At 34.8% G+C, this 56110-nt stretch carries 55 protein-coding genes; 34 read left to right on the plus strand and 21 right to left on the minus strand.

The genetic code is table 11. The annotated features are described in order from the left end of the window. Window positions 1–130: 130 nt before the first annotated feature. The 13 genes from Q4Q55_RS02430 to Q4Q55_RS02490 all read left to right on the plus strand — a co-directional run bounded on the left by Q4Q55_RS02430 (window position 131) and on the right by Q4Q55_RS02490 (window position 16293). Window positions 131–2773, plus strand: coding sequence for a CDP-glycerol glycerophosphotransferase family protein (locus tag Q4Q55_RS02430; protein ID WP_303371227.1), 2643 nt, complete (start codon window positions 131–133; stop codon window positions 2771–2773). Window positions 2774–2783: 10 nt separating this feature from the next. Next, on the plus strand, window positions 2784–3209 hold the full coding sequence (locus tag Q4Q55_RS02435) for a universal stress protein (protein ID WP_303371228.1): 426 nt from the start codon (window positions 2784–2786) through the stop codon (window positions 3207–3209). A 15-nt stretch (window positions 3210–3224) separates the two neighbouring features. Then, window positions 3225–3617 carry a hypothetical protein gene (locus Q4Q55_RS02440; protein ID WP_303371229.1) on the plus strand — a complete coding sequence of 131 codons (393 nt, stop codon included), beginning with the start codon at window positions 3225–3227 and terminating at the stop codon, window positions 3615–3617. Between the two features lie 189 nt (window positions 3618–3806). Then, on the plus strand, window positions 3807–4637 hold the full coding sequence (locus tag Q4Q55_RS02445) for an amino acid ABC transporter substrate-binding protein (protein ID WP_303371230.1): 831 nt from the start codon (window positions 3807–3809) through the stop codon (window positions 4635–4637). A gap of 33 nt (window positions 4638–4670) precedes the next feature. Next, window positions 4671–5321: an amino acid ABC transporter permease gene (locus Q4Q55_RS02450; protein ID WP_303371231.1), complete on the plus strand. Its 651-nt coding sequence runs from the start codon at window positions 4671–4673 to the stop codon at window positions 5319–5321. A gap of 15 nt (window positions 5322–5336) precedes the next feature. Further along, a complete protein-coding gene (locus tag Q4Q55_RS02455) occupies window positions 5337–6020 on the plus strand; it encodes an amino acid ABC transporter ATP-binding protein (protein ID WP_303371232.1) in 684 nt (227 codons plus the stop codon). A 134-nt stretch (window positions 6021–6154) separates the two neighbouring features. Next, window positions 6155–6826 carry a zinc ribbon domain-containing protein gene (locus Q4Q55_RS02460; RefSeq protein WP_303371233.1) on the plus strand — a complete coding sequence of 224 codons (672 nt, stop codon included), beginning with the start codon at window positions 6155–6157 and terminating at the stop codon, window positions 6824–6826. Window positions 6827–6979: 153 nt separating this feature from the next. After that, on the plus strand, window positions 6980–9652 hold the full coding sequence (locus Q4Q55_RS02465; RefSeq protein WP_303371234.1) for a DUF1919 domain-containing protein: 2673 nt from the start codon (window positions 6980–6982) through the stop codon (window positions 9650–9652). 17 nt (window positions 9653–9669) lie between these two features. Continuing rightward, entirely contained in the window at window positions 9670–10602 is a 933-nt protein-coding gene (locus tag Q4Q55_RS02470) for a hypothetical protein (protein ID WP_303371235.1), read from the plus strand. 9 nt (window positions 10603–10611) lie between these two features. Then, window positions 10612–12291: a glycosyltransferase gene (locus Q4Q55_RS02475; protein ID WP_303371236.1), complete on the plus strand. Its 1680-nt coding sequence runs from the start codon at window positions 10612–10614 to the stop codon at window positions 12289–12291. A 15-nt stretch (window positions 12292–12306) separates the two neighbouring features. Further along, window positions 12307–14106 (plus strand): glycosyltransferase, encoded by a 1800-nt coding sequence (locus Q4Q55_RS02480; protein WP_303371237.1) that lies wholly within the window; start codon window positions 12307–12309, stop codon window positions 14104–14106. A gap of 17 nt (window positions 14107–14123) precedes the next feature. Then, the gene (locus Q4Q55_RS02485; protein WP_303371238.1) at window positions 14124–15329 is read left to right on the plus strand and encodes an ATP-grasp fold amidoligase family protein; all 1206 of its coding nucleotides are present in this window, start codon (window positions 14124–14126) and stop codon (window positions 15327–15329) included. 1 nt (window position 15330) lies between these two features. Beyond that, window positions 15331–16293 carry a glycosyltransferase family 2 protein gene (locus tag Q4Q55_RS02490; protein ID WP_303371239.1) on the plus strand — a complete coding sequence of 321 codons (963 nt, stop codon included), beginning with the start codon at window positions 15331–15333 and terminating at the stop codon, window positions 16291–16293. A gap of 10 nt (window positions 16294–16303) precedes the next feature. Here the strand turns inward: Q4Q55_RS02490 and Q4Q55_RS02495 are convergent, their stop codons facing one another. Together Q4Q55_RS02495 and Q4Q55_RS02500 are read right to left on the minus strand one after the other, a co-directional pair. Continuing rightward, window positions 16304–17548 (minus strand): hypothetical protein, encoded by a 1245-nt coding sequence (locus Q4Q55_RS02495; RefSeq protein WP_303371240.1) that lies wholly within the window; start codon window positions 17546–17548, stop codon window positions 16304–16306. 150 nt (window positions 17549–17698) lie between these two features. After that, window positions 17699–18574 carry a hypothetical protein gene (locus Q4Q55_RS02500; RefSeq protein WP_303371241.1) on the minus strand — a complete coding sequence of 292 codons (876 nt, stop codon included), beginning with the start codon at window positions 18572–18574 and terminating at the stop codon, window positions 17699–17701. Between the two features lie 285 nt (window positions 18575–18859). Between Q4Q55_RS02500 and Q4Q55_RS02505 the strand changes: the two genes are divergently transcribed. The 6 genes from Q4Q55_RS02505 to Q4Q55_RS02530 all read left to right on the plus strand — a co-directional run bounded on the left by Q4Q55_RS02505 (window position 18860) and on the right by Q4Q55_RS02530 (window position 23191). Further along, complete coding sequence (locus Q4Q55_RS02505; RefSeq protein ID WP_303371242.1) at window positions 18860–19318, plus strand: flavodoxin; 459 nt, start codon at window positions 18860–18862, stop codon at window positions 19316–19318. A gap of 5 nt (window positions 19319–19323) precedes the next feature. After that, on the plus strand, window positions 19324–19797 hold the full coding sequence (locus tag Q4Q55_RS02510) for a MarR family winged helix-turn-helix transcriptional regulator (protein WP_303371243.1): 474 nt from the start codon (window positions 19324–19326) through the stop codon (window positions 19795–19797). After that, window positions 19794–21191, plus strand: a complete 1398-nt coding sequence (locus Q4Q55_RS02515) for an MATE family efflux transporter (protein ID WP_303371244.1) — start codon at window positions 19794–19796, stop codon at window positions 21189–21191. Before Q4Q55_RS02510 ends, Q4Q55_RS02515 begins: the two co-directional genes overlap by 4 nt. A gap of 38 nt (window positions 21192–21229) precedes the next feature. After that, on the plus strand, window positions 21230–21685 hold the full coding sequence (locus tag Q4Q55_RS02520) for a hypothetical protein (protein ID WP_303371245.1): 456 nt from the start codon (window positions 21230–21232) through the stop codon (window positions 21683–21685). Between the two features lie 67 nt (window positions 21686–21752). After that, window positions 21753–22127, plus strand: a complete 375-nt coding sequence (locus Q4Q55_RS02525) for a hypothetical protein (RefSeq protein ID WP_303371246.1) — start codon at window positions 21753–21755, stop codon at window positions 22125–22127. A 29-nt stretch (window positions 22128–22156) separates the two neighbouring features. Next, complete coding sequence (locus Q4Q55_RS02530) at window positions 22157–23191, plus strand: hypothetical protein (RefSeq protein ID WP_303371247.1); 1035 nt, start codon at window positions 22157–22159, stop codon at window positions 23189–23191. Here the strand turns inward: Q4Q55_RS02530 and Q4Q55_RS02535 are convergent. After that, window positions 23188–23742 carry a manganese efflux pump MntP family protein gene (locus Q4Q55_RS02535; RefSeq protein WP_303371248.1) on the minus strand — a complete coding sequence of 185 codons (555 nt, stop codon included), beginning with the start codon at window positions 23740–23742 and terminating at the stop codon, window positions 23188–23190. The two genes, Q4Q55_RS02530 and Q4Q55_RS02535, sit on opposite strands and share 4 nt — an antisense overlap. Before the next feature lie 109 nt (window positions 23743–23851). Here Q4Q55_RS02535 and Q4Q55_RS02540 point away from each other — a divergent pair, with 109 nt between their 5' ends. From Q4Q55_RS02540 to Q4Q55_RS02550, 3 genes are read left to right on the plus strand one after another with little or no spacing between them, the layout of a single operon-like run. Continuing rightward, complete coding sequence (locus Q4Q55_RS02540) at window positions 23852–24295, plus strand: MarR family winged helix-turn-helix transcriptional regulator (RefSeq protein ID WP_303371249.1); 444 nt, start codon at window positions 23852–23854, stop codon at window positions 24293–24295. 4 nt (window positions 24296–24299) lie between these two features. After that, complete coding sequence (locus Q4Q55_RS02545; protein WP_303371250.1) at window positions 24300–25691, plus strand: MFS transporter; 1392 nt, start codon at window positions 24300–24302, stop codon at window positions 25689–25691. Continuing rightward, on the plus strand, window positions 25692–27083 hold the full coding sequence (locus Q4Q55_RS02550; RefSeq protein WP_303371251.1) for an MFS transporter: 1392 nt from the start codon (window positions 25692–25694) through the stop codon (window positions 27081–27083). Window positions 27084–27125: 42 nt separating this feature from the next. Here the strand turns inward: Q4Q55_RS02550 and Q4Q55_RS02555 are convergent, their stop codons facing one another. From Q4Q55_RS02555 to Q4Q55_RS02590, 8 genes are all read right to left on the minus strand, one after another. Next, window positions 27126–28139 (minus strand): cation diffusion facilitator family transporter, encoded by a 1014-nt coding sequence (locus Q4Q55_RS02555; RefSeq protein ID WP_303371252.1) that lies wholly within the window; start codon window positions 28137–28139, stop codon window positions 27126–27128. 167 nt (window positions 28140–28306) lie between these two features. Beyond that, a complete protein-coding gene (locus tag Q4Q55_RS02560) occupies window positions 28307–29116 on the minus strand; it encodes a DUF169 domain-containing protein (protein ID WP_303371253.1) in 810 nt (269 codons plus the stop codon). A 765-nt stretch (window positions 29117–29881) separates the two neighbouring features. Next, entirely contained in the window at window positions 29882–30886 is a 1005-nt protein-coding gene (locus tag Q4Q55_RS02565) for a hypothetical protein (RefSeq protein WP_303371254.1), read from the minus strand. A 123-nt stretch (window positions 30887–31009) separates the two neighbouring features. Beyond that, the gene (locus Q4Q55_RS02570) at window positions 31010–32092 is read right to left on the minus strand and encodes a site-specific integrase (RefSeq protein WP_303371255.1); all 1083 of its coding nucleotides are present in this window, start codon (window positions 32090–32092) and stop codon (window positions 31010–31012) included. Window positions 32093–33099: 1007 nt separating this feature from the next. Continuing rightward, on the minus strand, window positions 33100–33237 hold the full coding sequence (locus tag Q4Q55_RS02575) for a hypothetical protein (RefSeq protein WP_303371256.1): 138 nt from the start codon (window positions 33235–33237) through the stop codon (window positions 33100–33102). Window positions 33238–33554: 317 nt separating this feature from the next. Then, window positions 33555–33704: a hypothetical protein gene (locus Q4Q55_RS02580; RefSeq protein WP_303371257.1), complete on the minus strand. Its 150-nt coding sequence runs from the start codon at window positions 33702–33704 to the stop codon at window positions 33555–33557. A 13-nt stretch (window positions 33705–33717) separates the two neighbouring features. Beyond that, a complete protein-coding gene (locus tag Q4Q55_RS02585) occupies window positions 33718–34083 on the minus strand; it encodes a hypothetical protein (RefSeq protein WP_303371258.1) in 366 nt (121 codons plus the stop codon). A 273-nt stretch (window positions 34084–34356) separates the two neighbouring features. Further along, entirely contained in the window at window positions 34357–35331 is a 975-nt protein-coding gene (locus Q4Q55_RS02590; protein WP_368660130.1) for a DUF2828 family protein, read from the minus strand. A 198-nt stretch (window positions 35332–35529) separates the two neighbouring features. Here Q4Q55_RS02590 and cas2 point away from each other — a divergent pair, with 198 nt between their 5' ends. The 5 genes from cas2 to Q4Q55_RS02615 all read left to right on the plus strand — a co-directional run bounded on the left by cas2 (window position 35530) and on the right by Q4Q55_RS02615 (window position 40668). Next, the gene (cas2, locus tag Q4Q55_RS02595; protein WP_303371259.1) at window positions 35530–35799 is read left to right on the plus strand and encodes a CRISPR-associated endonuclease Cas2; all 270 of its coding nucleotides are present in this window, start codon (window positions 35530–35532) and stop codon (window positions 35797–35799) included. Next, a complete protein-coding gene (gene cas1, locus Q4Q55_RS02600) occupies window positions 35800–36795 on the plus strand; it encodes a CRISPR-associated endonuclease Cas1 (RefSeq protein ID WP_303371260.1) in 996 nt (331 codons plus the stop codon). Window positions 36796–37104: 309 nt separating this feature from the next. Beyond that, complete coding sequence (locus Q4Q55_RS02605) at window positions 37105–37434, plus strand: hypothetical protein (RefSeq protein WP_303371261.1); 330 nt, start codon at window positions 37105–37107, stop codon at window positions 37432–37434. Window positions 37435–37536: 102 nt separating this feature from the next. Further along, window positions 37537–39066, plus strand: coding sequence for a hypothetical protein (locus Q4Q55_RS02610; protein ID WP_303371262.1), 1530 nt, complete (start codon window positions 37537–37539; stop codon window positions 39064–39066). Window positions 39067–39279: 213 nt separating this feature from the next. Further along, window positions 39280–40668, plus strand: coding sequence for a Mur ligase family protein (locus tag Q4Q55_RS02615; RefSeq protein WP_303371263.1), 1389 nt, complete (start codon window positions 39280–39282; stop codon window positions 40666–40668). A gap of 126 nt (window positions 40669–40794) precedes the next feature. On the opposite strand, the gene Q4Q55_RS02620 is transcribed toward Q4Q55_RS02615, so the two are convergent. Continuing rightward, window positions 40795–41112: a hypothetical protein gene (locus Q4Q55_RS02620; RefSeq protein WP_303371264.1), complete on the minus strand. Its 318-nt coding sequence runs from the start codon at window positions 41110–41112 to the stop codon at window positions 40795–40797. Window positions 41113–41461: 349 nt separating this feature from the next. Here Q4Q55_RS02620 and Q4Q55_RS02625 point away from each other — a divergent pair, with 349 nt between their 5' ends. Then, complete coding sequence (locus Q4Q55_RS02625) at window positions 41462–41677, plus strand: helix-turn-helix domain-containing protein (protein ID WP_303371265.1); 216 nt, start codon at window positions 41462–41464, stop codon at window positions 41675–41677. A gap of 331 nt (window positions 41678–42008) precedes the next feature. Here Q4Q55_RS02625 and Q4Q55_RS02630 read toward each other — a convergent pair whose 3' ends face one another. Further along, entirely contained in the window at window positions 42009–42227 is a 219-nt protein-coding gene (locus Q4Q55_RS02630; RefSeq protein ID WP_303371266.1) for a hypothetical protein, read from the minus strand. A gap of 85 nt (window positions 42228–42312) precedes the next feature. Beyond that, a complete protein-coding gene (locus tag Q4Q55_RS02635) occupies window positions 42313–43272 on the minus strand; it encodes a PLP-dependent cysteine synthase family protein (protein ID WP_303371267.1) in 960 nt (319 codons plus the stop codon). A 107-nt stretch (window positions 43273–43379) separates the two neighbouring features. Between Q4Q55_RS02635 and Q4Q55_RS02640 the strand changes: the two genes are divergently transcribed. The 3 genes from Q4Q55_RS02640 (at window position 43380) to Q4Q55_RS02650 (ending at window position 45228) form a co-directional block, all read left to right on the plus strand. Continuing rightward, window positions 43380–44039, plus strand: coding sequence for a class I SAM-dependent methyltransferase (locus Q4Q55_RS02640; protein WP_303371268.1), 660 nt, complete (start codon window positions 43380–43382; stop codon window positions 44037–44039). A 30-nt stretch (window positions 44040–44069) separates the two neighbouring features. Next, window positions 44070–44237 carry a hypothetical protein gene (locus Q4Q55_RS02645; RefSeq protein WP_303371269.1) on the plus strand — a complete coding sequence of 56 codons (168 nt, stop codon included), beginning with the start codon at window positions 44070–44072 and terminating at the stop codon, window positions 44235–44237. A 145-nt stretch (window positions 44238–44382) separates the two neighbouring features. Then, window positions 44383–45228, plus strand: coding sequence for a pyridoxamine kinase (locus Q4Q55_RS02650; RefSeq protein ID WP_303371270.1), 846 nt, complete (start codon window positions 44383–44385; stop codon window positions 45226–45228). A 70-nt stretch (window positions 45229–45298) separates the two neighbouring features. On the opposite strand, the gene Q4Q55_RS02655 is transcribed toward Q4Q55_RS02650, so the two are convergent. Then, window positions 45299–46000: an alpha/beta hydrolase gene (locus Q4Q55_RS02655; protein ID WP_303371271.1), complete on the minus strand. Its 702-nt coding sequence runs from the start codon at window positions 45998–46000 to the stop codon at window positions 45299–45301. Window positions 46001–46218: 218 nt separating this feature from the next. Beyond that, entirely contained in the window at window positions 46219–46941 is a 723-nt protein-coding gene (locus Q4Q55_RS02660) for an alpha/beta hydrolase (RefSeq protein WP_303371272.1), read from the minus strand. A gap of 312 nt (window positions 46942–47253) precedes the next feature. Here Q4Q55_RS02660 and Q4Q55_RS02665 point away from each other — a divergent pair, with 312 nt between their 5' ends. Further along, a complete protein-coding gene (locus Q4Q55_RS02665; RefSeq protein WP_303371273.1) occupies window positions 47254–47859 on the plus strand; it encodes a hypothetical protein in 606 nt (201 codons plus the stop codon). 178 nt (window positions 47860–48037) lie between these two features. Then, window positions 48038–48670 carry a hypothetical protein gene (locus Q4Q55_RS02670; RefSeq protein ID WP_303371274.1) on the plus strand — a complete coding sequence of 211 codons (633 nt, stop codon included), beginning with the start codon at window positions 48038–48040 and terminating at the stop codon, window positions 48668–48670. Window positions 48671–48738: 68 nt separating this feature from the next. On the opposite strand, the gene Q4Q55_RS02675 is transcribed toward Q4Q55_RS02670, so the two are convergent. Both Q4Q55_RS02675 and Q4Q55_RS02680 read right to left on the minus strand, forming a co-directional pair. Next, complete coding sequence (locus Q4Q55_RS02675; RefSeq protein ID WP_303371275.1) at window positions 48739–49080, minus strand: hypothetical protein; 342 nt, start codon at window positions 49078–49080, stop codon at window positions 48739–48741. Window positions 49081–49102: 22 nt separating this feature from the next. Further along, complete coding sequence (locus Q4Q55_RS02680) at window positions 49103–50551, minus strand: NAD(P)/FAD-dependent oxidoreductase (RefSeq protein WP_303371276.1); 1449 nt, start codon at window positions 50549–50551, stop codon at window positions 49103–49105. Between the two features lie 306 nt (window positions 50552–50857). On the opposite strand from Q4Q55_RS02680, the gene Q4Q55_RS02685 reads away from it, so the two are divergent. Beyond that, window positions 50858–52891, plus strand: coding sequence for a hypothetical protein (locus tag Q4Q55_RS02685; RefSeq protein WP_303371277.1), 2034 nt, complete (start codon window positions 50858–50860; stop codon window positions 52889–52891). A gap of 203 nt (window positions 52892–53094) precedes the next feature. On the opposite strand, the gene sstT is transcribed toward Q4Q55_RS02685, so the two are convergent. From sstT to Q4Q55_RS02700, 3 genes are all read right to left on the minus strand, one after another. Further along, complete coding sequence (sstT, locus tag Q4Q55_RS02690; RefSeq protein WP_303371278.1) at window positions 53095–54339, minus strand: serine/threonine transporter SstT; 1245 nt, start codon at window positions 54337–54339, stop codon at window positions 53095–53097. 40 nt (window positions 54340–54379) lie between these two features. Next, window positions 54380–55105 carry a hypothetical protein gene (locus Q4Q55_RS02695; RefSeq protein ID WP_303371279.1) on the minus strand — a complete coding sequence of 242 codons (726 nt, stop codon included), beginning with the start codon at window positions 55103–55105 and terminating at the stop codon, window positions 54380–54382. A 243-nt stretch (window positions 55106–55348) separates the two neighbouring features. Beyond that, the coding region (locus Q4Q55_RS02700; RefSeq protein WP_303371280.1) for a 4Fe-4S dicluster domain-containing protein at window positions 55349–56110 on the minus strand (762 nt) is incomplete at its 5' end.

The following is a 56110-nucleotide window of genomic DNA, read 5'->3' on the forward strand; positions in this document are numbered from 1 at the left end:
TATTGGAACATAAAAAATGAAAAAGAAAAAAATCACACAAGTTTTTGAAAGTGCCAGAAATATGTAGTTAATTTTATTAAAGTAGTTAACGATATATTATAATAGTATTAAATATTATCGTGGTGATTTAGTGAAAAGTTTCAAATTTTCAATTATTATACCTATTGATAACGTTGAAAATATAATTGATAATTCCATTAAACAGATTTTAAACCAATCCATTAACTTTGAAGATAATATTCAGATAATCTTTGTAAACGATAATTGTGAAGACGATTCGCTTTCAGTATGCAGACAGTATCAGCAATCCTATCCGGAAAACATCATAATTACAGACGGTTCAATCAACGAGGCACTGAAGCTAATTAAGGGAGAATATGTGAGTTTCCTCAATATATGGGATAAGATAACTGACAATACGCTTAAGAAAGTTTATTCCTTCTTTTCCAATAACGACTCTGTTGATATAGTCACAATTCCAATGTTCATGCTTGAGGGAAACAACAGACCACATGAACTGAACGAAAAATTCACGCAGAGGGAGGAAATCATTGACCTGACTGAAAGTCCATCCTATGTTCATCCGTACCTGAATGCATCTTTCATAAGAAGGCAAATCGTTCAGGAATATGAATTCAATGAGGAGCTCATAGTCAAGAAAGGCTCATTTTACTTAAATAAGATTCTTATAAACCATCCGAAATACGCCCTTTTAAACGACGGCGCCAAGTATTACTACATTGCACCTTCCGAGCAGGTTCAAATCAACATCAATAAGGATGAGAACAAAAGGCAGTATCTGGATAACTTTTTTTATGTCTACTGCAGTGAAATGATAGACTATTCAATCGAAAAGTGCGGAGATGTTCCAAAATTCATACAGTTTTTACTTGTATATGAGATAAGTAAGATTGGAATGCCGAAGGAGCTTTCGGATGTATACACTCAGGATGAGGCAGCCGATTTAATCAGAAAATTCAGGGAGATACTCTCATACATTGATGAGAAAACCATACTCGAGACAGATCCTTTGAATTTCTCGAAAAGGAATTTCCTAATGTATCTCAAAAAGGGCAACTTCAACGTTGAAGTCGACGCCAACAACCATATCCTCATCAAGACAGGAGACCATCTGGTGAATGATTTGGAACTTAAAACTCTCAGACTTGATTACGTTGAGCGAAAACAGGGCAGACTGAATATTTTGGGATTCTACAGAAGCTCATGTGACAAGGAGTTCATCGATGTTGAGGTCATAAAGGAAAATGAGGACAAAACCCGTGAAGTTTACAAGGGAATATACAATGATTACGAGACATACCGGCCAAACGTCAAGTTCCTGGATGAGATTTGGGAGTACATGTACAACTTTGACGTATACATTCCTTTCAGAGAGGATGAGAACTTCACAGTCACATTCAATGTAATATATGAGGAAAACGGAAAGAGGGTCAAGTTCGAGCCGCCTCTGAGTTTTGGAACATACTGCAACCTGTCAAGATACAGCCATTACTTCAAGTCCGGCGAAAAGATAGTTGCATACACAAACAACAACATTGTCGTTTATCCGTATTCAACCAAAAACATGCTCAGGAATGAATTCCATTCCGTCATGAAGATATTTACCACTTCAAGAAGACCTCAATTCATGTACAGCATATTCATAAGGTTCTGGTATTTGCTTGCATATCCGTTTTTGAGAAACAAGCGCATATGGCTTTTCAGCGACAGGCCTACACATGCCGATGACAATGCAAAGCACCTCTTCCAGTATGCGATTGAACAGGACGACGGCATCGATAAGTACTTCGTAGTCCAAAGGGATGTTCCCGATTACAAGGACATGAAAAAGATAAGCAAAAACGTTCTTGCTTTCAAATCCCTGAAAAATAAGATTTATTACCTTTACGCTGAAAAAATCATAGTAAGCCATATTATCGACAAGTTCGCACATCCTCTGGCTTACAGAAATAAGGTGCTCTACAGCGGACTAGCAAATTCTGACAAGTACTTCCTGCAGCATGGAGTCATTGAAGGGGACCTCTCAGACAGGCTGAGCAAGCCAATGAGGAATCTGTCAATGTTTCTGACAAGCGCCGATTTGGAGAGAAAATCTATTGTAGAAAATCACTGCTACAATTTTGATCCTCACAGGGTTCCTGCCCTGGGACTTCCAAGATTCGACACCCTGACAAATGAGAATGTTGAAAAGCAGATTCTTCTGATTCCGACATGGAGGTCATACATTAAGGGAGAAGAATCATTGCTCACCTCAGAGTATTACTTAAAGCTTAAAAATATTTTAAACGATGAAAGATTGTTGGATAAGATGAGGAAAACCGGATATAGGCTGGTGTTCAAGCTTCACCCTGAGATGTATCCATATGCCGAATACTTTGAAAACGACCATGATGAGGTTGTCATATCAACAGGCGAACACTATCAGGATTTCTTCAACAAATCTTCACTCATGATTACCGACTACTCGACTGTGGCCTTCGACTTTGCATATCTTAAAAAACCGTTGATATACTACCAGTATGCCGATGAATATCACTATGATAAGGGATATTTCGATTTTGAAACTTTAGGTTTCGGAGATGTAATCAAAGGAGAGGACGAGTTGATAGACAGAATTATTGAATATATTGATGCGGGATGTAAGATGGATGAAAAATATGTTAATAGAGTTGATTCATTCTTCAAATTCCCTGATGACAAAAATACTAGAAAACGTGTATACGAATGGATTTTAAACGATAAAACAAATTAAAGGTGTAATGATGTATAGAAAAATTCTACTTCCAACCGACGGATCAGGTTATGCAGAAGATGAAGTTAAAAGAGCAACCAAACTTCTCAGTGAAGGCGGTGAAATAATAGTCCTGTCCGTTGCAGGCAAGCTGACATCATCTGCTTTCCAGTCAAGGTCAAATGTTAAGAAAGTTAACAGAGGCCTTTATCAGGAAGCTGAGGAAAATGTTGAACACATGAAAGACCTTTTTGATGAATCAGTCAATGTTAGGGGAATGGTTGTCGTCGGATTTCCGGCAGAAACCATCAAAAAGGTTGCAGAAGAGGAAAAAGTTGACCTGATTATTATCTCAGCATCAGGTAAAAGCGGCCTTCACAGGTTCGTCCTTGGAAGCGTTGCCGAAAAGGTATTGAAAAATTCTGAAATCGATGTGTTGCTGGTGCCTAACAAGTAAAAGTGGTGTGAATTTATGGATACGAAAAAGGTTATAATTGCAGTTGTGGTTATCTTGCTGATAGCTATCGGCGCATTTGCTTTCATTTCTGCCAATTCCCATGACACTAAAATCGAACTGACAAGCAACAGGACCCTGAAAAATGGGGATGCCATGACATTTGTTCTTAAGGATAACTACAGAAATGTTTATCCAAATCAGGTCATTGACGTTAAGATTTTAGATGATTCAGGATGGGCGACCAAGTATAATGCAACAACCGATGAGAACGGTCAGGCAAGTGTCATCATAATGGCTTTGGATAACGGTAATTATACTGTTCATTCAACATTCAACGGAACACTGTTCCTGTCAAAGTCAAAATCTGTAAATGATTTGGAAATTAATGATGGCCTTGAAAGTTATTGAAAGTTTCAACAAAAACTTTTAATTTATTCTTTTTTTATAATAATATTCAATATTTCTGTTTTTTGTTTAATTTAGTGATTAGCTTATTTTAAAAAAATGAATAAAAATACATAAATATATCTAAAAATATACAATATTATGTAGATTATTTTCTACTAAAATATAGTTATAACTATTTGGTGTTTTAAAATGAATAAAAAGATAGGTTTTATTTTAGCTTTAGTCCTCGTATCTTTAATGATGGTAGGATCTGTAAGCGCAGGTTTATTTGACTTTTTGGGCGGAAACAATACTAATCAAACCGCAAACGATGAAAATACTTTCATCGTAGGATTTGATGCAGAATTCCCTCCATACGGATATAAAGACGACAGTGGAAACTACACTGGTTTCGACTTAGACTTGGCGAAAGAAGTTTGTGAAAGAAACAACTGGACCTTCAAGGCTCAACCAATTGATTGGGATGCAAAAGACGCTGAATTAAGTTCCGGATCCATCGACTGTATTTGGAACGGATTCACTATCGACGGAAGAGAAAACGACTACACCTGGTCCAACGCATATTTCGACAACAAACAGATATTTGTTGTAAAATCAGATTCAAACATTACTAGCATTTCAGATTTATCTGGAAAAACTGTAGAAACACAAAAAGACTCCTCAGCATTAGCTGCTCTTAACGGAGACAACAAAACTATCAAAGACACATTCGCTACCTTAACTGAAGTGGCTGACTATAACACCGCATTCATGGACCTTGAATCCGGTGCATGTGATGCAGTGGCTATGGATATCGGTGTTGCAGAATACGACATCAAAAACAAAAATGATTCTGCCGCTGACTTTGAAATATTGAATGAATCTATTACAACCGAAAAATATGGTATCGGATTCAAACAAGGCAATGACGCATTGAAAGACAAAGTACAAGCTACTTTGGATGAAATGTTCAAAGATGGTACCGTAACCAAAATCGCACAAAAATACGGTATCTCTGAAGATGCTTTAATCCAACCATAAGTTAATTAGTTAAAAGAGGGGAGAATTAGTTATATGATATTAAGTACAGTAATTGAACAATTGCTTGGAGGTATGGTTACTTCCATAGAAATTTTCTTGCTTACTTTATTATTCTCTCTTCCTCTCGGTTTAGTCGTGGCCGGGGGAAGAATGAGTAATTTTGCACCGTTGAGGTGGATTGCAAAGATTTACATTTCTATCATGAGAGGCACACCATTAATGTTACAGTTAATTGTTGTGTTCTTCGGACCATACTACCTATTCGGAATGAGTCTTTCCAGTGATTATAGATTTATTGCTGTAATTATTGCATTTACAATTAATTATGCGGCTTATTTCGCTGAAATTTATAGGGGTGGAATTGAATCCATTAACAGCGGACAATATGAGGCTGCTCAGGTATTGGGTTATAGTAAAATTGAAACATTCTTTATTATAATACTGCCTCAGGTAATTAAAGTGGTTCTTCCTTCAGTTACTAATGAAGTAATTACTCTTGTTAAGGACACTTCACTTTCATTTGTTATTGCAATTCCGGAAATGTTTACAGTAGCCAAACAGATTGCAGCAGCAGATGCATCAATTGCCGCATTGCTGGTTGCAGGTGTATTCTATTACATATTCAACATACTTGTTGCCTTTGTAATGGAACGCATAGAAAAAAGACTTGATTATTATGAATAGAGGAGGAATATTAAAATGAGTTTGCTTGAAGTCAGAAATCTTAAAAAAAGCTTTAATGATAATGTAGTTCTAAAGGATATTTCTCTTAATGTCGAAAAGGGTGAAGTCTTGGCCATTATAGGACCGTCCGGTTCAGGCAAATCAACATTGCTCAGATGCATAACAGACCTAGAACAGGAAGACAGTGGAGTGATAGATTTCGATGGTACTTTCGGATTGGTTTTCCAGAACTTCAATCTGTTCCCGCACCATTCAGTAATGAAAAACATTACAAATGCACCTATCAAAGTGCAGAAAAGAGACAAAAGCGAAGTGTTCGCTCATGCCCGTGACATTTTAAAGAAGATGGGCCTTGAAGACAAGGAGGATGCCTATCCTTGCGAACTTTCAGGAGGCCAGCAACAACGTGTATCAATTGCAAGGGCTCTGGCGATGAACCCGGACATACTGTTTTTCGATGAACCGACATCAGCACTCGATCCTGAACTGACAGGTGAGATTCTTGAAGTCATAAGGGAGCTTGCAGCTGAAAAAATGACAATGGTAATCGTCACACACGAAATGGCATTCGCCCGTAATGTGGCAGACACCATCATATTCATGGATGGAGGAGTCATTGTTGAAGAGGGTTCTCCCGAAGAGGTTTTCTCATCCGACAATCAGAGGATGAAAGACTTTTTAGGCAAATTTTACGACTGAAGATATTCATTTATCTTTAAACTTTTTTTCTTATTTTCCAGTTTAATGTTCACGCTAAAATTAAATAACTTTATTTAATATTGTGAATAAAATATTATTAAACAAATATATTTTTGAAGGGGTTGTATTATCTTATGATATGTCCTAGTTGTAATACTGAAAATAACGAAGGTGCAAAATTTTGCAAAAAATGTGGTAACCCTCTCGAAAAGAGGGCAGTTAGTCATCAGAACATGATTAACTCAATGAACAAAGATAAGAAAGACAATACTAAGATTATTATCGCTGCATTAATTGTAATAGTCGTCGTTTTGGCCGGTGCTTTCATATACCTTCAGGGATTCGGCAGCTCACAGGAAAACAGTGAATCTTCCCAGAGTGACGCTTCAAGTTCCGTTTCTCAAGCAGACAACAATAATACTGCAACTGCCTCACAGGCTTCAAGTTCATCAAATTCACCTAAAACAGCTACACCTACATCAACTTCAATGAAGATACAGGGTGGAAGTTTCTATACCGGAAGTGAATTGAGTGACTTGACATATGCAAGTATTTATGTAGGTAAGGAAAATGCTGGAAAATCTGTTATTGTCCAGATATGGTACAGCAGAGACGGTTCAACTCTAAACCATGGAAATATGGTGCCTGCTACCGTTCACTCAGATGGATATCTAGAAATATCAAGTGCAGATGCATATTCATATTATCCGGATTATGCTACAATTAATCTCTACGACAGCAATTCAAATCTTATGGATACACAAAGTGTTTCATTATCCCCATCCAGCGGTACTCAAACATTCTAGTTGAGTACTACTTTTTTTATTTTTTTTAATTTAAAATAACTATTTTTTGATAATTTCAAGGATATATTTATATTGATTGATTTAAATATTATTTAATAAGACTAATTATAGTTTAAGGGATTGTTACAAAATTTTAAAGTGGGATAGGAAAATATGTATGGAAAAATAATTGTTGTTGCAGATAATGTAAATTCTTGTTTTAATGTGGATTTGTTGAATGAGGAAATCCGTAAAAATCGTCTACAAGTCGTTGGAGTATTGTTCAATGAAATAAATCTCGATGCCGATAATGTTAAGGTTTTCAAATCATTTGAAGAAATTAAAGATATTGAATTTGACTATTTCATAACACTGAGAAGCGATAAAAAGGTATATGATGAAATAATTGATGAACATCACTTCAAACAGAAGATTATTCCTGCCCATGCATTCAAAGTAAATCATTTTGATTTCAGGGATTATATAATGCTCCTTGATAACGTTCCGTCAGTTATTTGTAACAACCATTGGGGAGGCCTCCTATTCAATAGATTGGGATTAAGATACAATTCCCCTTTTGTCAATACTAAGATATCCTCTGAAGATTTCATTAGGCTTGCTCAAAACTTTGACCATTACATGAGTCAGGAACTGAAACAGGTGAAAAGTGAAGAGAAATATCCCATTGCAAAGTTGGATGACATTCTTATTAATTTCGATACCTATGACAGTTTCAAGGATGCCAAAAACGATTGGGATAGAAGAAAACAAAGAATCAATTATGACAATCTTGTTTTTGAAGCAATAATTGAGGACATTGATGTTGCACGGCAGTTTGATTCATTGGACTTATCTAAAAGGCTTTGTTTCTGTCCTGAAAGTTTAAGTGACAGATGCATAGACTTCACCTATCTGAGTAAAGGCAACTATGACAAGAGCTGCAATGAAACGGCATTTGAATTTTTCCCGCTGTTCAATCTGATTGACCTGCTTTTGCACTTCAGCCCGGAAACATGGTATTCTTCATTAAGCAAAAACAATTATGAGGGTTATCTCAACTATGTAAATTCCGAATACGGTCAAATCGAACTTAGAAGATTTGCTGATTTGGATGACAGCGTCAGATGGGAACTGGATGATAAGATTGAAGCGTATAAATTCGTGGATGATTATGGTGTAGTTCATCCAAAAATCATTGACCGATTTGAAGATGTTGAAAAGTTGAGGGCTCTGAAGAATAATGGGGAATTGCCTGACAGGTTCGTGTTAAAAATTTCAAACAGGTCTACAGCAAAGGGCGTGCTGCTTTTAGACAAAATCGATGATACTCTATACTTTGAAAACTTCACTTCAAGAATGCTGAACATCAATGGAATCATAGGCGAAGAGAAAAAAGTAGAATCCAAAAAGGTCAGGGTATTGAGAAGCACATACTTCTTCATTGAGGAATTGATTGAAAATTTCATTCCGGATTATACCATACCCTATGACTATAAGGTTTTCTGCGTTAACGGAATACCTAAGTTGATTGTTCAGGTTTCAAGAAACGTCGGACACATGGAAGTCGCACTGTTTGACGGCAATTTCATTCCATTAAGGGAAGGTATCGACTGGTTTTTAAAACCGAACAAGGCCGATTTGGCCATTCCTATAATTCCGCCATCCGCATGCGAAATAATAAGCCAATCAATAAAGATAGCTAAGGAATCCGATCCGAAACAGGTGAGGATCGATTGGTTTGACGATGGTGAAAAGCCAGTATTCGGCGAATTCACTTTCTGTTCAGGTTCATCATTCACCGGTACTTTTACTCTGCCGAAGGACATGTGGGATAATATTGACAGGACACATGATGAGGAATATTATGTGGACTATCCCAGAAAAGGTTACAGCATAGATTCTAAAAGGTTGCATGAGGTTGCAGGCATTGGCCTGAAGCATAGGACAAGAGAATACATGGAGCTGCTTCAAAGATCCAGCCAGGGTAATGTGAAAGCCATGCGCCAGATGGTTGCATATTTCAACAAGCTTTCAAAGCGTGAGAAAAACAAATCCCGAAAGTTATTGTATGCTCACCTTGAAACCGCCTGGGAAGAAGTGTTGTCACAGCAAAATCCACATTATACAGAGGGAATATGTAGAAAGGTGGATTATAATTATGGTTTCATTCAATCAAAAACAGATTATTTCACAAATAGAGTTAATGAGACTAGAGAATCATTGTATATAAGTGCTCAAAAGAGCAGTTGGTATAGGGACAAATACTATAGGTTCTTGTTTAATTTCTGCAGAGAGGAATTTGACCTGTCAAATGAAACCTTTAAACAGCAAATCAATGCCCTTCCTAAAATAAGCTATGATGATGTTGTCATATTGTCCCGTGAGGCCGAAAAGAATATCAAAAACAAAAGAAAATTGCTTCCTGTCAATGGAGTCAATTGGAGAAAATATACTTATCTGTTTGCCAAGTGCATTTTAAATCCGAATGAAAACATATTGGCTCTTCCTGTTGAGCTGCCCCCTGATCAGGGCGGAAATCATATTGATGAGGACATTCCAAAAGCGGATTATATTGCATTGGTTAGTGAGTTGGTTGATTTTGTTGATGCGAAAGGTTACTTGCCTAACAATCTATTGTACAAGGGCTATAAAATCAAACCGTTTTTATATTGCTATGAATTTGCAAGGATATTGAACTATTATGATGAAAATGGCAGCCTTCCTGATTCCTGGAACTTCAACTCTAATGTCTATGAAGTTAAAAAGCAAGAGAAAAAAGAGAAAGCCGAACAAGAAACACCTTCCGCGAAAGCAGGACTTTTAAGTAAAATTAAAAATAAATTATGATAATCGAGGTTATATGAATGGTTAATGTTTCTGTTGTTATTGCTAATTACAAAAAACAAGATGGCTCTTTGGATTGCATCTTAAGTCAATCCATGAAGGATATTGAAGTTATATTTCCAGTTCCTGAATGTGATAAGGATTCATTGAATGAACTGAAGGAAATTGCCAAGGAAGATAACCGTATTAAAATCGTTAAATTTGATACTTACCAAAAGGTCGTTCCATTGGACGTGGTATTATGCAACGCTTGCGGCGAATTTGTATACTTCTTCACTCCCGGCGAAAGTATCACAGAAAATGTGCTTGAAGAGTTATACGACAATGCAGCTTTCAATGAATCTGATATTGTTTTATTCAAGGTGTTCGATGATAATGCAAATGAATATTACATGGATTTAAGCGAAAGTTTAAGTGATGATGCTGTTTTTGATTTTAACCAGATAAGAGAATGCATTTTTAAACCGCCATTCATATTAAGTTCAAAACTGTATAAAAAGGAATTTTTAAAGGAAAACGGGTTTAAATTTGATAAGTCAACTGAGTTTTATGATATAATTTTCCATATGCATACATTAATCAAAGCTGAAAGGATATCATATTGCGATAGTGCTGTGTTAAATCACAATTTCGAATGCTCTAATTTAGTTGAAAATTCAAATGGAAATGAAATGGACATCTTTTATACAAATGACCATGTGGAATCTGTATTCAAAAAGGAAAGAATGTTCATTCCTTTTGAAATAGAGCTGAATGACTTTTTAATGAGAAGTGTGGACTGGTTTTTAATATCTTCAGGCTCTCCAGAGTATTATAAGAAAGCCAGAAGGCAATTTTCATTAATCAAATATGGGCTGGTTAAGATATTGCCTGAAGATTTGTTCGAGTTGTATAATCTTGTGATGGATAACAAATCCTATGACAAGTTCAAGCAAGTGTATAAGTCCCAATGAGGTTTTCAAATGTCTTTATTAAATAGGGTAAAACAGAAAATATTGAACAGCAGCGACATGTTTGTATTTTATAGGGATAATTATAAATCTGCAACTCAAAAATCAAAGAAATTGGAAAATTCCATTAAGAAAAAGGATGATGAGATAAAAAAACTCAAATCAAAAAAGGATTCAAATGGTTTCGGCGATTTCGAGGGATTTCTGATAGACGCTTATACCTCACCTATCATACGATCACCTATCCCGGATAACTTCAGCTATTGTAAGGAATTCATGGACCAGGTGGCTGATTATCTGATTGCCAACCTTAAGAAGCTGGATGAGCTGCCATTGGTTTCAGTTATCATGCCGGTTTATAACAGAAAGGACGTTGTAATGAATGCAATTGAATCCGTTTTAAATCAGAGCTACTCTAATTTTGAATTGATTATTGTTGATGATGCAAGCAGTGACGGTTCACGTGAACTGTTGGAAGGCCTTAAGCATGATCAGATTAAAGTAATTTTATCAAACAGAAATGGGGGAAGTTCCAAAGCACGTAACATTGGTCTGAAACATGCAAAAGGAGAATATATTGCATATCTCGATTCGGATAATTTATGGCAAAAGGATTATTTGGCGGCCACAATAGGTGCTTTCGTTCAGTTGCCGGATGCCTATGGAGTCTATTCCGCTCAATATAAATATAAGACATACAATTCACCGCCTGTGGAGGTATTGTTCGGAACTTTAAATAAATCATTATTGCACAATGCCAACTTTATAGATTTAAATTCATTCGCACATAAAAGATGCGTGCTGGACACGGTCAAGGGTTTTGACGAATCATTAAACAAGGAAGTGGACTGGGATTTGATTTTAAGAATTAATTATCACTATAAGATATATTCTGTTCCGTTCCTGCAAACAAAATATTATATGGACATTGTGGACAACAGGGTGTCTGACGTGCTGAGAAAACAGACCAAGGCATTTGTTGTACGTGATAAGAATGCCAAGCTCTACACTCAAAAGGGCATTCTGAATAAAAAGGTAAGCATTGTCATACCTATTGTCGAGTCAAGGGAGAATATTGAAAATTGCATTATAGCGGTCAATGCGTTGGAGCTGGAAAATGTCGATATCATTGTTTCAAACAATAATTCGGATATTGATATTGGTGATTTGGCAAGATTTGGCGTGAAAGTTATTGACACCAACTCCAATGGAGGATTCAGTGATGCCATAAGCAATGCGGTTAAGGCAAGCGACAGGAATTCTGATATTCTGTTGCTGAGTAAAGATGCAAAGCTCACTGAAGGATCAGTTGAATCAATGCAGAAGCATGCATTAGATATACCTGACTGCGGATTGATTGTGCCTCAACAGCTTGTTCGTGATGATAAGATAAAAGTGCATGTTCCTCATGCAACTAGAATATTCTGGTGCGATATAGCAGCATCAAAACATTACAATACTGTCCACAGGGTTCCGCTTTTCCATGACGGCGAGCTTTTGGAATTGAACCTTGCAAGATTCTTCGCAACATACATAAAAAGGGATGTTCTGGAGGCATCCTGCGGATTTGATTTGGGCATCGAGGATTCTTATGGCGCAATGTATACGTTCAGTGAATATATAAGAAATTTCATGAACCTGAAGATTTATCATGTTTCAGAGATTATTGTTATCAGTAATATATTAGATTAAATGGGGTATTTTTTTATGGGATATAAGGATAAACTACTTTCAAAGACAAGTAAAAGCTATGCCTACTACAAAAATAGTGATAAAAGGCGCGATAAAAAAGAAAAGAAACTTAGAGAACAGATTCTAAATTTAAAAAAGACTTATCAATATGACTACTACTATGCTGATTTCGAAAATATACTTGCCAAATTTTACATCTCCCCGGTAGTGGCACTTCCGTTTACAATGGAGGACAAAAGATGCTTTTCTTTTATGGACCATTTGGCAAAGTATCTGAGAAGCACACTTCCTCATAAAAAACCGCTTGTCAGTGTAATATGTCCGGTTTACAACTACCAGAAGGAAGTTCTTGACATTGTGGAATCAGTAATAAATCAGACCTACACCAATTTTGAACTTATTGTCGTCGATGATGCAAGCAATGACAACACATTGGATGAACTTAAGCTTCTTGAAGACAAAAGGATTAGAGTGATTTCAAACGAAACACACATGGGATTGTCCTATTGCCGCAACATGGCTTTGGAAAAGGCCAAAGGGGAATACATATTCTACATAGATATGGATAACTTATGGTATGAGGAATACCTTGAGTCCATGATGGGAGCATTCATGCAGCTGGAGGATGCCGATGCAATATATTCCGGTCAGCTGATTTTCAAGGACAACTATAAGCAACTACAGGGAATAATATTTGGAGTCTACAACAAGAGCTTACTTTACAATAACAATTATATCTCACTTTCAGCATTCGCCCATAAAAAAAGCCTTGCAGATGAAATAAAATTCGACGAGACAATGAAAACCCAGGAGGACTGGCTTTTCATTTTGAATGTTGCAAAATATGCTAAGATGCACTCCATACCTATCATACTTTCAAGATTTTTAAATAAAGATAAGAGATTCAATAAAAGAAAAGGAGTCAATAACGCAATTGAGGATGCTGAAATTGAACTGGTTCATGAAAAGGTTGACAACAACATCTTCAAGGACTTTTCCCAGCAATATCAGTTGAACAAAAAAGTCAGCATCATCATTCCAAGCTTCAAATTGTTGACAGATCTGGAGCAGTGCATAGATGCAATACTGTCTTTCAATTCCCCATTCACAGACATTATTGTAGTTGACAACAATTCACAGGATGCCGTAAGGCAATACCTGAAGAAAATGTCTGATGATGGCAAAATCAAATACATTCAAAATGACATCAACTACGGATTCACTTATGCAATAGAGCAGGGAATTGACGTGGCCGATGAGGATTCGGATATTCTTCTTTTAAACAACGATGCAATCCTGACAAAAGGTTCACTTGAGGCAATGCAGTATTACGCATACAATATTGATGATGCGGGTATAATTGTGCCTCGTGAAGTATTATATGCAGGTGACGACAGGCTGAACACTCATGTTCCATATGGAAACCATGATTATGAATGTGACGTAACACCTTCAAGGGCGCATAAGAATATGATTAACATTCCATTGTTTTTCGATGGCGAAATATTGGAGCTTAACTTCGCGCCGTTCTTCTGCACATACATCAAAAGGGATGTTTATGACCAGAGCATAGGTTTTGATTCTGAATTCGGAAGGCATTACAGATCTGACAGGATATTCTGCAATTTCGTAAGGCACTTCTTAAAACTGAAACTCTATCAGATTTCAGATACAAAGGTATATCACAAGTCCAGAAAGGCGACTGCCAAATTGAAGGAAAGTAATGATTCATTTGATATCATGTTTGTCAAAAATCAATGGGAACCTGAATTGGGTGAGAAATTAGGATTTAAAAAACCGTATTGGGATGAATGAATTTAAAATGTGATTTTATGTCATTAATGGAAAAAATATTATCTAAAAGCAATAGCTATAATTATTATAAAAATAATTTTAAAAAACTGAACAGGGAAAATAAAAAGCTTAAAAAGCTCAATAAAGAAAATAGGATAGCTAAAATCAATCATGATTCTGCAAAAATTGAGCTTTCTAAAAAACAGAACCAAATCAGTTACCTGAAAAGAGGTTTGATAAACAGGGATAATGAAATCAACTTCCTTAAGAAAGATTTAAAAAACAAACAGACAATTATAAAAGAGCTCATCGATGAAAACGATGAGTTTGAAGAAGACAACGAATTATATAAGCAGCAGGAAATTGAACTCACAGAGATTAACAGACAGCAGAAAATGGAACTTGAAGATTTGAGAATTATGATTCCAAGGGAAGCTGCAAGAAAGTATTACTACAAAAAGGTCATGGGCAAGGAGCTCAATCTCGATGATCCTAAGGACTTCAACGAAAAAATCAACTGGCTGATTGTCAATAAGTATGGTGAAAGGGAAGGAAGATTAACCGATAAGGCTCTTGTCAAGGAAATCATAGCTGAAATGAACATTGACGGACTGATTATTCCTGAAACATACAGAACCTACACAGATGCCGATGACATTGACCTGGATGAACTTCCGGACAGGTTCGTATTGAAGAGCAATCACTACAGCGGCAGGGTGTACATATGCACAGACAAATCAGAATTTGACCTGGATGAAGCCAGAAAGGAATTGAATGAGCAGCTGAAGAAAAGCTTTACCGCAAAAACCCTGGAATATCATTACAACTACATCAAACCATGCATAATTGCCGAAGAGTATCTTGATGATAGTGAACATAAGATGCCTTTGGACTACAAGTTCTACTGCTTTGACGGAAAGGTTGACAATATAATGTTGTGTACAAACAGAGGCAAAAATCTGCTTCTGGATGACTATGATACCGAATGGAACCTGAGGAAATATTCATTTGACAATTTCACATCCGATGAGGAGAACGAAAAGCCGGATAATCTCGAGAAAATGGTTGAAATAGCTGAAAGATTAAGTGAAGGGCATACCTTTGTTAGGGTGGATTTGTATAATATCAACGGCAAGATATACTTTGGCGAACTGACATTCACCCCAGCTAACGGAATGATTGACCATTACACTCAGGAATCCCTGAATCTGCTTGGAAGCAAACTGATTTTACCTAAGGATTAACATGGTGAAAATATCTGTCATCCTGCCCGTTTACAACAGTGAAAAATACATTGAAAAAGCAATTGAAAGTGTATTGAATCAGTCATTAAGGGATTTTGAATTGATTGTTGTAAATGATGGCTCAACAGACAATACATTAAACATCATTGAGTCATTTACGGATTCAAGAATCAGGCTAATCAACCAGCAAAACATGGGTCCTGGTGCTGCCAGAAACAGTGCCCTTGATATTGCATCAGGGGAATATGTGATGTTTCTTGACTCTGATGACTGGTTTTGTGATGATGCTTTAAAGACAGCTTATGGCGAGGCAAAAAGCAGCAATACTGATGTTACTCTTTTTCAGATAATAAAATATGACGGTGAATTCAGCCAGAATGACTGGTTCAACCTCAACGATTTTGATGAGTCCTTTGAAAACAGAATCTTCAATCCCCATGAGTGTGGGGATTTTCTCTTTGAGATTTCTGTAAGCGCCTGCCAGAAGATTTTCAAAAGACAGTTTTTAAAAAGCATTGATGCCAGGTTTCCCGAAGGAATATATTTTGAGGACATGCCCTTTTTCTTCTATACATTTCTGAGTGCCGAAAGGGTATCAATAATTAAAAGGCATCTTTATGTCCGGCGAAAGCATCCCGGATCAATTACCGAGTCTGTCGACAGCAAGTTTCTCGACACTGTCGAGGCGGGCCAAATATTGATGGACATATTTATTGAAAATGGATGGTATGATGCATATCTCTTTGATCTGCTTGCCTTCAAAATCAATGGTCCCCGATATGCTTTAATGGGCATTGAAGAAAAATACAAAGAAAAGTTATATCTATTAATTAAAAAGGACTATGAAGCAATTAAATCAAGTCAATATTATGATGACTATCTTGAAAATTTGGGTCCGGTAAAAAGAAAATTCCTTCTGGATATATTGGATTCTAAAAATTACACTGATTTTAAAAAAAAGTAAAAATAAAGGTTTAAATTAAACCTTTTGCTGTGTGATGGGCAACCCATCCTCCGTAGAGGAACTGTTCGACAATCATGTATGATGAGTCACCGACACAGTACTTGACGTCATGGCTGGTCATGTACTCGGCAGGATATGCAAGTCCTTTGAAGCTTTTCGGTGAGAAATTGTCGTCCCATGCACGTTTAAGAAATGCCAGTTTTGTTATGTCATAGCGGTATGGAAGCATTCCCTGCGGGTTTGTCCATTGTTTTGTATAGAATGCTGTTGCAAGAACTGAATTGTGTTTCTTGATAAGTCCTCCGTAATAGTTGTAGCCCATTTCTTTTATTGTGGCTGCACACATTCCGTTATAGAACGGGAAGTAAACTGCATTTCTAACTTTATAGTAGTTCAGACTGTGTTGTTCCGGACCGATTCCCTTTAGGATAACTTTCCATCCTGCAATGCGTAGCTTGTTTGCAACATCATTGAGAAATGCTCTTGTAAAACCTCCGTCGGCATCAATCACCACAGTCCTGAGCTTGGTCTTGTAGGGATTTTTAATATATGTATATGACAGCTTGTTTGATCCCTTGCAGGATTTGATGTTTTCCTCTCCATAATAGAAGTACTTTACGTGGTGTATTCCTTTAGGCAGATAGATGGCAATGCTTGCCTGGCCTTTGGAATTGGTTTTTACAAAATAAACCTTTTTGTCCACCATGAACTTGACCTTGCGCCCTGAAAGGTTCATTCCGTCTCCCTTGAGGGTTACGGTAAATACTTGTCTTAATCCGGCATATCCTTTAAATGATGATGCCTTGATTGTGGACTTGGGTTTGGTAAGCAGGAATATCTTTTTGGAACCCTTGATTGTTTTATATCCGGTTTCATTAAAAGTGTAGGTTATTGTATATTTGCCTTTGGCATATTTTAAAGGCAATTTTGCTATTCCTTTACTGTCGGTGACGATTTTGGTATTCTTGTTTTTGACTTTGAAGTAAACAGTTTTGTTTGCGAGTTTCTTTCCTTTGTCGTCAAGAAGCTTGACGTCGAAAGTTTCCTTGGTGAGATAATTTGTCTTTTTGGAAATCTTTCCAAAGGAAGCTTTTTTAATTTCCACGGGAGTGTCATTTCCAGAACCGTTTCCATCGTCATTGACGCTTATAACTTCATTAACTTCATTATTGCTGATTATATCTTCAACGTCATCGGATATTCCCAATTCGGTTGAATTATCAATGTTTACTTCGCTTGCACTAACAGCACCCAATAAAAAAACTAGAACTAATACAAATAAAATAAGTGCTGATGTATTTTTAATCGAAATAAATTACACCTCCATATTGTATAACATTATATCAGATACATTATTTAAACCTTTTTAAAAAGAAAATGCTTTATTTGATATTGTAGTGACTATTCAACCGGTTAAAACTTCATTCCATACGAAGTCACTGCCGGCAAAATAGCTGATTAGAACTGATGTGAGACTAACTAAAACGAATATCAAAAACACGTCAAGTGGTGTAAACGCTAAAAACAGTACAAGCAATGCCGCTTCAGCTAAATAAAATATGGTTTTTGCGTTTTTTATATGGACATAGCTTAAAAATCCCAATATTATTGGGGTCAGGATTATTGCCAGGATAAAAAGTGTTGCGGTTGAAAGGCTTAAGATATCGCCAACCGGAAGGTGGAGTACCTCAACAAAGAGATACATCTCAAAGATTGTAAGGAAAAATCCCTGGACTGCACCACAGATTGCCTGTGATAATGTGTGTTTTTTTAAAAGCACCCTTGACCAGATTAAAACAGGATAGAGTATTCCGAATATTGCTCCGAAGGGTCCTAAAAGCAGAATCAATGCACCGACGGGTCCGCTTAAACCTGTAGTGTGAACGCTGATTTTCCATTTTAGGGTTATCAGCATCACAATGAATGTGTTTACCGCATAGCATAAAAGCAGGATTGTCAAAAAGTTATGGGCATTCAAAATCAGAGAAGTCAAAAATCCTATGAAATATGAAACGATTCCGACTATCAGTGGAACGAAACGGTCTGTCCTGTTTGAAATGTCCTTGTCGGTACCTAATTTTTTTGCCCAGAATACAATTATCGCCATAGGCAGGAGTGATGAAAAGACAAGTGAGATCAGCTCCAGTACAATGAATTTTGATATGTTGAATTGGCCTCCTTCAAATGAAAGCACAATGCTCATTATCAGAAATAACGGAATGCATATTATGGGTGGATTTGTCACGGTCGATATTGTATCGGCAATTTTTAATCTGTTCATATTAGATATATATAATATAATCAGCTAATAAGTTTTTTGAAGATTAATTTAAAATCATGTGATTTGATGTGGCCTTCACATGCTGTTTTTGAAAGTTAACGCATAGGGGGTGATGCTTCTTTTAATATTTTGCACCAGATTACCCGATAGCTTTAAAAAATCCTCGAATTCGATATAATATATGGATAATTTACATTAAATTTAAATTATTGTGAACATTTTAAAGTTGCAATTGCAATAGTTGTCAATGCAACATTTATATATGATGAGGATATAAGTATAATAATGAAATCATTAGTAGCTTATTATTCAAGAACAAACATTACAAAAAAGCTTGCCGAAAACATTGCAAGCAAAACTGACGCTGATATAGAAGAAATCATACCTAAAGTAAACTACCAGGGAAAAATGGGTTATGCACGCGGTGGAAAACATGCAATCCAGGAAAAAATCATAGACCTTGAACCCTTAAAATACAACCCGGAAGACTATGATGTTGTATATCTTGGAGCACCTGTATGGGCATCAAGAGCGGCAAATCCTCTGATTTCATACATCAAGGAAAATGAAGGAAAATTCTCCAATGTCAAGTTCTTCATGACCGCCGGAGGAAGCGGTTTTGAATCATCATTCAAACAGCTGGAAAAGGTAACATCACTTAAACCTCAGGCTACCCTGGAGCTGACAACCAAGGAAGTCAAGTCTGGAAACTACGACAGCAAATTATCTGATTTCATAGGGTAATTCTGATGTCATTTGATGAACTGAAAAAGACAGACGCTTCATCCCTGCCGATAGGCAAGCTGATTTCCATTATCGCAAAATCCCAAACCATATTCTTGAACCACAACCTGAAGGACTTCGGGATATCACCAACCCAGCTTCATGTACTCTTTGAGATATATAACCAGGCTGACATCAATCAGGAAAAGATAGCCAACGGCTGCAATATCAATAAGGGAGCAGTGGCACGCAACATAAAAAAATTGGAGGATGGCGGATTTGTGAAACGTGAAATCGATGAAAACAATCGCCGTCAAAACAAGGTTTCATTAACATCCAAAGGAAGTGAAACCCTTAACAAGAGCATTTCCATTTTATACCAATGGGAAGATGAAGTGTTCAGCGGAAATGAAATGAAACAGAAAGAACAGCTGCAGATTGCTTTAAAAGATTTGGCAATTAAATCAATACAATTAAATCAGAGGGGAGAAAAACAATGAGTGGAAAGAAAAGTAGAAATATTGAAATGATAACAGGAGACCCTAAAAAGGCTATTGTTAAACTGGCTCTTCCGATGATGCTTTCAATGTTATTGATCATGCTCTACAATATTGCGGACAGTATATGGGTTGCAGGACTCGGAGCGGATGCTCTTGCGGCAGTCGGATTCATCACACCATTATTCATGGTATTGGTAGGGCTTGGAAACGGAATAGGTGCCGGTGCAAATTCACTGATTGCAAGAAACATAGGAGCCAAGAATTTTGACAAAGCAAACAATGCTGGTTTGCATGCTATAGTTCTGTCAATAATAGTTTCTGCAATATTCACAATACTGATTGAGGTATTCATGGTGCCTATCCTGCAGTTCATGGGTGCGGGCTCAACAATAGGATATGCAATGGACTACAGTTATATCATTTTCGGATTTTTATTTGTATTTGTCTATTCAGGTGTTGCATCAGCAATATTCAGATCAGAAGGCGATATGAGAAGAGCAACAATCGCAATTGCCGTTACAGCAGTCATGAATATTATACTGGACCCGGTATTCATTTACGTCTTGGACTTCGGCATATCCGGAGCCGCATGGGCTACCGTTATATCAGCAATATTGTCATGTCTTGTAATGAGCTACTGGATTTGGGGCAAAAAGGATTTATATCTTGACTTGTCAGCAAAAAATTTCCATTATCAGACAAGCATAATGATTGACACCCTGCAGGTTGCAATACCTTCCACACTTGAAACAATAGTATTTTCAGCATTGGCAATCATTATCAATTCAATGCTTGTGATGGCATCAGGAACAACAGCAGTTGCAGTCTATACTGCATCAATGAGGATTGTGCAACTGGCCATGATTCCATTGATAGGTCTTGGAACAGCAGTTCTTACAGTTGCAGGTGTGGCTTATGGTGCGCATAACTATAAAAACCTGAAGACTGCACACTCCTATTCAATCAAGCTCGGATTCGCAATTTCAATTCTGTTGGGTGCACTGATGTTTATATTTTCATCACAGGTTGCAACAATGTTTTCCTATACTGAAGCCAGCGCTGCCCTCTCACCGCAGATTGCAACAGCGATATCAGTATTAAGCCTCTTCGTTTTGGCAATTCCTCACGGTATGATGTCATCCATGATGTTTCAGGGAGTCGGAAAGGGAACATACTCCCTTTTAATCACACTTCTAAGGTCTTTAATCCTTGAAAGTGTGTTTGCATATGTATTCTGCTTCATTTTCGGATGGGGAGTTACAGGAATATATGCCGGTGTGGTTTTCGGATGCTTTGTCGGAGGAACCATAGGTTATATCTGGGCAAAATTCTTCATAAGAAAATTCAAGCAGATATCAATCAAAAAATATATGCCACAGGAAAATAGCTCTTAGGGGCTATTTTTTTATACTTTTTTTACCATAATTTAATTATGGAATTCATTTTAAACAACCGGAAATATGCCATTCAAAACCATGAACTCTATATCAATTATCTGATGGTTGACAACTATTTCAGGCATAGGTATTCCAAATATGACTATGATATAGAATTCGACTTCATAACTCCTCTGCTGGGCAAGCAGAAGGTTGAATTTGAAGACATTCTTGAAGGCACCAAAATCCTCGAAGAGCTGATTGAAAAAGAGGAAATCAATTTCATAGCTTCAGGCCTGCGCATCGACCAACATGTAAACGGCAACTTCAAAATCACTTATCAGGATTTGGAATTCAGCAACATCCATGTCGGCGAGGCAATTCCGCTGATTATTGCACTTGGCACTTTAGTGAATTACAAACCTGCACTGTCTCTGTCTCAGATAGCTGAAGAGCTTGACAACTTCATTGAAAAGTTCCGCTCATACAATGACAATGAGCTTAGCGAATAGAAATATATTATATCTATTAGGAATATAAATAATAATTAATTATATCATTTTTACAGAGGCTTAGACTATGGTTGAAAAAACTATTGAATTAACAGAAGAACAATTTAAAAAAGTGGAACTCCTGGAAGCTCAGGGCATCGAAGTGGGAGATGCAATCGACATGCTTTTCAAATTCAAGGAAGATGTTTTGGTCTTAAGCGACAATTTCATTGACCAAAGACTCACCAAGGCCAATGAGGAAAAGGCAGTTCTTGAAGAAAAGATGAATGAAATCGACGAAGAGATTGCCATATACTCAAATTTAAAAGACACCGCTTTGGATGTTGAAGAAAAGCAAAACATCTTGGAACAGCAATACGGCGATGAAAGCAAAACATACGAAATTCGCGCACAGGATGCAAAACGTAAAATAAGTTGGGCAAGGGACTTCTTCAAGTTCTAAACCCTTTTTTCACAAATTATTTAAAATCCATGTTTAAAAAGAAACTTCTTTTAATACCATTATTATTTGTTGTCATGGTAGTGGCCATGACCACTATCTGTGCGGCAGATCTAAATTCAGGTGAAAATATAACTGATTTTGTGCATTTAAATGGAAAATTTGAACCATCAGACAATATAACATTGGAATCAATCAGCGAAGATAACCTGGAAATATCTGATGAATCATTGTTGAAATCAGAAAATCAGACAGCATTTTCATCAAATCCAAAGTCACCTACTCATATTAAAGTTGTTTTTAAAAAAGATTATAATAACTATGAGATCTGTGTTTTGGATGAAAATGATAATCCATTGGAGCAAAGCTTGAATATTTACATCAATGGGGTTGGTGAACACACTGCCTTCGGCATTCCGGTTACAGTTGATTATCCTTTCAATGACTATGCATATGGTTATAAGACATACAATATCAAATATAAAGGTGATGATAATTATCTTTCATCTTCAAAATCATTCACTATTCACGATCTGACTTTTAAAAAAGGGTCAAATAAAATCACATTATCCAAATCCCAATACAACACCTTAAAGAACAAAAAATATATTGACATGTGGCTTAACACATTTAAAATTCATAATGTTGTTGTGGGCTATAGAAATCAGTTAGTCAATGTAAAAAAATACACAAATCCATTATTGATTGGCACTTATTCAATCCCTATAAATGATTTATATAAATCTTCTGCTAAAGCGAAAGCATCAAATTATGGCAAATACATGGGTTTGAAGGCTAAAAAAATAGCCAAATTAAAAAGGTGGAATGTTTACTGGAACTCATTTAAGTACACATTCAAGATTAATAATGGGTATGTCTATTATAAATTCCACGTTAAGTTCTACAAGTATGTAAAGCAAGTTAGAAAGATGCATGTTTACGGCAAAAAGAAATTCAGGCAATATGCAATTTTTGAATATGATAAATCTAATAAATTATACTATTGGGGTATAACCGACAATTACTATGACTATTACAACCCTATTTTCAGCTTTAAATTATATTAGAGTCCAAAAAGGATTTTTATACCAATCAGTATCAGTATGACACCGCCCAGAATCTGAAACTTGTCGCCGAAATAGTCTCCAAGCTTGCGGCCGAGATATATACCGGCTATTGAAAATGCGAATGCAACCACACCAATTATGACTGATGATATCCCGACAGGATCATTGAAAAGGGCGAATGTTATTCCCACTGCAAATGCATCGATGCTTGTAGCTATTGCAAGCAGGGTAACTTCTTTAAAAGAAAACTCATCGGTTATTTCATTATCATCTGAAGAGAGGCTCTCCCGTATCATGTTCAGTCCGATGGCCAGAAGAAGTATGAAACCTATGATTGATGCAAATGATTCTATTACACTTGATATTGTGCTTGTGCAGAAATAGCCCAAAACAGGCATCATGAACTGGAAAAACCCGAAAAACAATCCGTAATAAAATACCTGAACTTTGGATAGGTGCTTTTGCGTAAATCCTTTTGTAAGGGATACGCTGAACGCATCCATTGCAAGCGCCACTGCTATTAGAAAAACTGAAATTAAATTGAATGCCATCACATTAATTTTGCATCTCAATCTATTAAATCCTATTGTTTCTATATTAACTGTTCACTTCGAAACATTTATATTGTGTTCTATACATATTAATCATCAGGTGATACAATTGGATGGAGAAAGTTTTGAAGGGATTTATGACTCATCACCCTTTATCGCATGGATTCATAACCTGAGCAAGAATCAGATGAAATATCTCAATTCAAAAATAAGCGAACTTGATTTGGGCCATGAAATGCGTTTTATAATGATGGTTTATGACAATCCAGGCATATCCCAGGACGATTTGGTGACAATGTCAGGCCAAAGCAAGGCAAGCATTGCAAAATCGCTTAAAAAACTGGAAGATAAGGGATTCATAAAAAGGGAAGTCAACCCGCAAAACAGACGAAAGTACATGCTTAAGACAACACATGAAGGTGACAAACTGGTTCCCAAAATCAGACAGATTTCAAAGGACTGGGAAAAGGAAGTCGGTTTAAGCGAAGATGATTACGAAATGAAGGAAAGAATAAAGCAGATAGCAATCAATGCCATGAAACTGGTGGAGTGATAATATGAAATTCGATTTCGAAAGCTATGTAATATTTGTAGCATTCATAACATCATTTTTTGCAGTATTTCTCTCGGCCGGAATAGTTCTCGGAGTTCCAGCAATAGCACAGGAATTCAGAATGAACAATGTAGTCCAAAACTGGATTCCAACAATCTCTCTTCTTGTGATGGCAGTATTCACACTTCCCGCAGGGCAGCTGTCAGGAAAATACGGCGTTAAAAAATCATTAATCATTGGAGTTTTAATATTCCTGATAGGTTCTATCGCAGCATGCATATCCGTTTCAACTGAAATGTTTCTGATGTGCAGAGTAATCCAGGGTATAGGAATAGCATTTTCAAACGTATCAGCAATAGCAATGGTTGTGCAGGCCGTAAAACCCCAAAATAGAGGAAAAGCACTTGGATTTACAGTGACAGGAATATATCTTGCAGGGTCACTGTCTCCGGTATTTTGCGGATTTTTAGTCCATAATCTGGGCTGGAGGTCAATGTTTTACTTCGTAAGCCCATTTCTGCTAGTATGTCTGATACTGATGACGGTAAAGATTCCAGGAGACTGGAAAACCTATGAAGAAAGTAAAATCGACACCATAGGATACATATTATATGGAATTGGCATTCTGCTTTTCATCTATGGCTTCACAAACCTGATGAACAGTTTGGGAGTCATATGCATCATAACAGGTTTCATTTTACTTGCAATATTCACATATTATGAGCTTAAAGCGGAAAGTCCTGCATTCAACATGACCCTTTTCAAAAATATGAAGTTCACATCATCCAATATTGCGGCGCTGTGCAGTTATCTTGCAATAGCTGCAATAACAACAATCCTGAATTATCATTTCCAGTATGTCAGGGGATGGAATACCCAGATGTCCGGACTGATGCTGATAATCACTCCAATCATCATGGCAGTCATATCACCTAATTCAGGCAAGCTCTCAGACAGGATTCATCCCCAAAAGCTGGCGGCTATAGGGATGAGCATTGCAACCGTAACGCTGGTGATACTGATATTTTTGGATGCGAACACTCCATTGTATCTCATTGTCATAGCAATGGTTCTTCAGGGCATAGGAATGGGAATGTTCACAACACCGAATACAAATGCAATAATGAGTTCGGTTCCGCCAAATGAGGAGCCGAATGCGTCTGCTGCACAGTCAGCCATGAGGACAATAGGCCAGACCATGAGTCTGGGACTTCTGACACTGGTGTTTGCATGGGTCATGGGCAGTTTAAAGTTATCATCACAGTATTCAGCAATGATTGTTCACTCTTCACAGTTAATCTGCATAATATGTACTGCAATCTGTATAGTGGCAATCTTTGCTTCACTTGTAGGTATTAAATCAAAAGATCAATTCAACACACAGGGAGGTAAATAAATGAAATTAGATTTGGAAACATATGTAGTAGCGGTATCGTTTATAACATCATTTTTTGCGGTATTCCTATCAAATGGTGTGATAATAGGAGTTCCTGCAATAGCACAGGACTTTGCAATGAACAATGTCATTCAGAATTGGGTTCCGACAATCCTCTTTTTAGTAGTGGCAGTGTTCACAGTCCCTGCAGGTCAGATTTCAGGTAAATTCGGAGTTAAAAAGTCATTGCTTGCAGGAGTAACAGTATTTCTGATTGGTTCAATAGGGGCATGCCTTTCATTTTCAACAGAATCATTTTTGATTTTCAGGATGGTTCAGGGTGCAGGAATGGCATTTCTGAATGTTTCAGCAATGGCAATGGTGGTTCATGCAGTCAAACCGCAAAACAGGGGAAAGGCACTTGGTTTTACAGTGACAGGAGTGTATCTTGCAACTTCACTTTCTCCGGTAATCTGCGGATTTTTAGTGCATAATCTTGGCTGGAGAGCAATATTTTACTCTGTAATTCCATTTTTGGTTCTTTGCATAGTGTTAATACTCTTTAAAATACCTGGCGAATGGAAAACATATGAAAAGGATAAAATCGATAAGATCGGTTCAATACTATATGGAATAGGAATATTGGCATTCATCTACGGATTCACCACACTGACAACAACTAGCGGATTGATTCTGACCATTTTGGGATTGATAATATTAATAGGATTCGGAGCATATGAGTTAAGGCAAAAGTCTCCTGTATTCAATATGAACCTGTTTAAAAATGCCAAGTTCACCTCATCAAACATTGCCGCATTGTGCAGTTACATTGCAATAATGGTGGTAACAACAATACTGAATTACCATTTCCAATATGTGAAAGGCTGGGATGCGCAAATGTCCGGTTTGATATTGATCATCACACCGATCATCATGGCAATCATGGCACCTAATGCAGGTAAGCTGTCAGACAGGATCCATCCGCAAAAGCTTGCCGCCACAGGAATGGCAATCGCTACAGTTGCGCTGCTGATACTGACATTCCTCACAAAAGACACCCCTGTATATATGGTTGTTGTAGCAATGATTCTTCAGGGTATAGGAATGGGACTCTTCTCAAGCCCCAATATGAACGCAATCATGAGTTCAGTTCCGCCGAAGGACGCTCCGACTGCATCAGCTTCACAGGCAACAATGAGAACAATAGGTCAAACAATGAGTTTAGGACTCCTTACACTGGTATTCGCTTGGGTGATGGGAAATCTGAAGCTTGCACCACAGTATGCAGGCATGATTGTTCACTCATCACAAATAATATGCGGCATATGTACCGTTGCATGTGTACTTGCAATATTCGCATCACTGGTTGGAATCCGCTCAAAAGACGAGTTCAATACAAAAAGACAAGATTAGAGTGATAAAAACACTCTAATATTTCTATTTTTTTAATAAGATTCAAAAATCATAATCATCACTGATAATGAAAGTAAATTGAGGATATTTTTGTTTAATTTCATTTAATAGTTTCATTTTCAATTCCTCTCTGTTTCTGCCAAAATCAGTTATTATGTCAAAAGAGATTAACATTTCAGATTTATCAACAAAAAAGCCTTTTACTTCCAGAATTCCATCATATCCTGAAGCAGTTTCAAGTATGTCCTTGCGGATATCCTCAAATTCATGGTTTTTAGCATAAATCCCCACAACCAGCAGGATTGAGTATTCATCATATATTTTATTTGAGATTTCACTGCTCAATTGATGGATTTGAGGGGCTTTCATGTTTCCGTCAACTTCAACATGCACGGTTCCAACGGTTCTCCTAGGACCATAATCATGTAAAACCAAATCATATACCCAGTAAACATCAGGAATTTCACTTATGGAATGTTTAATATTGCTTGTTAATTCAAGACTTGCTCTTCTGCCAATCAATCTGTCTAAATTATCTTTAAGTATGTCCCATGAAGATTTGAAAACCATTATAACGATGATGCAGGTCACAATATTGTCAAAGGAGATATGGTAATATATTGCTGATAATGCTGAAAGCAAAATTAAAAATGAAAATAAAGAATCCAATAGCTCGCCGTTACCTGAATCCATTAATTGCTGTGATTTTAAAGTATTTCCGGCTCTCCTGTAATACATTCCCAAAAATATTTTGACAATTACTGTAAATATAATGAAACTCAAATAAATACTATTATAGCTGGTTTTTGCATTAGAAATAATATTCAACGAATTCAAAGATGATAAAGCGATAAGAATTGCTAAAATTGAAATTGAAATTGATATCAGGTATTCCGCTCTTCCATATCCGTAAGGATGTAATTTATCTGGAGATTTGTTTGAAATTTTACTTCCTAAAATAGGCAAAATTGAAATGATTATAGAAGATAAGTCATTTAGCTGATTGTATATTTGAGGATTTGAAATTGATTCCATTCTAGCTGCAATAACATCCATAACTGAAGAGAATATGTTGATAATATTTTGAAAGCATCAGATATAATTGGAGGTGAAGCGGTTAAAAAACCAATATGGAATTTCAAGACAGTAAGGATGATGTTGATTATAATTCCTGCAATATTGGTTTGAATGAAATCATTTTCACCGGTCATTTTCATCAGTTGTTAATCTTTATTGCCGAAGTCATCCCAGAAATGGGTCTGAAATACACTGTTTTTACTTAGCTCATCCAGTTTAAGGAAGAGTTTCCATGGCATTGACAGGCACATGTAATCATTTGGAATGAAATGTTTCATATGAGCCCTTGCTGCAAAATCAAGCGGACTTAAAACCGGTACAGGATCATCTTTGTCGTTCTGCTCAAATGTAAATGATCCTATTGCCTGGCATGCTGATGCCTGTGGTGTAATGACATACGCGCTGTCGCTTCTGAATGAACCGTTCAGCTGAAGAACTGCTGAAAGTTCCATTGGATTAAGTGTGAATACTACAGAATCGGGAATTTCGCCATCCTCAAGGTTTTCAATTGCTTTGAAAATAACGTAGTGCTTATCGTCATAGATTGGTCTTTTTTTGATATGTGCAATTGCAGTGTCAAAGTCACAGTATATTCTCTCACCATGTTTGAACATTTCCGCAACGTTTTTTGGTCTTGATTCCAATTTCCTGAGGTATTCCTGCCTGTTTTTGGCAGAATCCTGACCAAGTGAGAGAAATGTTGCCTGAAATTCCATATCTTCTTCTGTTTGAAATCCGTTTCCCCAACCGAGACCTGTTGCAACACCTCCGCAGGTTATGTTTTCACGGCCAAATGCTGTAGTCTTTCTTTTAGCTATTGTCTGTGCGACAAATGCCATTACACATCCTCCTCTTCCAGGTTTTGGAATTTTTGCATCTTCTGGTATTTCGTCACTTTTGATTAGAACAATAGGATTGAATTTTGCGTTTAATTCTTTGACAATGTTGAATTGCATTTAGAAAACCTCCTCTAGAGTTAAATTTGTTGAGGAAATTATAAAAATTTTGCTTAATTTTTATTAAAATTTAATGTTTTATTTCAAAAATGCATTAATTGTTTCATATCATATATATGGAGTTGTCCAGATAGGGCAGTTTTATTGCTTAATTCTGGCGGCAGTGCCACACAGGAATTATTGAATTTTATAATTTTTATAAAATTTAATAAATTTTATTAATTTTTCTTTTTAAAAATCTTTATTTGAGCTGTATGATGTTATGTATTGGTAATTTCAGTTAGATTTTAATGTTTAAATTTTCAATTCAATTTATAATGATTATTTGATGATAATTTTAAAAAATAAGCTTGTATATCAATTGTTTTTACTGAAATTCCTGTTAGTGTAATATTACACTAGTCGGAAATATATTTCCGTATATTAGAAGTAAATAGGTAATATACAGAAATAAGTATTAATAGTAAAAATAGTTATTATAGTTATTTATCTATAAATAGATATTATAGGTATTTAAGGTTAATAGTATTAATTATATTATAAGTATTATATGTATTTCTTTTTTTCTGTAAATACAGAAATAAGTATTTAATATACTTTCCATATATACAGAAATAATAATAAATACATATTATACTATTTATGCTCAAGTAATATTAAGAAACTATTATAAATCAACTGCTTGATATATATCAAGCTATTAAAATACCATAATTTCTTCAAATTATGCTGTTTTTTATTAAATTTCATGAAATTTAATAAATTTTAGCGAAGTCTGAATTTAATATATCGGACAAACTGTTTAACAGCAAAGAATAATATTCCAATGAATATAACAACACCAACAATTACAAGTAAAACTGTAAGTTTGGATGCTGTTGGAGGAGCTTTTAAAACCATGCTTCCCATGGACTCATAATTAGGAGCAATCGGTATCTTTTCAGCTTCAAATAGAGTATTGTTGAAATATACGTTGTCTACAAGCTCGCCAGTGTTCATTCCATGAATTGAACCGTCATCATTGGAAAGAAATGCATCAGTTATATTTCCTTTAAATGTATCATTATCCACCTGATGGAAATAATAAGTGGTGATATCTCTCCTGGTAAGGCCAAATGCATCGGAAGCCGCCAGTTCTGTCATTACGGATATCTTGTCAGATGTATCAAGTGAAATATCGCCTGATCTAAAATAATTATATGTATTTGGCATGGATATGTACTCGCCCGGATTCAAATGTCCTGTGAAATGGCCTTTAGCACCTGCTATGCCATAATTTCCATTAGGTGCTTTGATCACTACATGACCTAATTTGTAAGGTTTTTTAATCTTTTCAATTTGGGCTAATCCATCTTCGGAGATGCTATTGTCCTCAGTTATCATGTGTGATGTAATCTCTTCAGTCTTTTCGTTATCCGGACCGTCATCTACACCCCCGTATCCAATGGTCCAACCATTACTGGTTATGATAACCTGACAGAAATAGCCTCCTTCGGTTTTATATTGTTTGATTGCCTGAATGCCATGCCAATCTATCTCTTCTATATGAATGTCAGCAGTCAAATTGGCATCTCTTCTAAAGGAAAATATACTGTTGTTTCCATCCAATTGCAAAACCACAGAACAGCAGCCAATCATGTCTGATTCATCAGTGCTGTCCAAAATAAGTTGAATGTCCTGAATGTTCTGTTCATCTGATGCGCAGACGCCCAATACTGAAATCAGTATTAGAAGAACACTCAATAATAGTATTGTCCTTTTGAAATTCATAAAAAACCCTAATATTATATTTAAAATATCTATAAATTGATATCAATATATATTTTATAATGAATAATATTTAAATGTTCTTGATTGTTGATTTGAGATTTAAAAAAAGTTGAAATTTAATAATTAAATATTAAATTTCATATTGTTGGCTTTTAATTTTTGTTTCATTTGTTCTCTGTCAACATGAATATATTTGTCAGTTGTTTGGCTGTTGGAGTGTCCAGCAATTGTTTGAACTTCAGCAACTGTCAGAATTTCTGCGTAATGGCTTAAAGCTGTGTGTCTGAGAATATGCACACTGACATTTTTCCCATAGTTTACAGGGCAATCCAATCCTTCAGTTTCTATTCTGTCATCTGTGAGATTTGCATACTTCTTAACAATGTCCTGAACACCACGTTTTCCTATCCGATTTCCTTTAATGTTTGTGAATAGTTCTTCACGATTGACTTCAATAGCAGCTTTTTTTCTCTGAATTACTGGCTTGTATACATTATTGGTGTTTTTTCTGAGTTTTGTGATTCGTTCTCGAATCATATCATTTAAACTTATCAATGTATCAAAGGTTATGAATGTTGTTCTGTCCTTAAGCTCACCTTTTGTTGTCTCTGCACGTAAATATATCTCAATAAATTCGTTAGAATCATTTGGAAGTTCAAAAAATCCTTTTTTATCTATTGGAACCTGTATGTCCTGTTTATTTAACAATACCAGTTCCTTCAGCCTAATTCCGGAATCAATGAAAGTTCTGCAAATCGCATAATCCCTTTTGTTTCCGCTTTGTTTTATTGTATCAAGAAAAAATGCGCTTTGTGGCCTTGTTAAGCTAATTTTTTCGATTCTTTTTTTAGCAGTTTCAGGATCTTCAGCCTTTACTTCAATGATATCCTTCATTTTAATTGTATCATGCTGGATTTCTTCCTGAACATCTTCTGAGTTGATGAATTCAAGAATATTCATCATGTATGTTTTGACAGTTGTTCTTTTGTTTCCACGCTGCTTTAGACAGTATCTACGATAATGTCTCAATTGCTTTTTAACATTGCCACTGTTCAGTTCATCTATTCCCTTATTTTCAAGATATTCAATGAATTTGGATATATTAAATGTCTGTTTTTGAATTGTTTCTTGAGTTAAGTTCTTTACTTCTTGTTTTTCTTCTAAGTATTCATCTAGGTAGTCTGTTAGCTCATCAACCTCTATCATAAGCTTTTTGCCTCCTAAATTTTTATACTCAAACCCTTGTTATACTATTTATTTTTTTAGTATATAAAGACTTCGTATCTTTTCATTATTAACGTATATTATTACATAAAATATACGTTTTCTTTATATATAAAATTTGGATGATTTGGAGTTTTTTTGCAAAGTGTTGAAAGTGTAGTAGGACACCTACATCAAGTGGTTGAAATATGGTGATTTCGTTAATTTTTTCATTTTTAATAAAAATTTTTACAAAAGTAATAAAATAATTTTGAAATATTTAATATAAATTTTTATAAAAAAATTAGTAATAATAATTTAAATAATAGTAATACTATATAGTCTATAGTAATAGAAATTTTTTAACGGCTTAAAATTATCAACATTTCGGAACTAAAATTTTGTCAAAAATTTTTCTTCTGAAAAGGAGGTGAACTGCATGATGAAGTACATATTATTGCTTTTGAGTGTACTCACACTTGTTGTGAGCTTAATTGATTTATGGTTCTAAATCCTTGTAAATAGACTGATGAATTCAAAGAAAGGTTCTTGACGTAAGAAGAAGGTTCACACCCGGAAGCCGGCTATAATTCTCCCTTTCTTTTAATTAATGTTAAATTTATATATGTTAAGATATATAGTATAATACATGAATATGATTCTCATATTCTAGGAATGAGGATACTTCCTTTTCCAATGTTGATAATTATTGTCTAAAATGTGTGATGGTTTAGGAATTTCTCCTAAACTATTTAGACAATGCTATTTTTATTTAGATTTTAAATTTTAATGAATAGTATTCTTTAATGTATGTAATTGAAAGTTACATTTGATATACTATATGCAAAAAGATATTCATATTCTTCATCATATTCTGATTGTAACATTTTTGATTATGTAATTTATTTTGATTACATTGTAAAAGCCTTCAATTCATATTATTTATAAAAACTAGTATTTTTAATCATACTAATTTTTAATTTCAGATCCATCAAATTAGTCCAGTAATTTTATTCTTTTTTATTTAACTCTTTTAAATGACTTCTTAGGTTATAATTAATCTTTTTTATGATTTTATTTTCTTTTTTAAGTTTATTGAATTCGATTTCATCATAATTGTTGTATTTTTTAATTATACAGTTTTTCATGTATTCACAAAAAGTTTTTCCATTAACACGAGGATATTTCTGATGATACTGTCTGTGATGATAATCACATAACAAAATTAAGTTATTTTCATTATAATAATCATCACTTGATTGTTTCACCCTTTTTAGATGATGTGGAACAATATTTTCAGTTGATCCACAAACAACACTTGTTTTCTTTTTCTTTTAGTTTTTTAATTGTTCCCTGTAATTTCCAATAGTTTGGATTATCATGCATATAATCTCCTCAATTTTTCCTTTTCTTGAATATTGGAGTTATAGTGGATATTTCTGCTCGAGTATTATAATCACTTCCTTTAGATAGTTTTAATATACTCATGTATTTCTTTATCGAAGAAAAATTCTTCAATATCATAATATTTATCTTCAATGAGTATATTTACAGGTAAATCTTCAACCTGCCACTCTTTTAAAAGAGTAATTACAAAATCACTTAACAGAATCATGGAATCACATAAATTATTCCAAATCATTTTTGAATACGTCAATCAACTCACAAATTAAATGAAATTTATCCTGTTCAGATATATTCATTTCCAACAGTTTTCTTTCTTCATAGTCATCTAATACTTCGCTGATCGGATAAAAATATTGATGATGATATATTTCTTTATTTTGGAAAAGTTCCTCATGCAATTGCCAGGTTTTGAAATCCAAATTTTGTCTTGCACGGTCTCTTTCATATTCATCTTCTAGAAAATCAACAAGATGAACTAACTCCTGAATTTCATTAAAATCTTCAGCATGAGTTGCAGTTTCTTCTACAGCATTGCACAAGTTTAAATAAGTTGAATAGCGTATTTCTAAATTTACATAATGAGACATTTTTTTTCACCATCATTTCCTTCAATTAAATATTCCACATAATCTTTTGCAGTCTTATAATTATTATCTCTTCAAATAGTTTTTCAAAATTTTTTATTTCAATAAAAACATTCAAAACCCTAAAACAATCAAGTAAACACCTTATCAGTCATAATTACGACTCATTCATTCAATATTTCTCAAATCAATACTTTTCCAGGTTTGATAAATATTTATTGAAATTTTACTTTTTAGAATTATTCAAAATTGAAATTAATGTCTTAAAGTATGAGATTAAACTATAACTGCAGTATATCTTTCACTGTCAAGAGTTTTAATCAATACTTCATAGGGATTATACTTATTGCTCATAACCATTTTTAACACGTTTTGACTGAATCCTGAAACTAATGTAACACCCAATTCATTTTCAATTAAAGGAATTGTTTTGGTACGGGAGTTAACATTCCAAAAGATCAATTTAGGCAAGTCATAGCCAGCTTTTTTATATCTTTCCCTAATCTCATCAAACAGGGGTTTTGTTAACTTATTTCCTTTGTTAAAATAATATCCTTGTGCATGGTCAAATTCCATATCTGATATAATCAGAATGTTTTTAATCATTTCAGTTTTTAAAATATTATTTTCAACGGCCACATCAAGTATTAAATCAAAAACAGCTTCGATATTTGTATTTGCGACTTCATCGTGTTTAAGAGCAATATGCAGTTTTTCCCGTAAATTATTTGCTTTACTTAAATCTACAAATTGGGGAGTTGCTGAAAAAGTAATATACTTGTCTTTATAAACCTCATTGTTGTGTTCAGATGAATATATTGCAAGAGCATTTGCAACATCAAGAGCTGTTGTTTTTCCGCTGACCGGCATTGTCATGCTGCCGCTACCATCAGCAACAACCAAAGTTCCACATATGGAAATATCCTTAAGATTATCCCAAGCCAACTCTAAAGTCTGGTCATATTCTTCGATGCCGCCCCATCCAGCACAATATCTTGAAACAACATCCACTGGAGTGGCTACATTCATGTTCATTTTGCGTGAACCCCTTTCAACAGATTTCAAGTAGTTACATCTCCTACTTTCATCATGTTTAAGAAAAGCATTATTATATTTCAGATTAGCTAATGACGGGACAAATTCATAATCAATTTTGCCCCATTCATTGCTGCAAGTATATACTTCAGTAACTTTGAGATATTTGCGTAGTTTAGATAATATAAAATAAAAAAATAAGCATTTATGAAAAATATCTTTGAAAAAAAATAATTTTACAAATTAATTAATAATTATTAAAATTTTAATTGATTATCCATAAATCATATATTTTATTTTGAAACTGTATATTTTTATTAATATTCGTAACGGCAAGAAATTAATGAAATGCATTGTTAATGTAAGAATAATAATCTTTTTAAAACTTTGGAAAACATAAGTTAACTCATGTACATGATAGTCAGTTTTGAGTGCAAGTTCAAAACAAACCGTGAAAATATTGAAAGAATCCTCCAGCATTATGGACTTCGAAGGATTCAGACTTCATTATATGCAGGGGATTTGAAAAATGATGAAAGAAAAGAATTGGCCAAAAACATTTCTGAAATTATAAGAGATACTGACAACGTGCTGATAATGCCTGTTTGTCAGAGCTGCTATTCAAAAAAGGAAATCTGCGGTCGAAAAATCAAATTTCAAGAGGAACTCTACAAGGTGTTTTAGATGAAAATAGTGATTGACGGATACAACAAATCCATACACAAAAAAGACAACCAATTGACTATATATGAAAAGGATGAAATTTTAGATTCAATTAAGGCATCCTCTATTAACGACATAACAGTTGTTGGAAAAGGATATGTTACATTTGATGCATTAAATTTGATGGCCGAAAATAACATTAAACTTATAGCAATCAATCCGAGAGGACAGCTGACATATACTCTGGAATCCCCCAATTGGAGAAACGTCAAACTTAAAAAAGAGCAGTACAGATTAAGTGAAGATAAAACAGGTATTAAAATATCTAAAGAATTGATAATTTCCAAAATGAAAAACCAGAAGGCAACATTGACAACCCTTAACAAAAACAAGCAGCTGAAAAGATTTTTTAATCATAGGTTCAAAATCGATGAGTGCATTGGCCAGCTTGAAGACATGAGTCTGTCTGGAGATAATGATGTTATCAGAATGAAAATAATGGGTCTTGAAGGAAAGGCATCAAACGAATACTGGAATGGTGTCAAGCATTTCGTTTCAAAAGAAATAGGATTTTCATCAAGAACAAAAAAGCCGACAGATCTGCTGAATTCAATGCTGAATTACGGTTATGCAATTCTTGCAAGTGAAATAACAAAATCGATATTGGTAAATGGTCTTGATCCATACTGCGGTTTTCTTCATTTTGATATGTATGGGAGAACCAGCCTAACTTTTGATTTAATAGAACCCTTTAGAGCACAAATTGTCGATAAGACCATGATAGGATTGATTAACAGAAAGCAAGTAACAACTGATGATTTGGACAAACGAAACAATACCCTAAAATTAGAAGCCAGAAAGTTAATTGTAGAAAAGATATTAGGTAAAATCTACTCTTCAATAACATATAATGGTGAAACAGTAAGTTACTCTGATTTAATAGAAAAACAAAGCAATGATTTGGTTAATGTTCTTTTAGAAGATGGAAAATTTGAAGGATTTTACCTGCGGTGGTGAGGAAACCTACCAGACTTTAAGCTATTAAAATCATCTCCTCAAAATCAGGTTAAATAAGTTTTAATGTTAATGTTATTTTCTATGGTTTTGAGGAAACCTACCCTAAAATTTGACTGTTAAAAGATGTCCTCACAACATTTTTAAAAGAAGAAATATAAAGTAATTAAATAAAAATTTAAAGTAAAATTATATAGTGTTTGAAACGTATGTTTTGTTATAAATTATTCAAAACTTGAAGATGGTTTCTTTATAAAAGACAATGAAGGTTCTTTTAGTTTTCCAACAACAAAGGATAAATCTAATCTTGTAATGTATGAAAAACACTTAAATGAACTTCATGAGGAGAATGAACAATTAAAAAATGAGATTACAAGATTGGAAATAATCGTGGAAAAGTTACAAAATAAGGATTTTGATACTTTTGTTGCGAATATGGAGGATTTGCAGAGGATTAATGAAGAGATAAGAAAAGAGAATGAACAGTTAAAACAACAATTGAATGAACTTAAAACATATGATGAAGAAGACTTTACAGAAACAGAACACATCAATCATATCTACAAAGAAAAAGGGTTCTGTGGAGTTATAGAATATGCAAAAGACAAACTACAACACTATGGTGTAGTAAAAGAAGTTTGAAACGTATGTTTTGTTATAAATTATTCAAAACTTAAGATTATGGATTTGAAATCGATAGATTAATCAACTAATTTAAATGCCATTAAAACCAGATATATTTTCATGTTTAAAAAAAAATTAATATTGACCCTAATCTTTTTAATCATTGCATTTAGTGCACTGTCCACGGTCAATGCACAAGATTTCAATAACACTGCAGATGCAACTTCTCAAGGAATAATTGATGAAAGTTTAGAGTTAAATGACGGAAATCAAGAAGAATCAATAATTGCATCAAACAATTCAATGGATGCCTATGAAACCTCGGAATCAGATTCGTCAATAAATTTAAATAATGATGAAGATTTGATTTCAGAAAATGATAAAATTAATATTATTCCAATTACCACTACTGGAGAATATAAAACTGGAGAATTGCTTTTTAAAGTAACTGATGCCAACTATTCACCTTTGGCTTATAAAAATGTATCAATAACTATCAACAGAGACATAAGTGCCCAATATTCAGGAAAAACAAATTTTGATGGAATCGCTTCATTTAAATTTGGCGACTTGTGGGTATATTCACTGGAGGATGGACAACTGAAAGCATCGCCGTTATCAGTTGGAAAATGGAATGTGACACTTAAGGTAACTGACAGCAGCCTAACTCCCACTTCCATCAATATCCCTTTAAATATCACTCCAGCCACAATAAAATTAACAATCACTAATTTGAATCTCGATTATGAATCAGATATACCCATGATAATTACTGCACTAAACAAAGACAATGAACCTATAAAATATCAAAACCTTCAGATATACATTCCAAATACATTGGACAAATACTATAATTTCACAACTAATGAAAATGGAACCTGTTTTATTAAAATAAATAAACTAAAACCCGGCATTTATTACTTGGCAATTAACGCAAATGATACTGTTAATTACAAAACATATATTGAAAAATCCGCAACTTTGGTCATAAGAACACCAATCAGCTTTAAGGCTCCCAAATTAACCACCACATACAAATCAGGTAAATCGTTCCAGGTAAAAGTCATTGATTACGTCAATGAACCAGTATCAGGCATTACACTTACCATGAAAATTTACACTAACGGCAAAGCGAAAACCTATAAAATTACCACAAATTCAAAGGGGATTGCCACATTCAAAGATGCTTCAAAACTGAATCCCGGCACCCACAAAGTGGTCATAAGTTACTCAAATTCAAAATACAGATGCAAATCCGTTTCAACTTCAATTGTGGTTAACAAAAAAGCCTTGAAGATTACAGCCATTTCAAAAAAATACACCTCATGCGGCGAGGTTCACATTAAGGTTAAGGAAGGAAGCAAACCAATAAATAAGATTAAACTTAATATAAAAGTTTACACCGGCCGTTCATATAAGAATTACAATGTTCTTACAGGATATGATAAGAAAACCTATAAAAGCAATGGAATTTCTTTGATTTCATCCAATGTTTTTTCAGTTGGAAGCCATAAGGTTAAGATAACTGTTGTAAGTCCATATTATAAAGGATCTGTCATTTCTTATTTGAAAATACTTCCAATTAACAAAAAGTATGCACCATATACAGGCGTTATGAGTAACGGCAAACTAATCAAATACGTTAGCTAGAGATTTTTTCATTTAATCTCTATTTTTTTTAATTTTAATCAAAACATTTATATACAATTTTTTACTACGTTTGAAAAGTATGTTTTGTTTTGAATTATTCAAAACAAATCAAAAATTAAGTTGACGACATTGTAATAAACTGATAGAATTAATAAATATTTAAATCTTAATGAACAATATTATAATTAAGTAGTTAATTATATGGTGAAGATTATGAATTATTTAGTTGTGGGCGCCGGAAACGCAAGCAGGCCTGTTGCAAGACTGCTCAATTATCTGGGTCATAATGTTGTAATGACTGATTTGAAGGAACTGTACGAATTCAAACCCATCTATCAGAATTGGATTCAAAAGATGGGTGAGGAAGGAGTAATACTTGATTTGAAAAATCCGAATCCTACACTTGACGGAATCGAGGCAGTATATGTTCCACCCACATTGCCGAAAACTGCTCCAATAGCAAAGCTCATTGACGAAAGTGACGTCAAGATTCTCACAAACGAGGAGTTCTCCCAGATGATAAATGACCTCATAAGCGTCGACATAATCGGAATCACCGGATCAATGGGTAAAACCACAATAACAACTCTTATCACAAGCGTATTCAATGAAGCAGGATATGACGTGTGGTCATGCTCTTCACTTGCAAACAACCTTGTTTCAGAAACAATAATTGATGGAATCGTAACAGGAAAGGCTGATGAATGCGACATTGCAGTATTTGAACTTCCCCACGGTTCACTCGGATTGCTTGAAAAGCTTAACATAAAAATAGGAGTGCTGTCCTATCTCACACCTGAACACCTGAACGAATTCGAAGGATCCTATGACAAGTATCAGATGCGCAAGCTCATAATGCAGGACATTTCACAAACTTTCATTGCAAATGCAGAATGTGCCAACGAAACAGACCTTTTAAGAGATGATACAATATTCTATGCCCTTGACAAAGATGTTGATTTTTCAGGAACCATGCAGGACAATCAGATTACCATCACATATGCTGACAGCCAATTCACATCCCCATTCTATATGATGAGCTACTTTTTTGAAAATGCAGTCGGAGCTGCTGCTGTTGGAATTAACTACGGCCTTACAGAGGAAGACATCATAAAAGGATTGACAGAATTCAAGGGAATATCGGCACACATGGAAGATTTCGGAGACTATAACGGAAGACAGGTCATTGTCGATGCCGCTTTCCTTCCAGACGGCATAAGAACCACTCTCGATTACTTTGAAGGAGAGAATCTTGTGGTATTTCTCGACCACTTCGACACATCATGGGTTAGGGACAAACATGAGGTAGGCCTTATTCTGGATGAATACGACAACATCAAGGCAGTTCTTGCAAGCGGATTTGACGAGTCAATTCAGGAAGTGGACCTTCCTATTGCAGAAGAGATTCTAAATGCGATTACAAAGCATGACATTGTAAAGGTTGCAACCGAATCCCTTGAAGAGGCAGCTGCCCTATCATTCAAATATTCCGAACCCGGAGACATCATCCTTCACATGGGACCTCTCATATCCTTTGACAGGGAAAACATTGTAAATAAGATAAGGATAGGTCTTGAGGACGGAAAAAGACGTTACAAATAGCTTTTGCAACCTACTTTTCAAGAAAGTTTTCATATTGACTTTTCCACTCTAAAGGAAAACAAAGGCAAAGACAACTGAATAATTGCATTACATATCTTATACATTATTTTCTAGTTTTTTACATTCTTAGAAATTATTCAATTGCCCAAAGATACCACGACTATTCATAGCATCTATTGTATAACCATTACCGTCAATAGTTATTTTACCATTAATGTCGATTTTTTGAATTGATCCATCAGCAGGTTCATTATAGACATAATTTCTATCCAATACAAGAGTGTTGTCTGTATCAATATAATTATTAATCAAATTTTGAAGGGCAGTGAAGTTTCCATCAGAATTAGCGCTTAAAATTTCATCGTTTGCAGCACTTGCAACTTCATCTGTACCATTATCGGCTGCGCTTACAGCACTTACACTTAAAAGAATTATAATTGCCAATATTAAGATTAACTTTTTGCTTTTCGTATTCTCACCTCCTTTTAAATTGTTAAGTTAACCAAGTAAACAGATAAATAATAACGTTTACTCATTTAATGCGATTATAAAAAATATTTAAATATTGGGATTTAAACGGCAAAAAATGGATTTGGATAATGTAAAATAAAAAAATAAATATTTATCTTGGGAGTGCAAGAATACCTCATCTTCTTAAGGTGAGGATGAATTTCACAAAAAGGGAAGGAGGTCATTACTTTTCATTTGCTCTTGCTAATTTTTAATATATGTCTTATAAGCATATATTGTATTTGTACCCATTGATTATTATTTTTATGTGTGGTGTTAATGAATGGTTGTTAAAGTTGTTAATAAAGGTTTGGAGGTGCGTTTGTATCCTAATGAGAATATGGTCAATGTTCTTAATCAGAATATTGGTAATGCACGCTTTACATGGAATCATCTTCTGGATGAGTACCAAAAGATCAATTCACTGTTTATACATCACAACAATAAAAAAATTAAAGTGCAACATGACTACTTTCAATACTATGTTGAATATGCTTAAAAAAGAGCATTCTTTTTTACGGCTCTCAGAATCCAGCACTTTACAACAAGTATTTCGTGACCTTATTAATGCTTTTAACAAATTTTTCAATGAAGGTAACGGTTATCCCAAGTTTAAAAACAAAAACCATAGCAAGCATTCTTTCAGGATACAAAACAATAAAAATATCCGAATAAAAGATAATTTGATTGTTTTTCCAAAAATCGGACCAATATACTTCCGAACAAGGTTTGAAACGTATGTTTTGTTAGGAATTATTCAAAACAAAAAAATCCCGTTTTCATCACCTTTAAAAAAATTATTTGAGCAAAAATAAAATTGTTACTTTTAGTCATGCAAAATGTGCATATGCATCGTATGCGGAAAATATTCTTATGATTATTCCAACGATTGTCTGAACAATAATTATACCTGTAAATAGAAGTGCAAACCATATGATTAAAAATCCGATTAAAAACTTCAAACCTCTTCCAATTTCTCCTTTAATCAATTGTCCAAGTCCAGGTACGAAAAAAGAACAAATTGCCCTAATAAATTTATCCCCATCCATATTATTCACCATAATAACCTATGAATTTAATTCTATTTTTCATTGTATTTGATTGTATTCAATTATAGTGTAATTTGTAATAAGTTTAGATTACTTCAAAATCAATGAGTCTTATTTTATTGGAGAGCAATTTGGGGTCATCATCTATTTTTTCGGATAGTCTGGTGGTGATGTACTTTTTGTTGTCATCCGGAAAAACTGTTGCAATTTTTAACTCATCACTGTCCATTAGAACACTTGCAATGAAGTTTGCTCCACTGGAAATGCCTATTCCCAAACCGAATTCCTTAGCTATTCTTTTAGACATGTTGATTGCATCGCAGTCATGTATTAAAACAATGTCGTCGATCAAATCCTCATCGACAATTCCCGGAATAAAGTCATCACCTATTCCTTCAATCAGGTGTGATCCCTCTTCCATTCCCATTTTAAGAATGGATAATGTGGACGGTTCAAGGGCAAATACTTTGGAATCAGGATTGTTGTCCTTTAATCTTTTGCCTATGCCCATCAATGTTCCTCCGGTTCCAATTCCTGAAACAAATGCATTAATGTCATTTACTGAATCGAGTATTTCCTGACCTGTTGTTTTATATTGGGCTTCTACATTCAATTCATTATCAAATTGGAGTGGTCTGAATGCGCCTGTTTTGTTGGCGAAGTCTTCAGCAAGTTCAAGTGCTTTTTTGAATCCGCCATCTTCTTTGGAAACCAGATGTACATGGGCACCATACATTTCTATGAGTTTTCTTCTCTCAAGAGACACCCAGTCGGGCATGAAAATATGGACGTCGTGACCGAAAAGCGCTCCGATGGCACTGAAGGCAATGCCAGTGTTTCCGCTTGTTACCTCTACAATGGATTGTCCATCAACCAGGTTGCCATTTTTCCGTTCGGTTTCTATGATGTATAATGCAATCCTATCTTTTATGCTTCCGGAATAATTGTAGAATTCGAGCTTAGTATATATGCTGCCTAATTTTCCTTCATATTCATAGTTAATCTTTATCAGGGGCGTATTTCCAACTAACTTTCCAACATTCATAACATTCAATCCAATTTAATAATATAATACTATTATATATTGACATCATTAATATAAAATACTTTTTTTGAAAAATTTATAGTCTTGAAAATTATAATATATATTCAATGAGAAATAAGGATTATCCCAATGATGAGTTATTGATTAATGCAAGAAAGCCTGAAGGCAATTTGGGCAGTGAATTAATTGATGATATGAATGAAAATCATGAAGCGTTATGTAAGTGGAGTCTGGGTCATTTGGACATGACCGGAGATGATGTTATTCTGGATATTGGCTGTGGAGGAGGAGTAAATGTGGAGAGATTTCTAAAAATGACCAGCGACAAGGTTTTCGGCGTCGACTACTCACAGCTATCAGTTGAAAGATCCATTGATTTAAATCTGTCCTCTATTGAAGAGGAAAGATGTGAAATTATCAGGGCATCTGTCAGCGAATTGCCGTTCGAAGACCGTTCATTTGATATTGTCACTGCTTTTGAAACAGTTTATTTTTGGCCGGATTTTGTAAATGACTTAAAGGAGATTGGAAGAGTTTTAAAAGATGACGGGATTATTTTCATTGCCAATGAAGCACTTCCAAATGAAGATGATGAACGCCAGAAACATATTGTTGAGCTGTTGGATATGAAAATTTATTCTCAGGACGAACTGGAGAGGTCTTTACGCGAAGCGGGTTTTTCCACCATCAAAAGCTTTGTTAAAGAGTCCAAGGATTCATTCACAGGTGATGATGCTGATTGGATTTGTGTTATTGCCCGTAACTGATTTTTTTGATAACAAACCAACAGTATATGGATGAATTGGCATTGTATCTATGACCACATACTATTTACTAGGAGAAATTTTCAAATCTTTCGATTCCACTGCAATGCGTATTCATTGAGCATATTGCATGCAAAAGCCACTGCTGATGAAGAAATTTACGGCAAAATTGATGAAGATGGGTTGGATTTGAAAAAATGACTTTCCAAAACTTCCAATGTACATTTTATTACAACAAAAGTTTATATAACAAGTGACATATATTAAGTATGTAAAATAATTATTTCAGAAATATAAAATATTAAAAAATATATATTAAAAATAAAGTGAAATAAAAGTTGATAAAATGAACGAAACAACAAAAATATTAACCATTCAAGACATATCATGTTATGGACAGTGCTCCATAACAGTTGCATTACCTATCGTATCTGCATTCGGGATAGAAACTGCAATCCTTCCTTCTGCTGTTTTGTCCACACATACTGCAGGCTTTACAGATTTCACAGTCAGGGACTTGACTGAAGACCTTCCGGAAATCAGAAAACACTGGGAAAAAGAAGAAATATACTTCGACGCAATATACACAGGATTCATCGCTTCAATCGAACAATTGGATTATATTAAAGATATTATAAATTCACGATTAAAACCTGGAGGATATGTATTCGTTGACCCTGCTATGGCTGACCATGGCGAATTCTATAACGGTTTTGACCAGGAATTCGCAGATAAAATGGGAGAGCTCTGCAAATTAGGAGATTTCGTCCTTCCAAACACAACTGAAGCATGCTACTTATTACATAAACCATGGAAAGAGGAATTCACAAGAGAAGAAATGTTGGAAATGGCAAATGAACTTTCACAATTCACCAAAAGACATGTAATCCTAAAAGGAGATACACACAAGGAAAATGAACTGGGAATGATTGTGTTGGATAAAGAAAAATCATCCGCAGAAGTAGTCTACAATGATAAAATAGATTATGTGTCTCATGGAACAGGAGACGTGTTTGCCTCTGCATTTGTAGGATCAACCATGATTGGTAAAACACCTTGTGAAGCTGCAAAGATAGCGGGTGAATTCACCAAAAGAGCAATAGAAAAAACTGTCGGCGATGAAAATCATAAATACGGAGTTAAATTTGAAAAAGTACTCCCTCACTTATGTGAATTGATAAAAAATATATGATGTTGAATATTCCAATCGTTTGAGCGATGATTGGAATCAATATTCTTTTTTTCAAAAAAAATTAAGAAATTTAGATTTTGTTTATGAAATCTAAAATTTCATCGACAGCCTGTCTTTGTTGGTCTTCAGCACTTATTTTAGCAACATTATCGCCAGACTGGTGACCGTAATATGCAAATTGTGCATGATTTCCCCCTTCTATAACAATCTCTGTCAGATTATCCATTAATGATTTGGACTCATTATATGCTTTAAAATTAAGTATTCCATCTTCAGAACCATAAATCGATAAAACAGGTTTCTCAATTTCTTCAACAGGATATCCTGCAAACAATATGAGTCCATCCCCTTTTCCTGTATGGTTTATATATGATGCTGCGGTTAAGCCGCCAAGGGAATGGCCGGACAGAATATAATGACTATAATTTCCGGAATCGATTATTGGTGTTGCTTCGTTTTCACCTAAAATGGCAAAATTCAGGGGCACTTTAAGAACATAACAGTCAACGCTACGGTTAGCCAAATCCATTAGCATCGGCAAATATGCTATATATTCATTTTTAGCGCCGGGATAGAAAATAATTGCTGTTTCATTACCCGGACCGTCGAGAAATAGTCCGTCATCCACTTTTATGACAGATACGTTTTCCGTTCCGTTCAAGCAGTCTGTGGCCTGCGGGCGTGCATGATGGTATTCGGTAAAATAGAAAACGGCATATGCCAGCAGTAATGCAATAATTACAATTAAAATTATTTTTAATTTTCGGTTCATCTAATTCACTAGAATTATTTTTGTTTCTTTTAACATAAAAACATTATTAATTTTGAATATTCAAAAGAAAAGATTCATTAAAATAAAATTCAGATACAAAATAATATAGTTTCAATATTTTGTGGTCGATATGATGAACAATCAAATAATTAAAAATAGTAAAGATTAAACATCACTAAACAGGTGATGAATCTCTAACAGTATACATATGGCATATCCTATTGGGTTGACGTATAATTGTGGATGAACTTCAAAATTGCATCAGCAGTTTGGTTCTGTTGATTTTCGGCAGTGATATTTGCCACACCGTCTCCGGATTGATTTCCGTAATATCCGAATTGTGCATGGTTTCCCCCATTGATTAATATTTCAGTTAAATTGTTCATCATCATCGTGGACATGGACTCATGATAGCTTGTCAGATTGATGACACCGTCATTTGTACCCCTTATGGATAGAACTGGAACATTAATCCCTACAGATGAGTGGGATGAGAGATATATCAAACCGTCTATGTCCTTGTCTGTTTTGTTTACATAAGCGCTGGCCATAGCGCCGCCCAATGAATGGCCTGCCATATAGTAATGTTTGTAGCTTGAATTTTCTATAATCCCGTCGGCGCTGTCAATTCCAAAAAACGCCAGATTGAATGGCATTTCTACAAGATAACAGTCAGCACCTTCACTGGCCAGATCAACGAATAACGGCAGATATGAAGTGTATTCCACTTTGGCACCGGGATAGAATATGATTGCAGTGTCATTTCCATAACCGTCTAAAAAAAGTCCATTTGAAGTTTTGGTGACATTCACATCATCAGTTCCATTCATATAGTCAGTTGCGGTTTTTTCAGCATGATAATAAAATTGAGAATATACGAAAAAGCCTCCTACAAATACTATAATAAACAAAATAATAGCAATTTTAAGTTTCCTATTCATAAAATATCCTTCAATTAATTTTCAAAAATATAAACATTACAATCTTTAATGTGTAAATAATCAAATAAATAAGTTTTCATGAAATTATTATTATCATAATCTAAATGAAATTTATTTTTTCAGCAATATTTAATGTTTTGTTTAATTTAATACCAATATTCTTTCAAACTACAGATTAAAAAAAAATAAATGTAAACAATAAATTACATCAAAATCCATAATTTAATGAAAAATTTTCAAAGAATTTATATAATGTTAAAAAATATATATAGAAATACCAAAAGTTTCAAAAAACAAAAAGAGGTTATGAAAATGTACAAAAAGATTTCAAAAATACTAATTTGCGCATTGATACTTGTATTGGCCATTGGTGCAGTTAGTGCAATGGAAAACAATACTGATGATGCAATCGCATCAGAATCTAGTGATGACGTTATAGCAGCCAGTGAGGAAAACGCTGATGTTATAACCTCACAGGAACAACAGGACAATGTAGTTGCAGCCAGTGCAGATAAAGCTGCTCCAGCAACTAAAGAAAAAAATGTGGTTACAGTTTCTGCAAGTAAAGAAAAAACTAATGTAGCTAAAAAGAACAGTGCAGACAGTACAAAAAAGGTCTCAAAATTGAGTGCCACTAAAAACAGCCAAAAATCAACAAAAATTCAGAAAAAACTATTCACCTTGGCATCAATGGTATTCCCATACAAATACATAAAAACAGACTACAAAAACCTCCCAACCAAAATGAAAAAATTATATATCTCAAAACTGCTAGTCTTCAACAAAAAATTTTCCAACACCTTAAAAGTACTCAAAGCGAAAGGATGGAGAACAAACACCCAACCATTTGCCAAAGTATATAAAAGAGGTACAAATGCACTTATTGTCTACAGACTATATTGTTACAGATACGTATAAATGGATAAATTCTTATCCATTTTTTTAATTTTTTTATTTTAACGCACCATCATCCTTGAATTTAATATTACTTCAGATTTTGTTCATATCTCTATATACACTCCAATAAACACCTTATCTGAAATTTTTTCATGAAAATAATAGATTTTTATTGATAAGCAATATTTTTCAAAAAAATGTGGCAAAGTTTTTATTTATTGAAAATATAAATAAGAACATGCCTATTGAAAAAAAATTTATCCTCATAATATTCAACAATGATAAAATAAATGACTTCAACAAAGTTATAATAAAATACGCTGATTCAGTTAATCAGTCCTCATCACACCTTCTTTTTGAAACAGAACCTATAAGTATTGTGGATATAGCTCAAGATGTTACTTTTTTTAATATAATTGCTGAAGATGAAGACAGTCTTAATAGGAAGATGGATGATTTAATTGAGGAATTAAAAAAATTCAATAGTTATTATTCTATAAGAAATACTGAAACTAGAGAGTTATTTACAGATATTGTTTCAGTCGGTGCAATAGACATCAAATTTGACAACATTAAGGTAATACCTAAAGGAACTTATAAAAAAATCGATGAAATAAAAAATTTGATAACAGAATTTGGATCTTGTAAAGGTTACAAACCAACATTTCGTCCTCTTGAGGGCAATTCAGTTGAAAATCTGAAACTGCAGGACGAAATTATTTATCTGTTTTCTAACTCCCATGAAGACATGGCAAAACTACAGGATTACATGTCTAAAAAAGCCCTTGAAATTAACCCTGATTTTTTGATAGGAACTAGGACATTTGTATAAATTCATTGTGCGTAAGGATTTTTGATTCATCAGTTGCATCATTTCCAGTTGAACAATTTTCCCACATATTAATTCTTTTCTGAAGTCATTTCACGTATTTCATCAAGATTAATTTCAATGAATTTTCTATATTTTGGATTTGCAAGGATTTTATATTGTTTTTTGTTGCTTTTCTGATAGGCATCTTGCAAAATGCTTTGCAACTCTTCAATTTCACTGTTTAAAACTATGTCCAGTTTATTTTTCTGACCGTCATTCATTTTATCGATAAAAGGTCTGATTTTTGACTCGAACTTTAAAACAAGATTTGTGTTTTTCTTGGCGTACCTTTCAAGCAAAAATGAAGGAGCCAGCGAGAGCAGCTTCTCATAATCCTTGATGTCGTCATATGTGATTTTATTTTCACTCATAAAACTCACCATTTTAGATATTTTACAAATCGTAGTGGATGTTGTGCAGTTTATATAAACAGACGGAACTGCTTGATGGGAATGCGTAAATCATATAGTCCAGCTCTTCCAGGGTGATTTTTTTGTTTATTATGAAAGCAAACATGTTTGCCACGTTTTCTGCATCGGCAGCATATATTTCGGCACCGGCAATCTGCAGGTCCTTATCCACAATTACTTTTGCCTCTGCTGTTGTGTCGTTTTTAAGCTCCAAGGAATATGAATTTCCATATTTTATTGTGTGGACATCATATTCATCACTGTTTTCTGCAACATATGCAGGAACACCAACCGTAGCTATTCTCGGTATGGTGTATGCAACTGCAGGCACTACTGGATAGGTTATTTCATCCGCACCACCCAAAAGTTCCTTTGCAAGATATTTGGAGTGGTGTATTGCAACGGTTACAAGCTTTGCTATTCCAGTGTCTGCAACATCTCCTGATGCATAGATGTTTGGAACTTCTGTCTGAAGGTGTCCGTTTACCTTAATTCCCTGTTTTGTGTATGTCAAACCTACATTTTCAAGGCCAATATCCTCAACATTTGCAGTCCTTCCCATTGCTGCTATCACATAGTCACCCTTGAGTGTCAGTCCGCTTTCACATTTTACTGTGAATGCATTTTCGTATGCTCTGTTGTCTATTTTGGCTTCAGGGTCTCTCAGCATTTCATCTGAGTTCATGCCCTGAACGACATTCAATACTTTGTCTTCCGGATTGTCTATTTCCACGTCGCTAGTGATTTCTTCAACGTTTTGGTTGAAATGGAAGTTGATGCCTTTTTTCTTTAATATTTCTATTACTTTGTGTACATATGGCTGGTGGAAATATTTCAATGCCATATCGCCTCTTATGATTACATCTGCTGTCAGTCCTGCTTCGGCAAGTATTGATGCAAATTCCATTCCGACAAATCCTGCACCAATAATGATTGTATGTTTTGGAAGCTCTGCTATGTCCAGAAAGTCTGTGCTGTCGTGAAGGTATTCCCTTCCTTTGATGTTGGGGATTACCGGTATTAATCCTGTGCAGATTACTATCTTGTCTGTTGTGAATTGCTTATCTGCTACCTGTACGGTGTGCTCATCTACAATAACCCCTTTGCCGTGGGCAACGTCCAGGTCATATTCATCGAATTTGCCGTCTAGGAATAATGACATTCCGGCAATTCTTTTCTGTTTGAACTTCATCAAATCAGGCCAGTTCACTTCGAAGTTTCCTGATTTTCCAACGCCTTCAAAGTTATCGGCCAGAGCCTTAATTTCGTACGGAGCATCCAGCAGAGCCTTTGAATTGCATCCCCTATTTGCACATGTTCCACCGTATAGGCTTTCTTCAACTATCAATACTTTAAGACCTTCCTTTCTTAGGAATCGGCCCCCTTGCCAAGCGGCGTTTCCGCTTCCAATATATATTACATCATAATCCATAATCAACCACCTGGTTAAATGATTTGTAAGATATTATATAAATTATTATCTTATGAAAATTTTTAGGCATACCTAAATATTTAAATAGGATTAAAAATATAATACAATCAGGAGGTTGACGATGATAATAGGAATTGAAAATCTAAAGAAAAAACAAAAAGAAAAAGAAGAATCCGAATAAATCTAAAAAAAAAACTTAAAACCATTGCCCATATCCTATTTGACGATAAAAAATCCAATTCATAAATTATATATTTCTCGTATATAAATAAATATGACTAACAAAAGAATTGGAGGATTTTTTAAATGAAAAAGATGATGATTATAAGCATTATTCTAATTTGTATCTTGTCATTTACTGCAGTATCAGCCCATGACAACTCGACAGATACTGTTAGTGATGAAATCCAACAGGACAATGGGGAGATTCTAAGCGATGATTCAAATCAAAAGCAAGATTTAAACATAACCGTCAGGTATTGTGAGTTCATTCAAATAGGTGATACAAGCGATTACGAATTAGGATTCGAAAGCGTTCCAGATGATTATAATGGCGACGCTTTAATATATATCGATGGAGAATATGACCGGTCCATAAGCGTGAAATCAAGTGATGAAATTAATATCCCAAGAAAAGTTTCTAAAACTTATACCATTTTAGCGTGTTTGCCTGAAACAGACAAATACAATGGGTTAAACATCACACAGCAGTGCATTGTTGGAAAAACATACATTGAAATTCCAACCAAAATAGATTCATCAAATGGCAAAAATGTTGTTTTTTATGCTCAAAACGGAGCCACAGGAACATTGACAGTGAAAGTGAACAATACAGTTTATAAAAAGGTTGATGTTGCCAAACAGCTAAAGAACAAGGTCAATAATGAAATCTATGTAAGTCTGGATAATCTGAATACGGGCATTCAGACTGTTGAAGTAATATATTCTGGTGACAGCAAATATTCCAAGCTGACCAAAAAAGCAAATGTCCATGTGACAAATGACTATAATATCGAATTTGACATTCCTGATACTTTATACTATGACATTGACAATGTGTGGTATTTTTACAGCACTTCTAAATTAAAAAATACACCAATCGTAACAATAAACGGTGAAAATTTTGATGTGGAAAATATATTTCACCCATTATATTTCTCAGTGAATTTAAGCCAGTTAACACCAGGTGTTAAAAATATTGTCATAACCTATCCTGGTGATGAGAAATTTGACTCAAAATCATTCAATAAAACATTTACAGTACTTGGAAAAATAAGATCAGAAATCAACTACAAAGGCATAACATACTTAAAATTGCCTAGTGATGCAAAAGGCAATCTGAGCATTTACCTCAATAATACATTATATAAGACATCTCCGATAATCAACGGTAACGCTAATCTGACATTTGATTTGATGGGAGAATATTCCATTGAAATTAACTATACGGGCGATGATTATGATGTGGAAGGAATTTCACAGAAGAAAATAATGATATCCCCATATTTGGATTATCAGGAATTCATCCGTTATATGGACAACAACATATTATACATGGAGTTTCCAGATGATGCCAGTGGAAATGTTACCATAATCCAGGATTATGGAAAAGCAGTATTTAACGAGGAAATTGCAGACCACAAAATAAATTTCTCCTTTAACAATCTAATCTTTAATTTTGAACCGTCAGAACTTTCACAATCAAGTTTTATAACTGTTGAATATACCTATCAAAACAAAACCCATACTGAAAATATTGAAGTGATTATCCGTCCAATACCTTCCCAAATACTTAAGGTAAAAGACATTACAATGTATTATGGGGATTCAAAAACTTTTTATGCTCAAATTAAAGGAGCATACGGTAAAATTGTTGGTGCAGGAGAAACTGTAACTATCACAATTGGTTCTAAAACACATGTTCTTAAAACCGACAAGAATGGTATGGTTAAAGTGAAAATAGATAATCTTCCAGGAACCTACAAGATAACTACAAAATACCATTACATATATAAAAAAGATGATGAGTACCTTGCATGTAAAGTTACAAACAAACTTATAGTAAAACAGCCTTTAAGCTTAAAAGCGGCAACAGTCAAAAAATCAGCCAAAAAACTTGTCTTAACAGCAACCCTTAAAAACACCAAAGCCATTAAAAACAAAGTGCTTACATTCAAGTTCAATGGCAAAACATATAAAGCAAAAACCAACTCCAAAGGAGTGGCTAAAGTGACAGTTTCCTCAAGCATTCTCAAAAAGCTTAAAGTGGGCAAAAAAATAACCTATCAGGTAACCTACCTCAAGGATACTGTGAAAAAAACAGCAGTTGTTAAAAAATAAGTGATTCGACTCACTTATTTTTTCATTTCTTATTTTCAACAAAATTTCTAAGCACTGAAAGAGAAATCTTCCATTATATAATTATCCGGTAAGTCAAAACTAAAATAGAAACATCATTTGAACATCCGCAGCGTCAACACGACTGGGAGGTTCAACAAAATTGGAAAAATAGTGTTAGAGCATTAACCCAACTATTGAAAAACTTAACTTTTTTTAGCAAATTCTCCCAGGAAATTTACTTCTTCACCATTTTTAGCGCGGTCATGGTATTCAGCGGTAGCTGAAAACAATGCGTCACCCGCTGAGTTAAGTGCAGTTTCACAGGAATCCTGTATTACACCTATGATGAATCCTACAGCTACAGCCTGCATGGATACATCGGATGGTATTCCGAACAATGAACATGCCATCGGGATGAGCAATAGTGATCCTCCGGCAACACCTGAAGACCCACAGGCACCCAAAGTCGAAATGATACACAAAACAATTGCAACAGGCAATGCAACTTCAATTCCGAGAGTATGGCAAACCGCAAGAGACATTACTGTAATGGTAACGGCCGCACCTTCCATGTTAACTGTTGAACCCAATGGAATGCTTATAGAATAAAAATCCTTATCAATGCCCAAACGTTCACATAACTGCATATTCACAGGTATATTTGCTGCAGAACTTCTTGAGAAAAATGCTGTGATACCACTTTCCCTTAAACATGTCAATACCAACGGATAGGGATTTCGCTTAAGTGCGAATGCAGCAATAACCGGATCTGTCACGAATGCTACAAATGCTATGCATCCCACTAAAAGCAGAATGAGCTGGCCGTATTGGGTGAATATTCCAAGACCGCTTTCGCTGACGGATGTGAATACCAAACCCAGGATTCCGATTGGAGCACATTGAATGATTGCACGAACCACTTTAGTAACAGCTTCAGCACAGTCTGTCAAAACGTCTTTTGTTGTGTCACTTGCAACTATTTTTAAAGCAAGCCCGAATACGATTGACCAAAAAAGAATTCCCAGATATTCACCTTCAGAAAGTGATTTTAAAGGATTGGAAAAGATTGTCAGAAGCATGTTTGTAATCACTTCGCCAAGACCTCCAGGAGCTGTTGCAGTGCTGGCAGAGGTTAGGTGAATTGACACCGGAAAGAGATAACTGCCGGTAATGGCAACCATTGCTGCCAAAAACGTACTGAACAAATACAATATAATCACTGTTTTGAATCTGGAACCGATTCCGCTTCTTGCTTTGGATATGGCTGAAGCAACTAAAACAAATACAAGAATAGGTGCAATAGCCTTAAGTGCACTAACAAATAATTGTCCCGAAAGCCCTATTATGGACCAGCCCGGAACAATAATTCCTAAAATTGCACCTATTATCAACCCTATGATAATCTTTAAAATTAAACTGGATTCTGTCCATTTATCTACAAATTTCATATAATTCCCCATAATTTTTATCAATAATTAGATATGTGATTTAACTATATTTTAAGTTATCAACAGCATTGATAAGTTCAATCATATGTTCATCCTTTTCATTCTGTGGTGCAAAGCTATACTCTTCAAAGTAAAATGCAGGGATTCCATTTTCATTCAATGGAATAGTCAGATATGGTCCGCTAGTTGTTGAATCTGGAGCGTAAAATGAAATGTTTGGCGAATTCATGGCAACTTGCTGTGCATATTCATTTCCCGATCCTTCCTTGAGTGGAGAAAAAACAAATGTCCTGTAGTCATATGCTCCAACGTTTGAATGCACATCGATTGCCAATTTATAATTGCCTTTTGAAATTTCCGGATAAACATATTTATAAGCCAGATTTTGTCCGTTTTGCCTTCCGGGACTGTCATCTGATGACCCATCACCATAATAGCCAATATCCTGTGTTACATTAATGACATATATGTCATAGCAATAATTCAGATTTGTCATTTCGGGCAGGAGTTTAAGCAAGGTTTTATGGGTGAGATTTTCAAGAGGATGAACTCCAACCACATAAGCTATACTTTCACCGTTAACGTTTCCGATATTCCTAATCACTTCAACAGAACCCAAATCGGAATCATTTGCTAAAACTTCATGATTGGCTGAATCATTAGCCGCAATTTCATTATTTGAATCTATTTGGTTGAATATTGCAATGCTTAAAGATGCAATGATAATGATTAACATTAAAATAACAAGATATTCCTTTTTTATCATCAATTTAAATTTTAATTTCATAAGTTATATCTTTTGACATATACAATATTGATAAAAGATAATGTTTTGATGTATATTTGCATTTTTAAATTGATTGAAAAATTAAGAGAAATGCAATTAATGACTTCTAACTTCGATTATTCTAATGGTAATCCTCATGACATTAATTATTATGATGTCAAAATGCAATATAATTAAATGGAAAAATCCTTCAAAAAAAGTTAAAATAAATGAATCTTAAATTCATCTATTTCTGATTTTGTATTCGACTTTACATATTGCCTGAGTCATTGTTCCCATCGGACAGTACACGCACCATGACCTTGGCTTAAAGAGAAGCATTGTCAGCAGACCCAATATTGTTGAGGTGAGCATTACGCTGTAGAATCCAAATGCATACTGGGACACCCATGGAGCTATAACGTTTCCATGATATGCCCATGTCCATGGAACATTGAATGTCCACAATAGTGTAACTGCCTGCGTAAGGGTTTTTGTACCTGCAAATACCAGATATGTATTCCAAAGCATTACAAAAAACATTGCAAAGAAAAATATTAAAAATCCATATCTGAAAGCCTTGGAGTACATCCATTTTGGAGCATTCCTTTTTCTTGAAAGCCCTAAACGCCCTCCGAGCAATCCTAAAAGTTGACCTCTATCACAGTAACGATTGCAGAATCCTTTGTTACCTTTGAATATGGCAAACAATAATGGCACTATAAAGCAAATCATCCCAATCCATGCAAATATTATGTTAAAGAAGCCCAATGTGAAATACACTATGGTAAATATCCACAAATAGTCATACCATTTTTTGAATCGAACTTTATTTTCTTTTTTAGGAGTCTTTCCTTCAATGACTGATGCAGGACATTCAATTACGCATTTTCCACATCCAATACATGAATCATCATCAATTACCGCATACATCCCATTTTTAACTTCAATTGCCTGTTTAGGACATACCTTAATACAGCATCCGCATGAAACACATGATTTTTC

This window comes from Methanobrevibacter sp. (genome assembly GCF_030539555.1).
GTDB lineage: Archaea > Methanobacteriota > Methanobacteria > Methanobacteriales > Methanobacteriaceae > Methanocatella.

Coding starts and splice junctions, on each gene's coding strand:
- Q4Q55_RS02435 (WP_303371228.1), top strand. CDS start 2,784: ATGTATAGAAAAATTCTACTTCCAACCGACGGATCAGGTTATGCAGAA.
- Q4Q55_RS02440 (WP_303371229.1), top strand. CDS start 3,225: ATGGATACGAAAAAGGTTATAATTGCAGTTGTGGTTATCTTGCTGATA.
- Q4Q55_RS02445 (WP_303371230.1), top strand. CDS start 3,807: ATGAATAAAAAGATAGGTTTTATTTTAGCTTTAGTCCTCGTATCTTTA.
- Q4Q55_RS02450 (WP_303371231.1), top strand. CDS start 4,671: ATGATATTAAGTACAGTAATTGAACAATTGCTTGGAGGTATGGTTACT.
- Q4Q55_RS02455 (WP_303371232.1), top strand. CDS start 5,337: ATGAGTTTGCTTGAAGTCAGAAATCTTAAAAAAAGCTTTAATGATAAT.
- Q4Q55_RS02460 (WP_303371233.1), top strand. CDS start 6,155: ATGATATGTCCTAGTTGTAATACTGAAAATAACGAAGGTGCAAAATTT.
- Q4Q55_RS02465 (WP_303371234.1), top strand. CDS start 6,980: ATGTATGGAAAAATAATTGTTGTTGCAGATAATGTAAATTCTTGTTTT.
- Q4Q55_RS02470 (WP_303371235.1), top strand. CDS start 9,670: ATGGTTAATGTTTCTGTTGTTATTGCTAATTACAAAAAACAAGATGGC.
- Q4Q55_RS02475 (WP_303371236.1), top strand. CDS start 10,612: ATGTCTTTATTAAATAGGGTAAAACAGAAAATATTGAACAGCAGCGAC.
- Q4Q55_RS02480 (WP_303371237.1), top strand. CDS start 12,307: ATGGGATATAAGGATAAACTACTTTCAAAGACAAGTAAAAGCTATGCC.
- Q4Q55_RS02485 (WP_303371238.1), top strand. CDS start 14,124: ATGTCATTAATGGAAAAAATATTATCTAAAAGCAATAGCTATAATTAT.
- Q4Q55_RS02490 (WP_303371239.1), top strand. CDS start 15,331: ATGGTGAAAATATCTGTCATCCTGCCCGTTTACAACAGTGAAAAATAC.
- Q4Q55_RS02500 (WP_303371241.1), bottom strand. CDS start 18,574: ATGAACAGATTAAAAATTGCCGATACAATATCGACCGTGACAAATCCA.
- Q4Q55_RS02505 (WP_303371242.1), top strand. CDS start 18,860: ATGAAATCATTAGTAGCTTATTATTCAAGAACAAACATTACAAAAAAG.
- Q4Q55_RS02510 (WP_303371243.1), top strand. CDS start 19,324: ATGTCATTTGATGAACTGAAAAAGACAGACGCTTCATCCCTGCCGATA.
- Q4Q55_RS02515 (WP_303371244.1), top strand. CDS start 19,794: ATGAGTGGAAAGAAAAGTAGAAATATTGAAATGATAACAGGAGACCCT.
- Q4Q55_RS02520 (WP_303371245.1), top strand. CDS start 21,230: ATGGAATTCATTTTAAACAACCGGAAATATGCCATTCAAAACCATGAA.
- Q4Q55_RS02525 (WP_303371246.1), top strand. CDS start 21,753: ATGGTTGAAAAAACTATTGAATTAACAGAAGAACAATTTAAAAAAGTG.
- Q4Q55_RS02530 (WP_303371247.1), top strand. CDS start 22,157: ATGTTTAAAAAGAAACTTCTTTTAATACCATTATTATTTGTTGTCATG.
- Q4Q55_RS02535 (WP_303371248.1), bottom strand. CDS start 23,742: ATGGCATTCAATTTAATTTCAGTTTTTCTAATAGCAGTGGCGCTTGCA.
- Q4Q55_RS02545 (WP_303371250.1), top strand. CDS start 24,300: ATGAAATTCGATTTCGAAAGCTATGTAATATTTGTAGCATTCATAACA.
- Q4Q55_RS02550 (WP_303371251.1), top strand. CDS start 25,692: ATGAAATTAGATTTGGAAACATATGTAGTAGCGGTATCGTTTATAACA.
- Q4Q55_RS02555 (WP_303371252.1), bottom strand. CDS start 28,139: ATGGATGTTATTGCAGCTAGAATGGAATCAATTTCAAATCCTCAAATA.
- Q4Q55_RS02560 (WP_303371253.1), bottom strand. CDS start 29,116: ATGCAATTCAACATTGTCAAAGAATTAAACGCAAAATTCAATCCTATT.
- Q4Q55_RS02565 (WP_303371254.1), bottom strand. CDS start 30,886: ATGAATTTCAAAAGGACAATACTATTATTGAGTGTTCTTCTAATACTG.
- Q4Q55_RS02570 (WP_303371255.1), bottom strand. CDS start 32,092: ATGATAGAGGTTGATGAGCTAACAGACTACCTAGATGAATACTTAGAA.
- Q4Q55_RS02575 (WP_303371256.1), bottom strand. CDS start 33,237: ATGAAAAACTGTATAATTAAAAAATACAACAATTATGATGAAATCGAA.
- Q4Q55_RS02580 (WP_303371257.1), bottom strand. CDS start 33,704: ATGATTCTGTTAAGTGATTTTGTAATTACTCTTTTAAAAGAGTGGCAG.
- Q4Q55_RS02585 (WP_303371258.1), bottom strand. CDS start 34,083: ATGTCTCATTATGTAAATTTAGAAATACGCTATTCAACTTATTTAAAC.
- cas2 (WP_303371259.1), top strand. CDS start 35,530: ATGATAGTCAGTTTTGAGTGCAAGTTCAAAACAAACCGTGAAAATATT.
- cas1 (WP_303371260.1), top strand. CDS start 35,800: ATGAAAATAGTGATTGACGGATACAACAAATCCATACACAAAAAAGAC.
- Q4Q55_RS02605 (WP_303371261.1), top strand. CDS start 37,105: ATGTATGAAAAACACTTAAATGAACTTCATGAGGAGAATGAACAATTA.
- Q4Q55_RS02610 (WP_303371262.1), top strand. CDS start 37,537: ATGTTTAAAAAAAAATTAATATTGACCCTAATCTTTTTAATCATTGCA.
- Q4Q55_RS02615 (WP_303371263.1), top strand. CDS start 39,280: ATGAATTATTTAGTTGTGGGCGCCGGAAACGCAAGCAGGCCTGTTGCA.
- Q4Q55_RS02625 (WP_303371265.1), top strand. CDS start 41,462: ATGGTTGTTAAAGTTGTTAATAAAGGTTTGGAGGTGCGTTTGTATCCT.
- Q4Q55_RS02630 (WP_303371266.1), bottom strand. CDS start 42,227: ATGGATGGGGATAAATTTATTAGGGCAATTTGTTCTTTTTTCGTACCT.
- Q4Q55_RS02635 (WP_303371267.1), bottom strand. CDS start 43,272: ATGAATGTTGGAAAGTTAGTTGGAAATACGCCCCTGATAAAGATTAAC.
- Q4Q55_RS02640 (WP_303371268.1), top strand. CDS start 43,380: ATGAGAAATAAGGATTATCCCAATGATGAGTTATTGATTAATGCAAGA.
- Q4Q55_RS02645 (WP_303371269.1), top strand. CDS start 44,070: ATGAATTGGCATTGTATCTATGACCACATACTATTTACTAGGAGAAAT.
- Q4Q55_RS02650 (WP_303371270.1), top strand. CDS start 44,383: ATGAACGAAACAACAAAAATATTAACCATTCAAGACATATCATGTTAT.
- Q4Q55_RS02655 (WP_303371271.1), bottom strand. CDS start 46,000: ATGAACCGAAAATTAAAAATAATTTTAATTGTAATTATTGCATTACTG.
- Q4Q55_RS02660 (WP_303371272.1), bottom strand. CDS start 46,941: ATGAATAGGAAACTTAAAATTGCTATTATTTTGTTTATTATAGTATTT.
- Q4Q55_RS02665 (WP_303371273.1), top strand. CDS start 47,254: ATGTACAAAAAGATTTCAAAAATACTAATTTGCGCATTGATACTTGTA.
- Q4Q55_RS02675 (WP_303371275.1), bottom strand. CDS start 49,080: ATGAGTGAAAATAAAATCACATATGACGACATCAAGGATTATGAGAAG.
- Q4Q55_RS02680 (WP_303371276.1), bottom strand. CDS start 50,551: ATGGATTATGATGTAATATATATTGGAAGCGGAAACGCCGCTTGGCAA.
- Q4Q55_RS02685 (WP_303371277.1), top strand. CDS start 50,858: ATGAAAAAGATGATGATTATAAGCATTATTCTAATTTGTATCTTGTCA.
- sstT (WP_303371278.1), bottom strand. CDS start 54,339: ATGAAATTTGTAGATAAATGGACAGAATCCAGTTTAATTTTAAAGATT.
- Q4Q55_RS02695 (WP_303371279.1), bottom strand. CDS start 55,105: ATGATAAAAAAGGAATATCTTGTTATTTTAATGTTAATCATTATCATT.